This window comes from Salegentibacter lacus (genome assembly GCF_020164555.1).
GTDB lineage: Bacteria > Bacteroidota > Bacteroidia > Flavobacteriales > Flavobacteriaceae > Salegentibacter > Salegentibacter lacus.
In genome coordinates, this window is sequence record NZ_JAIQZB010000014.1 from 1 (window position 1) to 57,671 (window position 57,671).

Here is a 57,671-nt window from a genome sequence, read left to right on the forward strand (position 1 = left end):
GAGTTGTTGCCAGTTACTGGAACCCCTCTATAATACCTTGAAGCAAAAAATACTGGAAGACGGGTACATCCAGGCCGACGAAAGTCCGATTAAGGTGCTGGATAGTGATAAAAAAGGCAGCACACATTTCTCAATATTTACTTCGGCAAGTGGGAATTTCATTAAATCAAATTTTGTCTTTCAAATTGGCTACAAGGTTACGGTTATGGACAAGTAGCGGGAATAGGGACACGAATTTATCGGCTTAACCTTTAGTTTCCTAGATTTCTAAATTACACTTTTTCGGCAAAACCCGCTATTTACTATAGGAACCGATGTTGTAGCCAGTACCATTAATCTGCAACTGTTAATAGGTCTGAAAACATTTCTGTGAATTCATATCTGTCATTTCCTTCTTCGCTGTACTTTTCCATTTCTCTAATCTGGTCAACTGTCATTCTAGTCCAAAAGGTTTCTAAAATTATCGACTTTTTAGTTGAAGTTTCATTTGCTATTAAAACTTTGGCATCGCAAGTGTCCGTTATGGATAAGTTATTACCTTCTCGAAGGCTTAAACAATCTTTATGAATATAATTTTCAGGTTCTCTTTTTCGAGTAACGTAAGCTTTAATTCCATCCTGTCTTAACTCTTCTATTTGTTCAATATTTTTTTGTTCTTCAGGAGTTCCTTTGTCTGAATCTAGTAATACACAATATGGAATTTCAAATTGTTCTGCTAATTGTAATGTGCGCCAATGTTTTAAGTTGCCACAGCCACCAATTGGTACTAAAGCTATTTTTTTATCATCAAAAGTCACTAGTGTCCGGTTAAGGAGTATGTGAATCATTGGGAAGTATTACTATATAAAGGATAAACGTTCATTGAAATATTTTTCGATTTGAAATTGAATTAGGGAAAATGATTGGAGCTTTGCCGGATGAATAAAGGCAGGACAATTTTATCACAGGTTTTGGATTTTATATCCAAATATGAGTTTGACAAATGTGTAGCGAAGTATAATGGCAATTATAGGGTCAGGAGTTTTACTTGCTGGGAACAATTTATCGTGATGATGTTTGCCCAGTTCACCTATCGTGAAAGCTTACGAGATATAGAGTCGTGTTTGGCTGCAATCTCTGGTAAACTCTATCACAGCGGAGTGAAAAGTAAAGTGAAGCGATCCACCTTATCAGATGCCAATGAAAAACGGGATTGGCGTATTTATGCTGAAATTGCACAGCTCCTGATAGGAGAAGCCCGGGAACTTTATAAGGAAGACCATAATTTTTCTGTAAACATCGATGAAATTGCCTATGCCTTGGACAGTAGTACCATTGATTTGTGTTTATCCCTGTTTCCATGGGCCAAATTCCGAAAAAATAAGGCAGCTGTTAAAATGCATACCCAATTGGATTTAAGAGGCAATATTCCCACTTTTATTGAGATTACGGATGGTAAAGTGCACGATGTAAATATTCTGGATGCTTTGACCTTAGAGCCAGGTGCTTTTTATATTATGGACAGGGCTTATCTTGACTTTGAGCGGCTTTACCATTTAAATGAATGTTTGAGTTTTTTTGTGATTCGGGAAAAACGCAATTTTAATTACAGAAGGGTTTATTCTAACAAGGTGGATAAAACCTTGGGGTTTAAGTGTGATCAGATCATAAAGCTCACGGGGTTTTATAGCAAGCAGAAATATCCAGAAAAACTCCGGAGGATCAAATATTTTGATAAAGAGACAGGGAAAACTTTAGTTTTTTTAACTAATAATTTCACCTACCAAGCAACGATTATTGCTGAGCTATATAAAGAAAGATGGAAAATCGAATTATTTTTCAAATGGATTAAGCAACATCTGAGAATCAAGAGTTTTTTTGGAACAAGCTTGAATGCGGTTTATACCCAAATATGGATAGCAGTAAGTGCCTATCTGATAATTGCAATTATGAAGAAAAGACTGAAAATAGAGCTTGAACTTTACACTATTTTACAAATTTTGAGTATTAGCCTCTTTGAGAAAGTAACTGTAAATCAATTACTTAACAATAAAGAATACAGAAACAATATTAATGACGATTATAACCAACTAGAAATGTTTGATTTATAACCGGACACTAGTGATCAAAAGTATGATCTATATGACCTGCAGTTTTTAATTCCAACGCAGTATGTTTCACGAATGAAACATCACTTTTTCCTTCTAAAAGAAGCATTGCAGACGCATTTTTATCTACAGGGTTTGGCAAAACTCCTAGTGTAACAGCAATTTTTTCAAATACTTCATCTGTTCCTAGTTCAATTTTTCTGTTGTTACCGTCTTTTTCAATAAACCTTAAACTATCTAATGGAAGTAGCCCTGCTAATACTGGTGTATGTGTTGTCAAAATAATCTGAGAATTACCAGTATTTGATAAATCCATAAATGCTTGAATCAACATTTCTTGATGATCCGGATGTTGAGAGGTCTCTGGTTCTTCAAAGGCGAAAATTATTTGACTTCCATCGTTTTGTTCTCTTAATCTTTCTGCTTCTGCTCTGAAAAAATTTAATAGAATTAGTCTTCTTACGCCACTGCCTCTTTTGTTTATCGGAATGTCGTCTTCTGATTTAATTGTTAATTTAAATTGACTATCAAATTTAGGTTCGGTTTTAAATTCAGGATTTAATTCGTCAGCTAAATCTGGTGACATCTCTTTTAACTTTTTCAATGTTCTTTTTGCCGTATTTATAGCTTTATTCCTGACTTGTTCTTTAATATGTTCAATCTCATCATCCAATTCAGATAACGCCTGTCGAACTGCTATTTTCATCGGGTCTGTTACTTCCTTGTCATCATCTTTACTTTGTCTGTCAGATTGAAATAAAGCATAAATCGGAAGATAATTTTTTAAAGTATCATAGACTTTTTTGGTGTCTTCTTTATCTACTAAAAGTTCCGTCTCCTGAATTTCTAAATCTTGGAATGATTCCCAGATTGCTTTTCTTATTGATGAATTTATACTTGCGTTGTAATTATCCTTACCAATCTCAAGGGATTCCGCTCTTTTTTTTAGTTCAGTTCTTTTTAGAGCTAATAAATCACCTGCATTCTCTGCAGAAGGGTGATTGCATACAATAAAAACTTTCTCTTTAGGTTTTGCAGCAGTTGCAGTAAATACCTTTTTAATTTCTAATTTTCCACCAGAATTTAAAAGTTTTTCAGCTTCTAATGAAGTAGGATTGGCAGCGTCAATAATTATTTCATCTGGAAAATCTGAAAATGTACAAGAGATCTCAATATTTTTATCAGCAGCATTTATATTCAAATCTTCTTTCTCGCAATTCACTAATGAGTTATTAAAGAAGATTTCAAGAGCTTCTAAAATAGTTGATTTCCCTGCATCATTTTTCCCTATGAATGAAGTTAAATTTGATATTGGTATTTCAGTATCATCTTTGTACCCTCTAAAATTTTTGATTTTTACTTTTTCTAATTTCATTGGTTAGGTTTCTTATGGTATTGGCTACAACTCGTTATATCCCGCTTAAAATACCCATTTAATAAGAAGAATACCGGGATAAACTCAATTTTATAAAACTAACCATATTTACTCAAAGGAAATTACGGAAAACCGTAAGTGGGAAGAAAAATATAATAGCATATCCAAGAATATTAGGCGGGTTATTTTTTTAGATTTGAGGATCTTGGCAAACTAGTCTAAATCTGATTGACCATTTGAGCGACTTAAGAATGAAGCATTACATAGAATGTATCTCTATAATTCTTTCTTCTAATTGTTTGCTTTTGCTCCCATTCTTATTTTGTTTTGGGATTTTTTGATATTTAATCTCAATAATATCTTCTTTTGGAATGAACTTTGGCAAAAGTTCACATAAGGATTTCAGCTTTAATGCTTTTGCGATTAAAGCTAAATGTCTAATACTGTATTTGTCGGGTTGTCCTAAAGCCTCAACTTTTCCTACAAAGCTTTTACTTAAATTCATAAGCTCACTTAACTGGCGTTGAGAAATGTCATTTTTCTCCCGTAATCTTCGAACTCGATTTATAATTTCGTAGTCAAGTCTGGATATTTTAACTGAAAAATTTTCCATAATTATGCTCCGATTATTTGGAGCGTTTGTTTTTTGTTATTATCTTTGTTTCAGTTATATAAGCGACAATTAGAAGAAAGAGTTTTTAGCTCTCTCTTAATACGATGTCACTCATGAACGAAAACCGTCAATTTTCCCTATGAGTAGACCGTGAGCTCGCTGTCTATTGGAATTTATATCTTTGCGATATAAACCAATGGGCGGGTCTCATGTTAGTCTTTGGGGAACCAAGTTTCGGCTTGGCGGTTCTTGACGGTACCACGTTAAAGCATTGAGGCTCGCTTTATTGGTTTTTAATCATTAAAGCACTTCACTGGCTTCCTGAGTATACATCGTTTACATAATAAAAGTCAATATTATGAAAACGAGTAAAGCAAATCTATCAAAGCACCTCTGTTGCAAATCATTAGTCGCAGGCATCACCCATTGTGATCCCGAACAGGTACAATCACATCCCCTTCAATCTATCTTAAAGAACATAATATGTGCGCCAGAATAATGTGGGCGTAACCGGTAGTAAAAAGCCCTGCCTTTTGCCCGGTTATACCGGCCCGCTATCCAAGAGTTAACAAAATAGGGTAGCGATAGGGATTTAGGCCACTACAATAATATAGTTATTCGCACTGCTATAAATGTAGTAGGTTTTTTCTCTTCGTGCAAATACGAATTCTTATTTCATAGGTAAGCGGAGCCGGTTTTTTGCTCTTACATTTTAATAGGCCAAAGTGGTCGGCAGTAGCTATTACTGTATTCAATAATTCTTGATTGCGGGATCAAGGAATTCTTATAAATAATCCCGTGGGTTGCTGTTTTTTGATGCCCTATAATTTCTAACAGCTTTGGGCGGGGCCTCTTTGGGGCACTGGGAATATAGATTTGGGTTAATAGGTGCTAACGCATAGGGGCGTTAGGTTTTTAAAAAAGAAATTGCTATTGAAGAAAAATTTGAATTAGCCTTTATAAAGGTTATAAGCTAAAAAGCCTTCCCTTACTAAAGATTGGCGTCTGAGTGGGGAAGGCCTAAGCTTAAATAAAACAATGTTTCATTTAAATACCACACGAAATTATGAAAAATAATTATTCGCGCCTTAAATGGGTGGCACTAATTATTCTGGGCGGGATACTCTTCTTCCTGTCCAAAGCTGCACAAGCAGCAACCACTACCCTTCCCTTGCAAGAGCAAGAAGTCTCGGGTTTAGTAGAAGATAAAAACGGCCTTCCTATTCCAGGCGTGACCGTAAAGGTTAAAAATACCAATAGAGGAACAGTAACTAACCTGGATGGCGAGTATAACATCACTGCTCCTGCCAAAGGCATTTTGGTTTTTTCCTATATAGGTTTCAGAACTGTAGAAATCGCGGTAGAAAATAATGCAGAGATAAATGTTCAATTAGAAGAAGATGTTGCCTCACTTGGCGAAGTAAAAATTAATGCTGGTTATTATACCACTACTGAAAGGGAACAAACAGGGAATATTTCTAAAGTTACTGCAGAGGAAATAGAACTGCAACCGGTGGTGAGCCCAATACAAGCCTTACAAGGGAGAATGGCCGGGGTAGAAATAACTCCGGGAGGCAGTAATCCCGGCACCGCTTCAACTATCCGAATAAGGGGCACAAACAGCCTTCGTGAAGAAGGAAACTACCCTTTATATATTATTGACGGGGTTCCAATAAATTCTACACCGGTAGAAACCAATTCAATTATAGGAACGGCTGGTATCGACCCACTCAATAACTTAAATGTTTCTAACATAGAGAGTATTGAAGTTTTAAAGGATGCCGATGCTACTGCTATATACGGGTCGCGTGGAGCTAACGGAGTTGTTTTGATTACCACTAAAACCGGGAAACAACGTGGAACAGGTCTCGAAGCCAGGTTTTATACCGGCGTAGCCACAGTTCCCAATCGGCTGGACCTATTAAATACCGAAGAATATCTGGAAGTAAGAAGAGCAGCTTTTGAAAACGACGGGGTTGAACCTACAGCACAAAATGCTTATGATTTGGTAACGTGGGATCAGGATCGCTACACCGACTGGCAAGACTTCTTTTATGGTGGAACTGCTGAAACCACCAATGCCAATATTTCCTTTTCAGGAGGGAGCGATAAAACTTTCTTTAGATTAGGTGGCTCTTATTTTTCTCAGGGCACGGTCTATCCAGGAGATAATACTTACAATAAAATAACTGGTAATTTTAACCTTGACCATTCATCTGAAGATGAAAAACTAAAACTCAATTTTTCTGCGAATTACGGGGTGGATATAAATGATCTTTTCTGGAGCAATAGTATAAGTTCGTCAACAGTTTTATTGCCTCCAAATGCACCTGATCTTTTTACTGAAGATGGTAGTTTAAATTGGGAAGAATGGGCAGTAGCAGATTTAGAAAACCCTCTGGCCGGTTACTATAATCGCGGCAGAACGGAAACCAACAATTTATTGTCAAACCTTGGTTTATCCTACCAAATTCTAAATAACCTACAGGTACGATTAAATGCCGGTTATACATATTATGAAAGTCAGGAATTAATGAAACGCCCAGGCAGGTCGTATAATCCTTCGGCAGGAGAACCTAACAATTCTTTTCATTTAAATTCCCATAGAAAATCCTGGATTCTTGAACCTCAGTTGATCTTTAATGACAATTTCGGTGATGTCAATTTAGATGCTATAATAGGTGGAACCTTTCAGGAAAATACGAATAGCCAGGTTAGATACCAGGGATCCGGTTATGTAACGGAATCACTTATTGGCAATTTAGATGCAGCTGAACGGGTAATTAATGCTTCAAGCCAAACAAACCAGTACAGATATGCTGCAGTCTTTGCCCGGATAGGAACAAACTGGAAGAGGAAAATATTTATAAATTTCACAGGGCGACGTGACGGCTCTTCGCGCTTCGGTCCGGAAAATCGTTTTGCGAATTTCGGAGCAATAGGTGCAGCCTGGATTTTTACAGAGGAAGAGCTAATTAAAAATGCGCTATCATTTCTGTCATTTGGAAAATTAAGGGGTAGTTATGGTAGTACTGGAAATGATCAAATTGGTGATTACGGTTACCTGGATTCATACGAGGCAACCCCTGGCCCTGGAGGATTATACCCCGTTTCCCTGGCTAACCCCTCATTTTCATGGGAAGTTAACAAAAAGTTGGAAGCCGCACTGGAATTAGGTATTTTCAAAGACAAACTGAATCTTGGGATAAGCTGGTACCGCAACCGTTCTTCAAACCAATTGGTAGGATATCCCTTGCCCGCTATTACGGGGTTCAATACCGTTCAGGCAAATCTTCCTGCCACGGTAGAAAATAGCGGTTGGGAAGTGGAAATATCTTCTTTGAATTTTAACTCAGATGATTTTCGCTGGCAGACTTCATTGAATTTTAGTATCCCGAAAAACAGCTTAGTAAGTTATCCGGAAATTGAACAGTCTTCGTATGCAAATACTTATCGAATTGGTCATCCTGTAAACATATCACTTTTATATAGATATGAAGGAATTGATCCAGAAACGGGATTATATCAAATTGCGGATATTAATGGTGATGGAAGTTTTGATTATGAAGACCGGGTGGTAATCCAGGATTTAACCAGAGAATATTACGGCGGAATAAATAACAACCTCAGTTTTAAAAATTTTAGCCTCCAGTTCTTATTACAGTATGTAAAACATGAAGGTATGGTTTCCTTTTTTAATGCCGGTAGACCTACCAATCAACGGGATGTGGTTTTAGACGCTTTAAATTCAAACGAAGATTACCAAAGAATATCTCAGTTACCAGCCACCAATCAAGCTTATAACAATGCTATAAATTCAAATTTAGCTATCCAGGATGCTTCCTTCTTACGGTTAAAAACATTTTCGCTAGGATATAATTTACCAGGAAGTCTTCTGCAATCATTTGGATTAAGGGACGGAAAAATTTTTCTTACGGGGCAGAACTTGTTTACAATCTCTCCTTACGAAGGTTTAGATCCTGAACTATCATATTCCAGCACTTCATTTGGAAACCTTCGGACAGTAACTGCCGGTCTTCAATTTAACTTTTAATCAAAAATTATGTTCATTAAAAAAAGAATAAAACAGATAATTGTAGTTTTTCTCGCTTCCATTTTAATTGCCTGCGAAGATTTTGTGGAGGTTGATGCCCCCGATTATAAAATAATAAGAGATGATGTTTTTAGTAGTGAAGAAACAGCTAAAAGCGCTATGACAGGAATCTATAACGAGTTATTCCGATCCTCTTTTAGTAATGGGACACAGTATAGCGTAACAGTTTTAGGTGCCCTCTCAGGAAACCTCCTTAAAAACATCAGGGAAACGAACCTCACCCGAATGGAATTCCAACAGCATGAAATCACTCCTGAGAATACCTCAAACCTATTTCTTTGGACCAGTGCCTATAATATGATTTATATGACGAATGCTTTTTTGGAAGGGTTACAATCTTCGGAAAAAATAAGTTCAGAAGTTAAAAATCAGTTACAGGGGGAGGCTAAATTCGTGAGGGCCTTTACGTATTTCTATTTAGTTAATCTTTACGGGGATGTTCCACTTGTACTCACCACTGACTACGAGCAAAATGAACTTGCTTCTCGAACTTATTCCGAGGAAATTTATACGCAAATCATACTGGATTTAGAGGATGCAATTGAAGTTTTAACGAGCGAAAACCAGGATATACGGACCAAAGTTAATAGGTATACGGCTATGGCTTTGCTGGCCAGGGTTCATCTTTATAACCAGCAGTGGCAAAAGGCTGAAGAGTTGAGCAGTCAAGTTATTTCGAATAACTCCTATATTTTATTAGAAGAGTTGAATGATGTTTTTCTAGCTAACAGCCAGGAAGCTATATGGCAGATATCACCTGTAGGAAGCGGAGCGGCAACAACACATACCAATGAAGGTAATTTTTTTATCATAGATCCTGTTTTCTCATTCCTGGCAAGTGTAAAATTAGATGAAAATTTTATCGAAAATTTCAGTGAGGAGGATCTTCGATTGTCAACCTGGATCAGCTATAATGAAAGCCTTAACGCTTACTTCCCTTTTAAATATAAAATATGGAATAGTAATGAGCAGCCAAGTACGGAGTATTCCATGGTGCTACGATTAGCCGAACAGTTTTTAATAAGGGCTGAGGCCAGACTTATGCAAGACAATTTTACCGGTGCAATAGAAGATATTAATACAATTCGAAATAGAGCAGGTCTGGCACCACTTTCCAATACGGATAATCTCGAAACTGAAGTACTCCTTGATGAATTAATGGAGCAACGTAGCAAAGAAATATTTACCGAATGGGGCCATAGATGGTTAGATCTTAAGAGAACAGGCAGGTATGAACATATTTGGGAGAATAATCCATTATGGGAAGAAACCGACCTGCGCTATCCTATCCCAGCAGATGAAAGAATAAAGAACCCTAACCTAACTCAAAACCCTGGATATTAACTTATGAAATCATTAAAAACATTAGTAGTCTGGAGCTTGATATTCTTATGGGTTTTACCAGTGTTAGCACAAACTGCCTACCGTAATTCTGAGGATAGTTTGACTCTGGATAAAAGCATAAGAACAGGTGTATTAGACAATGGCCTTACTTATTTTATAAAACCTCTGGAAAATTCTAATCAACAAATAACCATGAATTTTCTAGTAAAAGTAGGATCCCATGATGAGCAACAACATGAGTTAAATTTCGCTCATCATATTGAACATCTATCATTTAGACCGAGCGCTAATTTCCCTGATGGTCTTAAAAATAATTCTAAAATATTGAGCCAGTTTGGAATGAATATGTATGATATTTACGGAAGAACAGGCGCCGGGGTTACACGATATTTCTATAATGTTCCCTATGAAAATGAGAAGGCAATAAATACTGGTTTACTCTGGTTTAAAGACATTGCTTCAGGTCTGGACCTTACCAAAAAAAGTATAGATAGGGAAAGAGGTGTACTACTGCAGGAATATCGAGGTGGTGTGGCCAGTCGTGCTCAAACAACAGCGTACAATGATGTGCACAGCACACTCTTCTCTATAGTTAATAGCAAAAAATCTTTTTCTTCACATAATAGAAATTTTCCGCACCAGGATTTACAAAAATTTTATAATAAATGGTATCAACCGCAGCGAATGGCTGTGATAATTGCTGGGAATATAGAAAATACTGAACAACTAGAAGAAAACATTAAATCCATTTTCCAGGAATTAAAGTCCTCAGAAAATAAAGTAGAACCCAAAGGAAAGGAACAAAGTAATCCAAAGATTGAAAAGAATTTCACAAGCGTTGTGCGAAATTCAAATGGAAATTCTGCATATGAGTTTAAAGCTGTCAACATGTATCTTTTTTATAAGCATAAGGTCGACAAAAAAAAGGATGAAGGGTTGGGCAGACTACAAAGACAAATACAAGGAGAAATTGTTACGGATATACTTAAAACGAGGTTTAATGAAAATTCTAAGATAGACGATAGAACAACTATCTATAGTTCATATACCCCTGTTTGGAATATCCCACCAGATATGTTAACTATTACTATCAATACTGAATTGCAATATGAAAAAGTAGCGCTGGAAAATACTTTATATATTTTAAGACAATTTGTAGAATATGGAATTACAGAAGAAGAATTTGAAAATGCCAAAGATAATAGTTTAGAAACCCTAGAATCTTATAATACTTCGGAAAGCCCATATTGGGTAAAAGAAATAGAGAGGTATTTTGTAAACGACCAAACCCTGCCGTCTAATAAAAAGGAAATCATTATAAATTGGCTATCAAAACTTTCCAAAGAGGAAATAAATCGTCTAATAAAAGAAATAATAAAACCTTCACCGGATAAGATGGGCTTGATATTTCCTGAGGACAGCGAATCTCCTTTTTCCTCAAAAGAAAAGACCCAGGAAATAATTAAGAAAAAAGCTATGGAAAAAGTGTTTCCATATAAACCTAAATCTGAAATAAAAAGATTATTGAGCCAAAACCAAATGGATTCACTGCCAAATGGTAAAAAATTGAAAGCCGAACCAGGCAAATTAGATACTGAAATTTATTCACTAAAGAATGGGGCAAAACTCATCCTAAAACCAATGAAAAGCAAAAATTCCAACACTTTAACTATCCGGGGATTTTCACCATTTGGGGCTTCTTGTTTTCCGAAAGAAGAATACAACAGTACAATGTTTGCTACATCAATTATTAAAAGTTCAGGAGTCGGATCTTATGAAAAGAAGGATTTAAAAAAATTTTATGAAAACACGCAATCAATAAAATTGGGTTTTGATCCTTATATCTTCAGTAATGAAAGTGGTTTTGAATCTGAAGTATCTATTAAAGAACTAAATAAATTTCTTCAGCTTTTATATTTATATTTTACAAAACCCCGTAAAGACCAGGCAGCTTTTGAAAACTGGAAAAAAGGATATTTACAGGATGCTAGATATATTATAAACCCCTCAAAGGACCTTATTGATGCTTTGAAGAAAGTAACGAGAGACTCCACAAGGCTTCCCATAGCCTCAGATTTGGTAAAAGCATCTCAAAGGGTAAATCTTAATGTAGCACATAGAAATTATCAAGAACTATTTGGGAATATAGGGAACTTCACTTTTATTGTTACAGGTGATTTTGATAGTGATGCAGTGCTCACCGCTTTTCAGAAATATGTAGGAAATATTCCCTCCAATTCAAAAACAATTTGTACTGATAAAAACAAAGCAATTGAGATACCTGATGGTCCCAAATATTATGAGCTAAGCGCCTCAGACCTTTATGAAACAGAAAATTCATTTTATGGAATAAGATTTGTTCATAATCCTCCAGACAAAAAAGTTTGGAAAGAAGAACTAAAGATTAGGGTACTAGGCCAAATGCTTAATAGTTTAATATATGACTTAAGGGATAAAGAGGAACTTTCATTATATACAATTAGTGCTGGCGCCTATTTTGATAGAAGGACACAGCGATTTGAAGTACAGTTCCGTTTCAGCTGCCTACCTGAACAATTACCTATCATAAGAGATAAAACAAATAATATAATTGAAAAATTAAAAAAGGGTAATGTGCCGGAGAAAGTTTTTAAAAATCAAAAAAACAGAATAAGATCCATTTACACACCCCAGGCACTAAATCAGCCTTCTTATATTGCGAAAAAGTTGTATCGATATTACAGATTTGAGGAACCTCCGATAGCATCATCAACTATAGAAAATTATCTCAAAGACCTAACTTTTAAGGAAATCATTCAAACAGCTAAAACATATTTAAAACCAGAATACATGCACGAGGTAAAAATGGAATAATTCTATTTTAAATAATTACCCCATAGTAGCTACTCTACTATGGGGTAATATTACAAATCTACTTTATAATCCTAAAGATTAATTACGGTAGGCGCTTGACCCGGAGGGCTTAATTTTACTGTACTAAGATCCATTTCATCATAGACATCATAGACAGGTCCCGCTGCACCAATCTGAACTCGACAGTTTTCCTCGGTTCCCTGGCACTCCTGCTCAGGTATCGACTGCCAATTATCATTACCCAGATAGATAAAATCAGCAGTTTGTACTTCTGGCTTTGGCTCAGAATTAACGCTTGCAAAGGTCAATCCTATGGCAAATATTATTGCCAACATCGGTAAAATCATTTTTAAATATTTCATAATATAAAGTTTTAATATATACCTACTCTTTGAAGGATTTTCGGCTTCTCCTACTTTCTGCGCAAAAAGATTTAAAACGTTTCTTTTATGGTGTAAAATTTCAGTGCAATACTGAAAATTGAAAGTAGTATAAGCTTAAGGCTACTATCATTTACAATAGTAAATTTCATCAAATAACCTCAAAGAAAATGGTTGCTAAAGCCGTAAAACTGTTCTGCTATTGAATGGTCCAGGCATTTTCCATTCTATACTGCGAAGGGGTCTGACCATATTGAAGCCGAAAATTTTTAGAAAAATGCGAATGATCCTTAAAACCGCACTTCTGCATAATTATGGAAATAGGTAATTCCGTACTTCGAATTAAAAGGGCACCTTTTTCGAGTCTTTTTTTCATATGGAACCGGGGTATCGTAGTCCCATACATTTTCTTGAATTCTTCTTTGAGCTTGGTTTTATTCGTACGGTGAATAAGTCCTAATTCCTTAAGGGAGGGCAGTTCCGTATGTAGATTCCGGAGAATATAGAGACGCACTTGTTTTAACAGTATTTTTGTTGCGGCACTTTCTTTCTTTCCTGATCCTGAAGACCGGGCGGTCTTACTATCTTTCTCGTCCTCATCATCTTTATTTTCGAAACGAAAAGCAGTAATCACATAAGAACAGTCTGAATTAATGCCCGTCATCTTTTGGATAGTACTGGGAGTTCTATATAGGCTTTTATTTTCAGTAATAAAGTCTAAAGAAATTAATCGCTGATAGGGTTTTTCACCATTTGATTCAAGTTCCTCTTTTAAAACATTCACAGAATTATTGGAAAGAATTTCTGAAACTGGCCTATCAATTTTTTTTTCATCCCATTTCAGGATCTTGGGAGTTTCAAAAGTATAGGAAGTTATATGATAATTTTTATCCAGGAATATTGAAAAATGAAATTCCGGATGTTCTCCACGTTGCTGGGGTTTAAAACAGGAATTATAAATTTCCTCGGACATCATATTGAGTAATACTGCAACAGTATCTAATGGATCTCTACGACCGGATGGCTCCTGGCGAAACATAAAATTACCACAGGCAATTTCGATGATTTGCTGATACAGAGAATTGAATCTCATTTTCTCCTCATTGCTAATTTCTTTTTTCATAATTATTGTTTTATTGAAGGGTTACTTTTTATAGTCTTGCAAGAACGAAAGCGCTTCTTCCTTATTAGTAAATACCCGGGTAGGATAAGCCGGGCTGTTTGTTTTTATAAATAATTGAGTGATTACCATGGCGTGCTCATCTTCTACAAGCAGGGCTAGTGCGGTGGTCATATATGCACCTTCAATGGCTAAATAATCCCTGGCTTGTTTCTGTGCAATGGTGACGGCCCTTAGATCACAAAATATAGGATATGAATTTTCATTCTGCAGCTGTAACCGCTGGCTTACGATCTGTTTGGCCATACTCCTATTGATCTCATAAATTTCTTTATAGACAAAGTAGAGGATCCCATTGGAAATCCACATTTTTGCATAAGTACCATCCACAACCATCCCGTAATAATTTGGATATCACTAATATAGAATAAAATTTCAATACGTCTTACCAGAACATCTTCCTTGATTTTATATACTATGTTATAAAGTTATTCTCATAGGATTTAATGGTATTTGAACGAAAAGCCGTATAACTGTTCTGAAAAGACCTTTTATTATAATGGTCAGAATTACAATAGATATTTATCATAGCTTGAAAAGGAAATTTTCATATCAAAGTTATGGCTAAGATTAAACACAATAATTTCCTGGATACGGTTGATGAAGTAGTCACTAATGCAACCAATGCGGGGATAATCCACCTCCATGCAGAAGGCAAGGAATTAAACGGACGGCGTATCACCATTAACGGCAAACCTTCCTATCACTTCGGTACTACGGGTTACCTGGGCCTTGAACAAGATAAAAGGTTAAAAATGGCAGCAATAAATGCTATTGAAAAATACGGAACCCAGTTTCCGTTATCCAAAACATACATTTCACATCCGCTTTATGCGCCGTTGGAAGAAAAAATTTTCCAAATGTACCAGCACCCCATACTCATCACTAAAAATAGTACACTTGGCCATTTAGCAGTAATTCCCACTGCTGTAAGAGCTGGTGATGCGGTAATCCTGGATCACCAGGTGCATTGGAGTGTACAAAGTGCCACGGAGGTTTTAAAATCAAAAGGGGTAACAGTAAGAATGATCAGACATAGCAATATGGAAATGCTGGAACACTATATCAAAGACTTAAGAAATAAAGCTAATAAAATTTGGTATATGGCGGACGGGGTTTATTCTATGTACGGGGATTTTGCCCCGTTACATGACCTGATGGAGTTATCCAAAAAGTATGCGCAATTACATCTTTACATTGATGATGTCCATGGAATGAGCTGGAAAGGAAAAAACGGTTCTGGCTATGTGATGTCCGTATTGAAAGATCTTCCACAAAATATACTATTGTTTGGTACTCTGAGTAAAACTTTTGGAGCTAGTGGCGCCATTCTGGTTTGCCCTGATAAGAAATTACATAAAAAGATAAAGAATTTCGGAGGACCATTAACATTTTCAGCCCAACTAGAGCCTGCTTCAGTTGCTGCTGCAACTGCTTCAGCCGATATTCATTTATCCCCGGAGATCTATGATTTACAATCAGATTTGGAGCGAAAAATAAATTACTTCAATCATTTACTGGAGTTATCAGATTTGCCGCTGGTACACAAAAATGCTTCCCCGGTATTTTACATTGGTACGGGGCTACCGGCCACAGGGTATAATTTTGTAAGCAAAATGATGAATGCCGGATTTTTTGTAAACCTTGGGTTATTCCCGGCCGTTCCGGTTAAGAATACCGGGGTTAGAATAACGATTTCCAGGCATAATGAATTGAAGGATATCCAGGCATTGGTAGATGCTATGAGTTATTACTTTCCCCTGGCTATGGAGGAAACTCATACTGATTTAACCAGGATTTATAAATCATTTGGAATTCAGGAAACTGAAAAAAATAATACTATAGGAACACAAATTGAGGAACTAAATCTGGAATCTACGGAAACAATTCAGCAGATAAATAAAGCTGAGTGGGACACCTGTTTTTCCGGAAAGGGTACATTTGACTGGGATGGCCTTAATTTTTTGGAGAAAGTCTTTACCAGTAATAATTTAAAGGAGCATAATTGGGGATTCCATTACATTACGATAAAGGATAAAAAAGGTAAAATTGTTTTGGCAGCATCTCTTACCAGTGCGCTTTTAAAAAATGATATGCTTTCTGATGCTAATACCTCAAGAGTCATCGAAGAAATGCGTGAAGAGGATCCCTATTATATGACCGATATGGTTCTATCCTTAGGCTCGGTTTTTTCAGAGGGAGCTCATTTGTTTTTAGACGATGAACATCCTTTACATATTCGCTCGATGCGGTTATTTCTAAAGAAACTTGATGAAATAAAGACTAAGGTGGGGGCTAAACTTATCATTTTAAGGGATTTTGAAAAAACAAATACGTTGAACACTTTCTTTCACGAGCAAGGATTCATATCCATAGATATGCCCGACTCCTGTGAAATTGCCAATTTCAACTGGCGAAATGAAGAACAATATATTTCTACACTCAGCAAACGCTCCAGGAAACATTTCAACAAGGATATCAAGGCATTTGAGAATTATTTTCAAACCAGGATTGTAATCTCACCTACTCCCGAAGAAATTGACAAATTTTATACGTTGTTTGAAGAAGTTTGGAGTAACAATTTAGGAATTAACATTTTTAAATTTCCTAAAAAGCTGTTTTCTGAAATGGTTAAAAGTCCGAAGTGGGATTTTCTAACATTATATCTTAAAGCAGATAGTCCTAACGCATCGGATAAGATCGTAGGCGTGATGTTTATAACGCGATCCGGAAAAACTTTTATACCCGCTTTTGTAGGGATGGATTATGGATATAATGAAAAATTCAATATCTATCGCCAGCTATTATACCAGACAATAAAAACGGCCGGAACTTTAAAATTCGAAAAAATTAAATTTGGCTTTAGTGCCAGCTTTGAAAAAAAGAAATTGGGAGCCACTTTAATACCTAAAATAGCCTATGTTCAGGCGGATGACAACTTCAGTCTTGAAGCTTTAGATTGGCTACAAAAAGATTAACCCCCCTTTGAAGCATATTTTTTAATATTTACCCTTTTAAAAAGCCGTATTGAAAATAGCACAGCAGAGGCATTATTTGTTTTCATTAAATACAAATCTCATGTTCGAGAAAACAATGTCGATATTCAGCGAAAATGTTGAAAGCCTAATTCAGTCAGGTAAATCTGATTTGAAGAAAGCTGAAGATGGCATTAATTTATGTATTAAAATTCTTTCTAAATTACAAAAGCAAGTAGATAAGGATGATTTTGAAAATACTCAAGCAGAAATCGAGTTTTTTAAAAACATAAAACCTTTCCCTATGAGCTATCTTATTTATTTTACCGAAGTGAGGTCTTGTGAATTAAAGCTCCCGAAAGCCGGTAACTCTCATAAAGTTCGTTACTTGGAAAAGGAGATTAAAAAGATCAATAGATTTTTTTCTGAAAATAACAGTTTTGTCAACTATATGGAGCAAAACCACAATTACCTGGATCCGCAGTTTTTCAGTCGCAGTGGAAAGATGGATTTCTCCTTTAGCCCAACTATTAACTATTATCAAAATCCTGAATTTTCGACTAGCCACGATATGCTTTGGTCTAAGATCCAGGCTTTATACCGGTACATCCATTATATTCGAGAGAAATTAGAATTGATACAGCCCGGAAGCAGTGGGAATTTCCGGGAACGTCAACCAAATTTATTACGATGGTCCGGATCCAAAACTTCTTTAGTAGAAGTAATCTATAGTTTATACCTTAAAGGGGATATCAACCACGGAACTGCAGACCTTAAAACGCTTATCTCTGCCTTTGAAGACTTTTTTAATATTAAGCTCGATAATTATCATAAAACTTATAGTGAGATGAGAGCCAGAAAAGATCCAAGAGCCAAATACCTATACCAAATCGCTGGCAACCTGGAAGCAAAAATGCGCCAGGATGATGAAAAGTAAATTTTCGAAGTAAGTCGTAACTACGAAAATCAGCTCTCCATTAATTTTACATAGAATTCCTACTTCTTCCCTCCTACCTGGACCTCAAATTAAATCAATCCTCATCGTTTTCTATTAAACGTTAAACTTTTTCGTACTACGAAAGAAGTAGGGAATAAATACCCTGGAAGAGCACCAATTTTATAGAACAATTATTAAACCAGGTCAGGAACTACCAATTGCAATGTTCCGAGCCATAAAATTTGTTCTATTATGCCAACATCAATTATTACTACAGACGATCTTCAGGATTTCAAAATGGAGTTACTCGAAGACATTAAAAAACTGCTGAACCAGCAAAAATCAGGTAAAATAAAAAAGTACCTGAAATCTGCAGAGGTAATGGATTATTTACAAATAAGTCCGGGAACACTTCAGAATTTACGAATAAAGGGTACGCTACCCTACACCAAGATAGGCGGAATCATTTATTACGATGCCCAGGAAATCCAGAAGGTCATGGAAGAGAACCGTGTACATCATTTAGAATATTAAGCGATGAATTACATAAAACTTCTAAACGCCGCTTTTGAAAAATTCTATTTTGATGACCGTCTAAATCCAACGCATATCAGCTTGTATATGGCCTTATTCCAGGAATGGAATAGCAGCAGATTTGCATCGGATTTTTTTGTAAACCGCAGAGATTTAATGAATGCTTCAAAGATAGGTTCAAAATCTACCTATCACAGATGTATAACCGATCTGAATGCCTGGAGTTACCTGGAATACTTTCCTTCCAATAACCCATACAAAGGCAGTAAAATCAAGATGTCCATTATTGGGACAAGTGATGAACCTGAGGAAGCCCATTACGATCCCAAATTAGAACAACTTGCAGAACGCTACCATCCCATAAAGGAACAAGTAGTAGACCAGCAGCGTCCCGTCAGTGGACAAGTATTGGTATCTACTATAAACAATACTAAACCAATAAAACATAATAAACATCCAAACAGTTTGAAGGTGGTACTGGATTTTTTTAGTAATAAAAATTTTAATCCGGAATATGCAAAAGAGTTCTACGAGTACTATGAAGACAGGCAGTGGCAAACAAGCGATGGTTCTGAGGTGAGAGATTGGAGAGCTTTAGCAAAATATTGGGTCCATCAAAAAGCGCTTATGAAAGAAAAAAATAAGTTAGATAAAAAGCAAGCATCCTATTTCAGGGACAACCTGCGAACCACTAAAAATAAAGATTATGGACAATCCCTCTAAAATAACTGAAGGTGGCGTTGAGTATTCCCTGGGCAAATTTGATGGGACTTGTGTACATTACGACTTCTCTAAAATCTTGGTTTATCTCAATACAAAAGGAAAGCTGCTATTTGGTAAACACTTTAAAATTTATAAAAAAGATAAGGCTGTTTTATTAAAACTTACATCGTACTTCATACGGGATGAAGCTACTTGTAAAAAATTTGACATTGATATCAATAAAGGAATCTTACTTTCAGGACCGGTGGGCTGCGGTAAAACCTCTTTAATGAAATTATTAAGGCACCTGGTTCCAGCACAACGCCCTTATGAAATGATTCCTTGTCGAAATGTGACCTTTAGTTTTAATCATTTGGGATATAAAACTATCGAAGACTACGGTAATTCAAAATATTTCTGTTTTGACGACCTAGGTGTGGAACCATTCGGCAGGTTTTACGGTAAGGATTTAAATGTTATGGGCGAGGTACTGCTATCGAGGTATGAACTTTTTCTGGAAACAAATGGAAAACTCAAAACTCATGCAACCACTAATTTGAATGCTGAAGAATTGGAAGAACGTTACGGTAACCGTGTTCGCAGCCGGATGCGTGAATTGTTTAATTTGGTAGCTTTTGATCAAAATGCTTGGGATAAGAGGAAGTGAAATATTTTAAAGCTGAGATTCAAATATAAATTATTTCCAATTCATTACATTTGTTAAAAAATAATTGGCAGCAGCAGAAAAAATAAAAGCACTATTACAGAGTTTTGGTGATGAAGATGACAACCGTTTTTACACCACAGCAATGCAGATTGCCGCTGCTGAAGCTAAGAAAGGTCATACAAAATTAGCTGAAGAACTTAAAGAACTTATTGAAAAAATCAAGTCCAAGCGAAAGTTAGATTCAGTTTCCAAAACAAGAATTCTTCCCGTCAACGAGGCTCAACGTGAGTTAAAAGATTTACTTGAGGTATACCGTCCGCATATAAAAACAAAGGATATGGTTTTGACCGAACAAGTGTCAGAAGCAATCAAACGTATTCTTTCCGAACAGCAGAAATTTGATCAACTTTTACAACACAACTTAGAACCAAGAAGGAAATTAATGCTTGTTGGACCACCGGGCTGTGGAAAAACAATGACAGCCAAAGCAATTGCCGGCGACTTGGAAATACCTCTTTTTATCATACGTTTAGATGGATTGATTAGTAGGTATATGGGTGAATCCATTGGAAAACTCAAATTAATATTTGATTCTATGTACCAACATAGAGCTGTTTATCTATTTGATGAATTTGATTCGATTGGTTCTAACCGTAGTTATGGGAACGATGTTGGGGAAATCAAGCGTGTTCTAAATAGCTTTCTAATGAATATTGAGCAAGACCAGTCCAATAGTTTATTGATAGCAGCTACCAATATTCCTGAATCTCTTGATAAAGCACTCTTCCGAAGATTTGATGATATTATACAATATCCATTACCAAAAGATAAGGAAATTGCTGAACTCATTAAGGTTCAACTTAGAGGATACTCACTCACTAAAGGCAAAACTGTTAGTGCTCTTGCCAAAGAAGCCGTAGGCCTTAGTTTTGCAGATGTTTCTAATGCGTGTAAGGACGCTATTAAGGAAATGATTGTACACAATACAGACAAAGTATCTTCAACTACTCTTCTCAAATTTATTAAAAACAAAAAGACCCAATTTTAATTCATAAATGCCTAGAAATTTAGAACATATAATTCTTTCTGGGTATACATCTACCGAGTCCTATACAAGCCCAAGCACAGGGAGGGACAGAGTGACGCCAATTGGAAGAAATAGAAACACCCACGGTAATGCTTTACGCAATCAGCTTCAAATGGCTGAAATGGCGTTTAGGCAAAATATAGATACTGATTTTGTATATCTGGAGTTTATTTCTGAAAGAGATTGCCTTTTGGCTTTCGATAGCTTTGAAGATGGTAGAAGTGGCGACCATCGTTTTGTGTCGTCAAAATTGGAAAAAGTAATAATTGATGGTCAAGAACACGAACGCTATAAAGCTTGTGTCTTTTTAAATACTAATGGAATATCTAAATTCCTAAGAAAAATTGAAGCCTATCTAAATCCTGAGAAGGACAGTGATTCCGGAAACCCTAGACATACAAAGTTACTCAACAATATTGCTAATATACAACAAGCTACTTTAGCCAGTTTTTGGCAAGAAGATGAAATCGATTTTCCTGACTTGGATGAAGAAGTTTGGTGGGAAGTTTGGTTTAGACGGGACAATACTCAAGACGACATCCGGGAAGATGAGGACGTGATAAATATGCTTGTGGATAATATTATTGTGGTTGCCGAACGTAGATTGTTATTCCCAGAACACATTGTTCGTATGATTCGATGTACCGCAAGAGAACTATCAACGAGTCTGTTATATACTGATAAACTGGCAGAATTAAGAAAACCCAAAGAGGCTGCCGATTTTTTCACAGGATTAAATAATGACGATGCCAACGATTGGGTTGAAGACCTAAAAAATAGGACGCTCAATAGAACCACGGATGATTCCATAATTATCTGCTTATTGGACACGGGTGTAAATCGAGGTCACACCTTGTTACAAGATTTTATTCCAGAAGAAAATTTAGATTCCGTGAACTCTGAATGGGGAAATGCCGACACACATTCCCACGGTCACGGAACACCTATGGCCGGAATTGCATTGTACGGCGACCTTACCGATTTATTGCAAGACACCTCAAATATTGAAATATTTCACCGTCTAGAATCTATCAAATTAATTCATCCCAACAATCCACATCAACCTGAATTATACGGTGCGGTAACAGAAGAAGCTATTTCCAGAGCCATAATTCTCAACCCGAACAATAAGCGAGTTCTTGCAATGGCTGTAACCGCTACTGATGGACGTGATAAAGGTAAGCCATCGTCGTGGTCAAGCTCGGTAGATAAAATTGCGTTTGGTGAGGAGGGTACATCCGATGACAAATCGTTGTTTTGCGTTTCTAGCGGAAACACTGTTATATTTGATGTTTCTGAATATCCGCAAAAGAACTTTGAAGAATCTATACACGACCCTGCCCAAGCTTTCAATGCGCTTACCGTTGGTTCATTCACTCAAAAAACTATCATTGACCAAAGTCAATTTAATGGAGCAACCCCTTTAGTACCAGCCGGAGGAATGTCACCAAGCAACAGTACTTCTCTAATTTGGGAGAATAGTTGGGCTTTAAAGCCAGAACTGGTTATGGAAGGTGGCAATTATGGTATTCATAACGATGGTATCATTGACCCTGATTCTTTACGAATACTTTCCGTGGGAAAAAATTTTAGAACCGAACCACTTTACAGTTTTGGTGATACCAGTGGTGCTACAGCTTTGGCTTCAAGATATGCCGCAATGCTGACCTCCCAATACCCAACATTATGGCCTGAAACCATAAAAGGGCTTCTTATTCATTCAGCAGATTGGACAACCGAAATGCTTGGCAATAGGGCGATACAGGAATTAAACAAAACCGAGCAAATCAATCTACTAAGAACCTTTGGGTATGGTGTTCCCGATTTTCAAAAAGCTGTGAGAAGTGCAAATAATTCACTTACACTTATTGCGCAAGAATCTTTAAGTCCTTTTATACTTGATGACGGTACGGTTAAGACTAATCAAATGCATTTACACAATTTACCTTGGCCTGTTGATGTTCTAACCAGTTTATTTGATAGTGAAGTGACCCTTACGGCCACCTTATGCTACTTTATTGAACCAAATCCTGGCAACAAGCAATATAGCAAATCATACTATTACCAATCCCACGGTCTGCGTTTTAAAATGATTGATTCAGGGGAATCCATCGAACGTTTTCGGGAAAGGGTAAATCGCGAGGCAAGAATGGAGGATCAAAATGGCTCCTATTCCGGTGAAAGCTGGATTATTGGTAATAAAGTCAGGGACAAGGGCTCAGTTCACAAAGATATATGGAAAGGAACTGCTGCTGATTTAGCTACTAGAAATGTAGTCGCCATTTTTCCAGTTAATGGTTGGTGGCGTACCAGAAAGAAACTGTTACGATACAATAATCAAGTCAGGTACAGTTTAATACTATCTATTGAATCTCCAGACAGCACGATTGATCTTTATAATCCAGTGCTTAATCAAATTGAAATTTTGATCTAAGAAATTATAACCTCAAAGGTCGTTTTTAAAATTTCTTTTATGCTACTTAAGATTTTTGAAATAATTTTTTCAAGGCTTAATTGTTTTGTCATTGATACAAAGATGATATTTGGCAAGAGTGTAATATTTTTAGAGTTTACAAGATTTTTCCTCATCCCAATTACTCAAAAATCCTAATTCCAATAGGAAAGAAGGGCTATAATCAACAGTTTCCCGCAACACCTGAAAATTAGCAAACTTCACGCCCCTACTTTCAAGCCCTATTTGCTTTATAAACTGGTTCTGTAATTAATAAGCAAACCAAATAGAATTTTTGGAATACTGTGATATAGTGCTGTCCACATAAACTTCAATCCCTCGTGCAGTAGGAGTATTAAAATGATTGCAGTGTAAGGAAATAAACAAATCCGCATTAAGTGACTTCGTCAACTTCGTTCTATCCGATAAGGAAATAAGCGTATCGCTATACCGGATCAAATAAATATCCACTGGTTTTTATGACTTTTCGTTGAGCCTTAAAGCTCCAAGGTTATATCCAGTACCACATCTGTTTATTTAATGCCATTTATTCCGATGGCACCGGATTCTTTTCTCCTGTGTCCAACATCAATAACAATTCGTTTTCTGGTTGCCGGTTCTTGTCAAAATTGATACACATATTCAGGAACAAAATCACAAAATTGACGTTTTTGTCCCCTCCTCCCCTTTCCACATTTCAAGTTATTAACAACCCACTTTTAAAATCCCATAAAATTTAATGCCAAATGAAAGCATTGAAAATCAACTAACTGCAAATAATATTTTATTCACAATTTACTGATTTTCAATTATTTAAGTCCTTGAATTCCTAATTTTCTCATAACGAAATCGAATCAAAAATTTAAAACTTTCCGTTATGAAAAAATCCATTCTATTGGCAACTTTTTTATCGTTGCTTTCTTCGAGCGTTTTTGCGCAAATCGGTGGGATCGAAGATTCCGTAGCCGATATTTCTGATACCATAAGGAATATATTTCCCATTATCCTAGGGATAATCTTCCTGGTCGGTTTTCTCTTTAATGCCGGCCACTTCTTTGGGGAAAACTCCGATCTCAAAAAAGGAATAACCCGGGTGTTAGTCTTTGTACTTATTGCGGGCGCCGTGGTAGGCATCTTCACTTATTTGATCAGCATTGTAGTTTAAGTCGGTCGCTAAGCGACATTTAAAAAAATAAAGGAACAATTATGAAAAAGTACGAACCTTATAAGAACATTCGGAAGGGTGCCATCATCTTTGGGCTTTCCCTTCCCCTATTTGCACTAATGATGCTTTCAATTATCGCTTCCTTGTTGGTAATTATATTTTCCTTCAGCCTGGGTGTGATTATCAGCGCCCTGCTCTTTAATGCATTCTTATATATCGGGTTAAACCGTATCAGCAGGCTATTGGAATTTCTACAGATGACAGGGGCATTTCCAAAAATGATCAGTAATAAAAGAAACTCCGGTATCGATTATGAAAAAGATTAAGCTTTCCACCCACTGGCCAATTGCCGACATCCGGGATAATATTATTTTCTCCAGAAATGGTAACGTTGTGCTATGTTACCAGCTGGACCTACCTGAAATTTATTCTTTATCGGAAAAAGATTTTGAAGACCTGCACGCCACCTGGTTCCAGGCGCTTAAATCCCTACCGGTCGGTACGGTGGTTCATAAACAAGATATCTATGAGAAAAAAGCATTTACTGCAGCCGACTTGCCCGATAAAACCTTTTTAGAAAAGGCCACTCGGGATCATTTTAAAGATAGAGTGTTTATGGAACACATCTCCTTATTATTCTTCACCCTGACCAAGAATAAAGCTTTAAACAACTCCAAATACGTAAACCCTTTTCGAAAAGTCTCCAAAGACATTGTCAGGGAACTGGATGCCAACCTTAAAAGCTTTACCGGCTCGGTAAACGATTGTGTTTCTTTTATCGCTAACAGCCGAAAGGTTTCTATAAAAGCATTCCAACCAGAAGAAATCACCAATCTCACTACCGAATATTTTAATGGTTTCAATGAGGGTTTCGATACCGATATCCTACTCGAAAAACAACATATTCAAACTGGGGATAATTATTTTGATGCCCTGGCTATCAATAGCGAGCTGTGCTTTGGCGAAAGGGTACAGTCGAGCAAGACCAATGAGAAATTCACATCCGATGATTTTGTATTTCACCAGGGGTTTATTGATGGGCTGGGGCTTCATTTAAAGGAAAACCATATAGTCAACCAGATCCTCTACCTGGATGATAAACATAAGTGGCGCAAGCTACTGGATAAAAAAGTAGAAGAACTTAGCAAAAGTTCCAATTTTGGCTCTCAGAATAAGGTTGTGCTTGGAAAGATTCAGGAAATCCTGGAAAAGATTAATAGCGATGATAACGCGCGGATTATCCGTGGCCATCTCAATGTAGTCTTTTGGGATCGTGAACCCGATAATTTGGAGCGCATTGCCTCTAAGATTAAAGCAGAGTTTAAAGAACTGGATATCATCACTTACGCCCCACGAGGGGAAGAACGAAAGAATTACCTGCTTAATAGCTATTGCTGCCACTCTTCCAATTTTTCCGATGAAGATCTTTATGTGACCGATTTAAAACATGCCTTGTGCCTGTTTATCAATAACACCAATTATAAAACAGACCCTACCGGTATCATTTTTAATGATCGCGAGCATAATATTCCTGTGCTAAAAGATGTATGGGATGAGCAGAAGAAACGAATCAAGGCGCGCAATTTTGCCATCTTCGCCCCAACCGGTGAAGGGAAATCTTTTTTGGCCAATAACATTCTTCGCCAGTATTTTGAAAATGGGGTCCGGCTGGTCATTATCGACCTGGGAGGATCTTATACCAAGTTCGCAAAGCTCTATCCCGAACAATACACCGTTTTACGCTACGAAAGTGGTAAGAGCTTAGGGATTAATCCTTTTTATATATCCAATGCCGATGATGTAGGCCCCGAACGGTTGGAGGATCTATCGGTGTTCTTATTGGAGCTGTTTGCCTCTGATTTAAAAGTGGACAAAGCGCAATCCGTAGCCATAAAAAAGATTCTCCGCTACTATTACCAAAACGCAACTGAGAACCATTCTTTAGATAGTTTCTACCAATTTATCGAGCAGCGAAAAGATGAGCTGCTGGAGATCCTTAAAATCCATCCCGACTACTTTAATATCACTAGCTTTTTGCACGTGCTTTCGGAGTATGTCGGCGATGGCCTATACAGCTTCTTATTTGAAGTTAGCGAAGATCAAACTTACAAGATCGAAGAAAAGCGGCTAATTGTCTTTGAACTCGATGAAGTCAAGGACAATAAAGAGATCCTTTCGGTAATGCTCAAACTGATTAAGTCGGCCATACAGCGCACCATCTGGAAAAACCGTGCTGAAAAAGGGATCATCCTTTTTGACGAATTTGCCAAACAACTCAAGTTTAAAAATGTCCTGGAAAGCGTGGAATTCTATTATCAGGCGATCCGTAAACAGAACGGAGCCATTGGAATTATCTTACAATCCATAAATCAGCTTCCTAATAATGCGACTTCGTCAAGTATCCTAGAAAATACTCAGGTGATCTACAGCCTGAACAATGAAAAAGGTTATGGAGAACTGGGCAAGCGCTTAAGCCTTTCCAGCCACGATTTCAACCAGTTAAAATCGATCAGGAATAATTTGACCGGGAAACGGAAGTACACCGAGATCTTCATTAAGATCGGCAAGGAAAGCAACATTTTCCGCCTAGAAGTACCACCTGAAGTCTATGCTGCCTACCTCACCGACGGCACCGAAAACGAGGCCATATTGGCCATTTATAATGAGACAAAAAATATGGAAAAGGCTATCAAGGAATTCACCAGGAAGTCCTAAACGCTCATAAAATTTTAAAACTCTTAAATATGAAAAACAATCGCAAAACTTTAGTATTTACATTGGCCCTTGTTTTATGCCTGCCTGCAGGCGCTGCCTGCCAGGGGATGCCGGTGTATGATAATACGAACTTTGTCAGCCTGGTTAAATCCCTGGTGGAATCAGCCAAGCAAACCGCCAACCTGGTCAAGACCGTCAATTTCTTAAAAGCACAGAAAGAAAATATTGAGAAGGTCAATAGTGTGGTGCAGGATTTAAAAGCTGTTCGTGAGATCGGCCGTAACAATCAGCGCCTTATTGCGGTAATGCAGGATGACCTTCGGGATATTTTGAATTCCCCTTACATCAAACCCGACGAAATAAGCCGGGTGACCGAATCCTTCAGTGCCGTGGTAGATAACTCCCTGGAGACCGCAAGCTTTATTGATGAGATCTTATCGAGTGATCATTTAAAAATGAGTGATGCCGAGCGGGCCGAAGTTTTAAAACAAAAAGAACTCGAGTCTAAAGAAATGGTCACCGATGTGCGGCTGAAGACCAAGCGTTACCGTGAGATCATTTCTTTTAGGAAGATGCAGGATAAGATCAATAACCGGGAAACAAGCTTTTGATGATGGAAGGGGTAATCATATTGACCGTAGGTGTCGAATATATCGATAGCGTTTTCCAGACCATTCAGGAAAGCGAGTTTTCCCGCTATACCATTGTTGGCATGAAGACGTTGGCGGTACTTTTCTTTTTGGTTAACATCCTTAAAAAGTATAATGAAGGGGTAGCTGATAGGCAGGGCTATACCTGGGGGCTTTCACCCGGGGATCTGGCTAAGAACTTTGCGGTGGTCCTGCTGGTTATTTTCTCTACCCAAATCCTGGGATTCTTTGATAACATTCTTGTGGCTATTGAAAACCAGTACCGCGATACAGCCCCTGCCCTGCTCCCCCTTCAGATGCAGGAGATTCCAATAGAACAAGATGTCTCCCCTATGGGGGCTATGCGTAAAGCCATGGCCTTACTTTATGAAGCCCTGGTGACTCCCCTATACGGCTTTAAAACCTTTGCTTTTCTAATCAGCCTGTTTTTATGGATTCTGGATTTATTCATTTATCCCTTATTCCTTGCGGAGCGCTACTTCCTGCTTGGAATTATGCAGGCTTTTTTTCCGCTAGTGCTTAGCCTGGCGGTATTTGAAAAATTCCGTTCGATGGCCTATGGATTTTTCCGGTTGTATGCAGCGGTATATATGCTGGTGCCTGCATTCTTCCTGGTTAATGTGTTTATCAACGCCCTTTATACGGAAATCAACACCAATTTTTGGGAAAACCTATTCGGTACGGATTACGGAAGCGGTTTTTTCGCCCCAGTTGTAGAAATGGGTTCGATAGTTTTTATCGTGTTTTTAAAATTCAAACTCTACCGGCGGGCCATTTCATTTACCCTAAGATTGTTCACCACGTGAGGCCCATAAAGGGCATTTAAAATGGTTCTCTTAAGAAGCTTCGATATAACCAATTTAGTCATAAAAAAATAGTTCAAAAATGAAAACACCATATAAAAATATCTATTCGATATTAAAGCTCAACCGCTTTATCGTTCTGGCCGTAGTGCTTTGCGCGATGCTTTGCAGTGTTTTTGCCATTTGGATGGCCATTTCAACAAGAAACAAAGCCTTGAACAGTGCCTTTGCCATTAATACTGACGGCAGTATTATTCCTTTAAAACTAGTGACCCAAAAAGAAAACTTCCGAGTAGAAGCCCTGGCCCATTTGGATTTATTTCACACCTATTTCTATAATATTGATGCCAGCAACTATGAGAAAAACCTGGAAAAAGCATTATGGCTGGGCAATAGTTCGATAGATAACCTTTACAGGCAAAAGAAAGCCGATGGGGTGTACAACCGCTTATTGCAATATTCGCTGGTTCAAAAGGTAATGAGTATTGAATCCCAGCTTGAAGAAAGGGAAGATTCCTATCATTTTAGGACCACGGTGATTTTCGAGATCAACCGGGGCAGCATTGTCGATACTTATGAGCTGGTTTCCACGGGAAAACTGCTCATCGTAGATCGCCACTTCCCAAATAACCCCCACGGGCTACTCATCACAGATTATTTTGAAAACAGCTTAAGAAAAATTTCCCCGCAAAATTAAAACTACAACAGATGAAAATAGAAAAAAACAAGATCGTATTTATCAGCGTACTTGTGGTCATTGTGATTTTTCTTGTCACCTATACCTTAATGATCACCTGGGACGATGACGAGCAACAAGAAAACCTACGGCAAACCGAGGTTCCGACCCTGGAAGAAGAAAGCCAGGAAACCTATGATTCTAAACTGGAGGCTATTGACAACCTTAAAGAAGTTCGGGAAAAGAATGCGCCAAGTATTTATGATGAAACGTTTTTAGACTCTTTAGGCTATTACGATACCGAGTTTTTGGAAAAAGAGAAAAAACGCAAGATCGATAGTATTTATGAGCTGGGAAAAGCACGGCAAATGCAAATAGCAAACCTATCGCAAACCCGGCAGACCACCACACCGGAAAATAACAGGCCATCCCCAATTCAAAGAGCATCAAAAGGAGATAGTGCTGAAAGCCGGGAAGCGCGAGAAATGGAGACCAAAGAAATGGGATTGGAACATCAATTATTCTTTGCCTCTGCTCCTATGAAATCCGAAAATTTCACTGGAACAACAGATAAGGAAATTAAAGTGGTGGTCGATGGCACCCAGGTAGTCAAAGCCAATTCCAGGCTTCGAATGCGGCTTGCCCAGCCTGCCAGGATCGGTGATAAACTTATACCTAAAAACACCCCGATTTTTGGCTTTGTCAGTTTTCAACCTAATCGTGTCCTAATTGAGATTGAAAATATTAATAACCACCCAACCAGCCTAAAAGCTTTTGACCTTGAAGATGGTAGCGAAGGTATTTACATAGAGAATAATTTACGGGCGGAAATAACCACGGAAGTGCTGGATGATGTGATTAGCGATATCAATATTCCGAGCGTACCACAAGTCAGTGGAATAAGCAAAGTATTCAGAAGGAATAACAGAAACGTAAAAGTGACCATCCTTAATAATTACAGACTACTACTAAAAGCCAGTAAAACCAAAGGAAACTGGGCAACAGCTAACCAATAAAAACAATTCTTATGAAAAATTATCTTTTAACAACAGCCGCTTTACTGGTGATAGTTTTCACCAGTGCACAAGCCCAAGAAAAGCTGGACACTATTTACGCTAATGAGCATAAGAATGTCGCGCTATTTTTTTCTGAGGAAATCAGCCAGGGTATTACCGGTGCTGAGCATTTTGTCTTCACTTATAACCGGGAAAAGCAGCAACACTTCGGACTGCTGCAGGCCAAGCCCGGCAGAGAAAGTAATTTACTTGTTATCGGAACAAATGGTTCGGTATTCTCCTATATCCTGAAGTATAAAAAACAGCTTTCCCGGCTGAACTATTTTATCCCTGAAGCGGAAAGTATTGGAAAAGAAAAGCCAGTTGTCAAGGATTCAGTTAAGGACAAAAAACCGCAAAAGAACTTAAACAAGAAGGAAGGTCATTACCGCAGATTCTGCAGCTACCTGCTGAGTAAAAAGCAACGCATAGGCCGCATAAAAAAACGCAAGAACGATATTATTTTAAGTGTTGAGAATATCGTTTTTAATAAGGAGCAGCTCTATTTTGTGATCGAAATTGAGAATAGATCCAGCCTGGATTATGATCTTAATTTCTTAAACCTGGCGATTGAAACCCGCAAAAAGGGAAAGAAGAAATCCTTACAACGCTTATACCAGGATCCGGTTTTCAAGTACAACTTGCCGGCTAAGATTGGAAAAAAACAAACGGTAAGATTGGTTTATGTGATGCCAAAATTTTCCTTGTCTAAAGAAAGGAGGGCGATATTGGAACTTAATGAAAAGGATGGGGAACGTAATTTAAAACTAAAGATCTCCCATCGGTTTATTAATAATCCTAATTGATAATTTTGAAAAATTCCGACTTTAAAAGTTTAAATTTTTCTGGCTTTTGCACCCCTGGCAGTCAGCCTATAACGCTGTTTACTACTTTGTGGTTTCTCGGGAATGGTCATTTCAATCAAGCCTTCGGCAAGTGCAGGTTGCAAATAATTTTTTCTAAAATTTTCTCTATCGGAAAGTCCTAAATGATATTGCAACTCACTTCTGCTATCTTCACCATTAATCACATTTAAGAGGTCTTGAACTTGCGGGGTGACTTGCGGGGTCTCTTGCAGGGTTACTTGCGGGGTTTCATTAGTAGTTTTATCAAAAACTTCTTCTGAAGCTGGAAAAACCATTCGTAAAAAGTTCTCGGAGAAACGGAAGGAATCTTTACTATAGGATTCTAATATTCTGGGGATCCCCGATCCAAGTTGTTCTACCAAATCCAGGTCTTTATAAATGCGCATTAATTCTTTGTTGCGGGGAATCGAAAAACCTTCAAAAAATTCATTTTTACTTAAGCCATCCGGTAAAGAACCTGCAGAAGTGATTTCTATCCGATCACTAAAAATTTCAAACTTTGGAGCTATTTCACGAGTGTAATCATTATGGACAAAGGCATTTATAATGGCTTCCCGCAGTGCAATGGCATTCCAAAGACGACGTTCTTTTCGTTCACTATGGGTGATTTTGGTAATCGTTCGATTTTCCAAGTTCATTTTATCCAATACGCTCTTAGTGGCTTTTATTAAAGAGCAGTAACCATATTCATTACTTTCAACTAAATCGACCCGTGTATTCCCTTTATACTTAGCCAATTTAACAGAAACATTATTTTCATCTGCTAATAAATATGCTGCATAATTCAAGTCACCTCCTGTCGTAGTTAGCTCTAAATTTTTTCTGAATTGTTTGTTGAGGGGCTTTTGTTTTTCCTGGTAATATATATGAAGTTGTTCAAACCTTAAATCCTGCCGGTGTGCTTTTATTTTTCCGATAGAATTTCGTGTACGTGTGGCAAAAAGTTCTTCAATGAGTTTTTGTGACATAGGCTCTGCCGCAGAACCAAGCCGTATAAAACAACCTTTTTCACTCATTCCAAATTTTTTGAGATGGTAAGGTTTTTCTGAACCGCTTGCTACGATAATTTTCAGAATATCTTTCCCATCCCGTTCCTCAGTTACAATATCAAATAACCCAAGTGCAGAAGGCCGTATATTGTTCCTTACCCTATCCTTAATTTTCAATTGTACACTATCAGGATCTTTCACCCCAAAAGTTCTTCCTTCCTTATCAATCCCTATATAGATAATACCGCCTTCACGATAATTTAAAAAAGCAACAACTTCTTTCTCCAAACCATCGGAAAGCTCCCTTTTATATTCTATACGGTTGGTCTCACTCATAAAAAAGATTTTAACGCCACAAATATACTTATAATTACTGGTCAAATATAGACCTGGCCTCCTTATACACCCGCTCAAAATTAGATTCCAAATCAGCTTTGGAATAAGGTTTTTGATCTTTAGCCGAAGGCAGATCGCGCCTAATATTCTGCAATCTAAACTGTACCTTTTTATCTTTTCCATCTGCATAGGTTATAAATTCCCCCTGGTTCAGGCGAAAGAAAACATCGGCACGGATTTTTGGGATTTCCTTCTCTCCGGTGGTTACCCGAGTATCAAAATCGAGGCTGTACCCGCGATTCACACTGGTAGTAGGTTTTTTCACAATCTCAAAAAACCGCTCATAATATTTGGCAGTATCGGGATCGTTCACCTTTCCAAAAAACTGATAGGACAAATTGCTTAAAATAGCCTTACTGGCTTTATCCCCATACATCATATCGTTTTGGATCTTATCCTGCATTACATAAATAGTAGCGATATCATAACTCCTCAGGGTTGCCGGGATCCGGTGCATATTCAACAAACGAAGGGTGGGGGCTTCTTCCATCAGTAGGAAAGAAGCTTTGGAATTACGAACACTCATTTGTTTAGTAATGGTATGGATGATCGTGGCTATGACTGGTGAGTATGAAGCTTCGTATTTTGGGTTGTTCACTACGGAAATAACTGCAGGGTTTTCCTCACTATTAATATGAAGCGGAACCTCATCTTTAGAAAGCACCATAAAAATCTGCTGGGTACTGATCCTTTTAAGGGCATTGGCCAGGGTACTTTTTACACCGGCCGTTTGCCGCTCAGAATCTTTCCCGCTAATAAAGGCATCGGCCATTGCACGGGAAGTTGTATTGGTTTCCAAAAACTGGATAAGGCTATCAGTATTTAAAAACTGATAAATAGCGATAAGATGTGGGAGGGTACAAAACTTGGGGTAATCCGTTTTTAATTTCCAGATCAGTCCCCCGATCAAACCTTCAGCGGCATCATTAAAAAATTTTGTAGTTCCCGAAGTTCCGGACTCCCGTTGCTCCAGGAGGTTCTCTACCAGTACTCGGGAAACTTCATTTACACTTTCCTCGTTCTCCAGGTATCGTGGAGCGATGGGATTCACCCGATGGATGATTTTATCAAATGAAATAACCTTAAAAGGAATTTCCCGGTCTTTAAAAAGCGGATAGGCCATTTCGGTAAGTTCAAAGTCTTTATAGTCGTGAATGACACCACAAAAATTTTCCTTTTGAAAATGTTTTAAAAAGCCATACACCACGCTTTCGGTCTTCCCGCTTCCGGCAGAACCAATAACGGAAGCACCCCGTTTAATATTTTCCAGTTTAAATTTTCCTTTGTTGGTTGCAAAACCGACCTGGTATTTTCTATCGATCTTTTTATTATCCTGATCCTTATGTAAAAAAACATACATCAGGGTATTGATCAGGAGCAACGGACACCCCAGGAATAACAAAGCCGGAATCCATTGGTTATCCTGGACTCCATAAATGCCAAGAGCCGTCATTAGTAATAGATTCAAAACAAAAGCAAATCGGTTGATGAGCCTAAAACATATATAGAACAATATGCTTACCAGCCCGATGATCAGAAGCAGTCTAACAAGATTTTCTATGTCCATAACTTTTAAAATTAAATTCCAATTGAACTTGATTTAACGGCTACCTCTACCCCTTTTTTGAGCCTGTTAAAAATTTTGAGGGCAAGTTGTGCCTGCGAGGTTGGAATGCTGGGAATCATCGGGATGCCCGATTCCCGGATGAGCTTAAAAGCAAGTGCTTTTTCATTATTGGGCAATCCTAGTATTGCATTAAAATAGTGGTTCGGCTTTTTGATAAATTCCTTTCGTGCCGTATAGGTTTCCACAAAATTGCGCTGGTAACCGAAGGTTTTATCAAAGGTCTTTTCCGCCTTTTCAAAAAAGCGGTCTCGGTCAAAACCTCGTTTAACGGTTTTGCCATTAAAGTTAACTTCCGAAGCTTTGTATTTACTACCCGGAGATAAGCTAACCAAATTGGAGGCATCTTTTCTACTCACAATAATATGGATATGGCTTTGATTTCCTGTTTTGGGCATTCCCTGGACGATTCGCTTACCATCTTGCCGGTGTGGTGCCCGGGCTTCCAGTTTCTCAATTTCCTTTTCCCGTTTTTGAATACTTCTCTGCATCAGCCCGGTTTCTATTTTTCGGACTTCACTTTTAAGTTGAAGAATTTTAGTGGCATATGGCTGGTTTTCGCGAACCTGGCGATCGGTACCCTTAAAACTCCGGCTATGTTCAATTTTAGCGTAATATTTAATATCATTAATATTTATCGGGCGGCCATCTATTTCCCGGTTGAAGCAGGCCACATAATCCTTCATCAGTTCCCGGGTATACCTTTTTACATCCTTGCTACTGTTTTGCAGGCGTTTTAATTCGTATTTGGAAGGGCTAACCGTAATGGAATAGAACTTCGGTTCTTTCTTCTTGAGCTTAGCGGTATTGTTATCAATTTCTTTGACGACTTCCCCCGGGGTGATGACATCCTCATATTGATTAAAAAAATGTTCCTTTGCCCCTTCTTCCAGGCCTTCATTTTCTTTTTCAAGGTAACTAACAAAACCTGAGGAACTTTGGGAATAATTCCCGCCCAACTTTTGGGGAGTGATAGTGATATACATAGCAAGAAATTTTACAGGTTATTATCCGAAAATTTCTTTTCACCCAAACCACCTTGTTCCTGTTTCGGAACACCATCTTTTTTCTCTCGGAGGATTTTCTTTTCCAGGATGAGTGGTTTCTTTTGAGGTGCTTCGGTTTGGAAAAGTGAGGCGACCATCGCCGCGGTGGGTTTAGTTTGCGTTTTTTCCATATCACGCATAATGGCAATAACCGCATTGATACGTTTCTTAAAAGAAGCTTCGATAGTCCTACCTGTAGGCCCTAATTTTTCTCTTGGGGAAATCTCATTATAAAAGAAAAAGTCGAGCATTGTTTCCAGGGCTTCGGTGTGTGATTTGAAGTGTGTTCTTGAAAATTCCTGAAAACGTTTTGCCGTTTCTTTTTTAAACCTGATGCCGATAAATGAGTCCATAATTCGCCGATTTGTCGCAAATTCTTCCCTAAAAATGGGCGCTGGCAGGGCATTTGTCGCAAATTGCTTAAACTCAGGAATTTAAATAAATTTTAAACAACTGATTTACAGTTATTTAAAAACAAAAAGGAGTGCTTAACATCGCGAAGCGTGTTACCCTCTTGCTACTCCTTTTCGTCCCGCAGCGCGGGACAAAAATTCCGTACAATTTGGTCTGTTTTCTGTCTTGATAGACAGTCAAAAGCCACTTGCCAATTCCCGGAAAAAATTTCCGGATTAATAATTTTTTGATGTGCAGGTTATCGGCGAAAGTCAAAATGGATACACCTGCGTAAATTTGAATGCTGAAGATCAGCGTAATAAAGATACATTTTTTTTATAAAATCAAGGCAAAGAATACCTAATGAATAAACTTTTTTCTATATCATTTGAATTTTTCATTTAATGATAGAAAGGAAAATCCAGGTAACAGCGGATTTTCCTTTTTTACTTAAATTGAGAGTGAAATGCTCCTTATTTTTGAGCACAACCAACTAAGCTATTTTTTTTATCTTTTATGCTAAAAAACTGCTTTGTTTATAGTGATTTATTGAGGAATATTTGAGCCTAAAAAAACACCTCTAAATAATAGAAGTGTTTTAAAAATCCGGTTTGAAAATTAAAAAATTATAGAATTCCTTCATCTGCAAAACTGTAGTAATTACCGTCAGGAATAAGAATAATATGATCCAGGACTTTAACATCAAAAAATGTTGCAGCATTTTTAATTTTCCTTGTCAGGCTTTTATCGGCTTCACTTGGTCTGAGGGTTCCGCTGGGGTGATTGTGCAATAAGATTATTGCCGTAGTTAAGGATTTTAATACTACTGCGAATAAGATTCGAACATCGACCAGGGTCCCGGTAATACCTCCATTAGAAACTTCATAGATTCCTTTAACCCTATTGGCATTATTGAGCAGTATAATTTTAAAGGTTTCCTGCAATTCAATATTATTTTTATTCCACTGTTCAAATGCCAATGCTGCCGCACAGCTGGAACTGTTTATTTTTGGAAGTAAATTTGTTTTTATATTTCCGCTGTAGCTTATCGCAATTTCATTAACTTTGGTTTTCATTATTAGCTTATTTAAAGGGTTAATAATTAAAAGAGGGCTCTACTTTCGAAGGGTACGCCCTCTTTGTTTTTAAAAATTACTGGTCTGCGTTTTCCTTATTTCCAAGGAATAAGATTTCATTTACCAAAATTTCGGTAACAAATCGTTTTTCCCCGCTTTGGGTTTCATAGGATCTGGAAGTCAGTTTGCCACGGATAGCTACTTCTTTACCTTTATCGACATATTTCTCGATAAGCTCTGCCTGTTTTCCCCAGGCCACTACATTGTGCCAGTCGGTTTGTTGCACTTTTTCCCCGTCTTTGTGGTAATATTCATTGATAGCCAATGAAAAGCTGCATACCTTTTTACCGCTTTCAAAATTCTTTGTTTCGGGAGCGTTTCCCACATTTCCAATTAACTGTACTTGGTTTCTTAGATTACTCATAATTAAAAGATTTAGAAACCTGCTTTTCTTTGCAGGTTGATTAAACATTGATTTACTTATTATATCCGGAGCGTTTTCCTTTTTTGATTTTTTTACTTCGCTACCGGGTATGTTGTTTTGAAATGATTTCATAATTTTTATTAATTGATTTACTTCTTATAGAGCCGTTTGCTGTTACCTTTTTTGATGCTGATACATTTTCAATATTTAGAATTAGGGAAGGTTTATAAAAAGGAGGGACGACTGGCTTATGCAACCTGGACTAACTTCTAAATATTGGTATTTTGCATTACAAAAAAGGTAGGGACAGCTACGGCCGGGAAGGAAATGGAAAGGCTGAAATTGAAAAGCAACCGGAAGCGAAGTAAATGCAGGAATGAATTTCCGATGGGGCGGACTCCATTCCCTATTTCGGATTGGGAATGAAGTGATCCTTACCAGAACACCAGAAGAGTTAACGAAATGAAAAGGAGAAATTGGGAATAGTGTCCAAGACTTCAAGGGAAGCTCTTTCTCCGTAATGGAGCTTTTCGCGAAATTAGGGAGAATGTGCTGACCGATCAATACAAACGGATCATCCACTTTAAATCGAATTCACTGTAGACTTAAAATGATAAGGTAATTGGTAGTATTAGGAAATGCCCACGGCTCATTTAATTCCCTACGCAAATACCGTAATAGAGTGAAAAATAAGTTAGTGGGTAAATTATAGTTACGAATTATTCCAATCTAAAATGGAATCAATTGACTTTAAAAGACAAAGATTTAATTTTTCAGAAAGTCACGAAAAAAGTGGATAAAATTTATAAAAGGAATTTTTTTCCGGGGTTCCAAATACTCAATATAAGCGTTGAATATTGCGTGGGTCACTCGTCCGGAAAATATTCTTCCAAATATCACCAATCATTCTTGAAATAGAATAATATCAGTTAAGGGGTAAAACAGCGAACAAACTTTGAACGTTAAGTCATAAACTAAACCACTCTTCACTTAAAGTGCAGAGGTTTTTCTCCCAGGGTTTAAAATCCAACAAAGCTATTCCAATATAAATTGGAATCGTCACTTGAACCTCACGATAATGATCCCGATAATCATTAACCATCTCATCCTTCAATATCGTTTTGGAATTCTTATTGAAGTTCTCTAGACTTTCGCCCTTTAAACTTCTCCAGTATATTACTTACATTAAGTTTAGGAACATATTAAATATGCATATGGACATAATCCGAACTAACAATTCCTTTTGATATTCCTATTCCTTCTACTTCACCTATTTGAACTAACAGTTCACGACAACCCTCCTGATTATCACCTTGAAGTACCTTTTATCTATATTTAGTGGACCAAAGATGCGGAAAGCCCCCTCATTAATAGCCTTCAAAATTTTAAAAAATTAGTTGCAAATCTCAACTAATTAATTTTACCTTTGTCTTTCAATACTATTTCATATGAACATAGGTTTTAAAATGAGTGAAGTAATAAAATCTATTGGCAAGCTGATCGATAAATCCGTTATGGAAAAAGGGCATGAGCTTTCGATGGAGTACTTCATCATGCTAAACATTCTATATGACAAAGACAATATAATCCAGCAGGACCTCGCCAGTATAATGAACAAGGATAAATCAGCAATTCTCAGGCAAATAGATGTATTAGAAAGAAAAAAACTGGTAGTACGTATTCCCGATAGCGAGGATAGGCGTAAAAAAACAATTGTCCTTACCAAAGACGGCAGGAAGATGGTCGAGAAGCTTAGAAAAATTGAAGCTGACATTTTCAATAGCCTTCTAAAAAATGTATCGGAAAAAGATTTGAAGATTTTTGAATCGGTCCTGGATATAATGAAAGCACAGGTGTAACATTTTTTTTACCCAATTAATTGACAAAATCAACATTCTTTTAAATCAACTATAATAATCGGTAATATGCCCAATTACTTCTCCCTTAAATATATGCTACTTGTAGTCGCAGTTTACTTAGGTACTTATCAGGCCAACGCACAAAGTCAGGTTCTTTCTTTGAAAGAAAGTATCAATTATACCTTGCAACATCACCCCAGTAGTACAATTGCAAGATACTCGACGCAATCGGCAGAAGAAGAAATTAGGGAAAGCAAAGCTTCTTTTTTGCCGTCTGTTTATGGAAGCGTGGGACTTGACTACAACATCAAACTTCAAACAACCATTATACCTGCAGGCAGCTTTTCACCTACTGAAACAGAGCTGCAAATGGGTAACAAATTCACTAATTCAGCGTATATCCAGGCAGAGCAAAACCTGTTTGATAAAAGTTTATCGTTGGATATTACATCGGCAAAGATTGATAAAGAAATTACCGACCTGAATGTATTGAAACAAAACCAAACGCTTATTTACAATACTGCATCGGCATACTATCAGGCTTTAAAGTATGCTGAAGAGGGAAGATTGCTGAAAGAAAGCGAAAAGCAATATGAAACGATGGTAGATATTTTGAAACTGCGTTACGAGCAGGGCGTGGTAAAGAAAAGTGAGTACGACCAGGCAAGGGTTAATTACAACAACATACAATTAGAAATTCAGGCTAACGACAATGAATACCAACTTGCATTGAACACCCTCAAAAACAGCATGGGTCTTGAGCTTGAAGCCTCTATTAGTATTGAAGATAGTGTGAGTAATGTAGATGTTGAGGATATAGGCCTCACCGCTCCCTCAATATTAGAGCCGGATAATATTATTGATTACCGCATTGACCAAAAAAACCTGGAGCTACAGGTCCTGGATGTGCAACAAAAGAAAGCCGCTTTTCTTCCATCCATTTCAATGTACGGAAATTACGGTGGCAATGCCTTTGGTTCAGAGTTTTTACCAGCCATGGGTAATTGGTTTGACTATGCTACCATTAGCTTACAGGCTACTATTCCAATTTTTAGCGGCTTTAAAAAGAAAAGCCAACTAGCGCAGAGTAAACTTAGCCTTGCCTCACAAGAGCTAACCAACTCACTCAACCTGCAAACCTACAAACTCGATGTAGAAAATGCTTTCACGCAAATTATGAATGCTTATACCAGTCTAAATAAAAGCAAAGAAAACCTTCAGCTTGCACAAGAAATGATGGATGCGTCAACTATTGAATACAGGGAAGGAACAACTACGCTTTCTTCTTTACTGGACGCAGAATATTCTTATAAAGAGGCACGAACTACTTATACCAGCACATTGCTGGATTACCTGAATGGCCGGTTAAACTATTATAACAAAACCGGCACCATTACCGACTTTCTAGATGAATTAAAATAAAACAACTTCGAAAAATGAAATCCCCATGGACACATGCACACCCGACAAGAATGATTATTTGGGGATTTTATGTGGCCATTAAAAAATATTAAAATACTCACATGAAAACGAAAAGAATTATTACCATCATACTGATTGTATCGGTGCCTGCTGCAATCATCATTGGATTGATGACGAATAAAAAAAAGTTGGATGAAGCGAAGCAACCTGTGGACAGAAGCAATATCGCTGTAAATGTAACCGTAGATACGGTCTCATTGAAAACGGTTGATAACTCTGTTACACAGCCAGCCACCCTAATTACCGAGAATGACGCCAGTGTAGCAGCAGAAACCTCCGGAACAATCAGCAGTCTGGATATAGAGTTGGGCACATCAGTTAAAAAAGGTCAGGTAATCGGGCAGATTGATGCTACCGAAAACCAACAAAAACTGGATGCTGCAATGCTTTCCATCACCAAACTTACCTCCGATTACGAAAGAAATAAAGTACTGTTGGCCGGCAATGCCACCAATGCCAATGCCGTAACAGATGCAAAATATGAATTGGATGCAAAGAAGTTGGAAGCCGCCCAACTACGTACACAAATTGAAAGAGCCAGGATTACAGCTGCATCAGCTGGTGTGATTACCGATAAGCTAAAAATAGCAGGAGAGTATGTTACCACTGGCGCCACAATAGCAACGATCACCAATGTGAATAGCTTAAAAGCCAATGTAAGTGTGCCGGAGAGCCAGGTTTTGCACATAAAGAAAGGACAGGAGGCTGTCATCACTTCCCAGTCTTATCCCGGCGCAAGTTTTACTGGAATTGTGAATTATGTAAGTCCTAAAGGAGATGACAACCACAATTATACTGTGCAGCTTGACATCTCCAACACCGGTGCTATGCAGTTAAAAGCAGGTCTATACGTAAATGTTCAATTTCCAGTTTCAGCAACAAATCGATCCCTGCTCATGATTAACAAAAACGCATTGGCGGAAGGTGTGAAAAACCCAGTTGTATTTGTATTTAAAAATGGAGTGGTGGAAAAAAGAAAACTGGTTACGGGCACTGAACAGGGTGATTACATAGAAGTGAAAAGTGGCTTATCTGCAGGTGAACTGGTGGTAACCAACGGTCAAATCAATTTATCAGACAGCAGCAAAGCTGAAATTGCACAAATAAGATAATCCGGAAACCTACCAGGTTGTTATTGCGTACCATAAAAAAAATCTAAAAATGAGTATCACAGAATTAAGTATAAAACGTCCGTTATTGATAACGGTAATGTTCGTAACACTTATCTTGTTTGGCATTATTGGTTATAATAGCCTTAGCCTGAACCTGCTTCCAAAGTTTACGACCAATGTTGTTTCCGTTAACACCACATACACAGGCGCATCACCTGAAGAAGTGCTAGCCAGCGTTACCGAGCCATTGGAAGATGCGCTTTCTTCGGTTGAAGGGGTTGATGCCATAAGCTCTTCCTCGCAGGAAGGTTCATCATCCATTTCCCTGGAATTAACCAATAGTGTGAGCACTGCTGATGCCCAGTTAGATGCCGAAAGAAAAGTAAACGAGATATTGGCATCGCTGCCAGAAGACGTTGACGACCCTGTGGTAAGCCGAATGAGTTCTGATGACGAGCCCATATTGAAATTAAGCATCACTGCCAACATGAGCGACACGGAGTTGTATGACTTTATCGATAATGAAATAAAGCCCTTGCTTACCAATATAACAGGCGTATCGGACGTAAGCGTAATCGGCGGAACGAAAAGACAAATCAACATTGATATTGACAACGATAAACTGAAAGCCTATAACCTTTCGTTACTCGATGTTAACTCCGTTATAAGTACCAGTGATGCTTCTTTCCCCGCAGGTAAAATTGAAAGCGATAACAACCGCTATTCACTTGATTTGAATGCAAAGGTTCAAACTGTTGAGCAGTTAAGAAATGTGGTTTTACGACAAAATATTGACGGGAGCAGGGTATTATTAAAAGATGTGGCCTCCATTACTGATGGAAAAGAAAATGCAACGCAATTAAACCGTTTAAATAGCGAGCCCGCTATCGGTATTGAAATAAAAAAACAAACGGATGCCAACACGGTTGCAGTAAGCAAGCTGGCCAAACAACGTTTGGAAGAACTTAAAGCGGATTATGCAGCTGATAATTTCGAATATAATATAGCTTCCGATCAATCCACATATACACAGGCATCCGCAGATGCGGTGGTTCACGATTTGCTTCTCGCAGTTATCATAGTGTCATTTGTTATGCTGTTCTTCTTACATAGTGTTCGCAGTTCAATGTTCGTACTAGTGGCTTTACCTTCCGCTATGATACCCACTTTTATTATGATGTGGGCATTTGGATATTCGCTGAATATGATGACGCTGATGAGTCTTTCGTTGGTGGTGGGTATTTTAGTAGACGATAGTATCGTGATATTGGAAAACATTTTTCGCCACATGGAAATGGGGAAAGATAAACGCACTGCAGCTTTGGACGGCCGGAACGAAATTGGCTTTACTGCATTGGCGATTACCTTGGTTGATGTGGTTGGCTTTTTACCGCTTGCTCTGGTTGGCGGTATGATTGGCAATATTGTAAAAGAATATGCGATGGTGGTGGTGTTTTCTACCCTGTTGAGTTTGTTGGTAGCCTTTACGCTCACACCACTTTTGGCATCCCGTTGGGCAAAACTTACGCATTTGAGCAAAACTTCTTTATGGGGTAAAACCAATAGATGGTTTGAATCGCTAATTGACGATTTACGTGAGTTTTATTCAAAGGTTCTGATATGGTCGCTGGGCCATAAACGATATGTGATTATTGCAATTTCCGTATTGATTATTGGTTCCGTTGCATTAATTCCTATCGGCTTTGTAGGTACGGAGTTTATACCAACCTCTGATCGCGGTGAACTAAATATTCAAATCGATTTAGCAGGCAATACGCCTTTAAATAAAACAAATGAAAAGGTTGCACAGATAGAAAGCATCATACTCAAACATCCCGAAGTAGTGAATGTCTTTTCAAAAGTAGGTACGCAAAGCGGTGCCGGAATGGGAGCCAACTCATCTTCTAACAGCAACCTTGCGGAAATTTCCATACAGCTTATCGATGTAAATGAACGTGCGATAAGCACTGTTGATTTCGGAAGGAAGGTAAGAGATGAAATCATGCAAATACCCGGTGTCAAGCCTACGATAAAAACAGTGGGCATGACAGGCAGTGCCAATTTTGATATTCAGATGGATGTTCGGGGAGTAAACACCGATTCTATTATGAAGGCAGCAGCCATCGTGAAAGACATTTTTGAAAAAACACCCGGCACCGATTATGTGCAATACAGCACCAAAGAAGCCAAACCTCAGGTTTCTATTGCGCTTGACCATGAGAAAATGGCCAGCTATGCGGTGACAGTAAATGATGTGGGTAATTCTGTGCAATATGCATTCAGTGGCAGTGATAACACTAAATTCAGGGACAAGGGAGAAGAATATGCGGTGAACCTCGAGTTAGATGCTTCCAATACCATGACCATTGAAGATGTTAGGAAATTCAATGTGCAAAATTCCCGTGGTGCCAGCATTCCGCTGGAGGCAATAGCCACCATTACGGAAACATCTAGCCAATCCGTACTCGAACGAACAGACCGGCTTAACTCGGTGACTATAAATGCCATTGCAGTAGGTCGTCCTTCCGGAAGTATTTCGATGGAAATTAAAGAGCAACTTGAAAATGTTGACTTCCCTGCGGGCGTACAAGTAGTAGAGGCCGGATTCGGTAAAAACCAAAATGATGCATTCAGCAGCCTGTTTTCCGCTGTGGGCCTAGGCATATTGTTGATGTACCTTATTATGGTGGCCCTGTATGAGAGTGTCGTTTATCCTTTTGTAGTATTATTCTCATTACCTGTTGCCATCATAGGAGCCATACTGGCATTGGCACTTACGTTAAATACCATAAACCTGTTTTCTATATTAGGCATTATCATGCTTTTGGGGCTGGTAGCGAAAAACGCCATTCTTATTGTTGACTTTGCTAACCAGGAAAAGGAGAAAAGCATGTCCGTAAGGGATGCCCTGGTTTCAGCCGGCCGGGAGCGGTTACGCCCTATCTTGATGACAACGCTTGCAATGGTCTTTGGCCTTTTACCAATGGCGCTTTCCTCAGATGCGGGTTCTGAAACCAAGAACGGTATGGCTTGGGTAATTATCGGCGGCTTAACAAGCTCCATGATTTTTACACTGGTATTCGTACCCGTTATGTACACTGTTATTGAAAGCGGGAAAAATAAAGTAAATGGTTGGTTTGGGATAAAAAAAGAGACCCCTGTGGTTGCTGAAGCAAAGTAATAAATAGGTTAAAATTTTAAGGAGAAGTTTTTATAAAAAAAGATTGAAGTTGTTGACCTCTAAAAAAGTTTGGAGATTTTACTGCTGTGGAAAACATCAGTTATTAGGTTGATAAAAATGAAATCTTCGCATTTCCTGGTCCCAATGGAGCCAAGAAATCTACCTCCATCAAAATGATGACTACAATTTCAGCGCCCACAAGTGGCCAAGGGAAAATTGATGGTTTTGATGCTGTAAAATAAAAGAAACAGGTTCTTGAATCCATAGGCATTATTTCCTGGATTTAAATGAAGACCTGACGGCATACGAGAACCTATACTACCATGTCGTGGTTTACAAAGTGACCTCGGCAACAAGAAAGCAAAAAAATGAAAAGGTGTTAAACCAGATAGGCTTGCTGAATCCTAAGGATGAATATATCAAAAACTTCTTCGGCGGGATCCCAAGAAGGGTTGAAATAACCCGTGGAATGCCCTGCTTCCAGGAGCGTATATAACTTATGGAGGAAAAGTGTTAAATTTAAGTTTAGTGCTTTAAGGTATATTTTTTTGCAATCCGAAATAATCGAAAACCTCCAATAGTACCTACACGCAAAACGTTAGGAGCAATTTTGATCCGTATACTTCAAAAATCTACATTTCCGAAAAACTATACAACATACCTGATTTTGTATAATCTGAGAGTCTTAATTAAGGAGAACTTTGCATTGAATTTAAAAATGAAATGTATGCAAAATCAATTAAAATATTTGTTATTAACCGGTGCATCTACCGGTATAGGATTGGTAACTGCCGGTGTGCTTGCTAAAAATCGTTATTATGTATTTGCAGGAAGGGCCATAAGCATAAGATCAGCTTACACGATCAATCTTAACTTTATTATTCCAGACGGTAATTTCATCTTCTACTTCATAAAAGATCCAATTTATCATTTTAAAAAGCATGGACCCAGAGTAATGGATGAAACAAATCCACTAACATCGCAATTAAAAATTTTGTATGCGTGATTTTATATCTTCTGCGGAAGCCTCAACTGCTTCACTATATTCACCTTCGGAATAATATTTCATGTAATCCTGATAGTACTCCAGCGCTTCTTCAAGGCGCTCTTCCATTAATTCCCTAAAGCTATTAATGGCTAACTGATATGCAGAATCAAACCTGTAATAATACGCTTCTTCCCTAAATGGAGATCCTGGATTGTTAGCAAGAAAATTATTAAAAGAAGTAATAGCGGCCTGGTAGTTACCGGCACGGGCTTCTCCGGTCAAATGATATTGTTTAGCAATTTCATACTCCTTCTTTTCCAGTTTTATACGCAATTCAGCAGCCATATCGTTGGCTTCCTCGGCGTGTTCGCCTTCAGGATAAGTGTTCAAATAAGCCTGAAGTTCTGCAATTGCTTTATGAGTATCGGTTTGATCAAGATCGTATCTTGGAGAAAGTTCGTAAAAACTTCTTGTTTTTCTAAAAGCTGCTTCTTCCACCTTATCACTATTAGGATAAGATTGCTGAAAACGCTCAAACTCGTAAGAAGAAAGGTAATAATCACCTAATTGATAATAGGTATTAGCAAATAAGAAACTTAGTTTCTCTCCCTGTGGTTTACCGCGATACTGAGGAACAATCTGTTCAAACAAGCGTAAGGCTTTGCGGTACTTTGATTTACTATTCTCTTTCTGAGCTTCGTTATAAAGCTTTTCGGCAAGTACATATTTCTCACCCGCTTCCGGACTTTTCAGCACCTTTTGGTATTGGCTGCAGGAGGTAGAAACAATCACCATACTTATTAACAAGATTATTTTCTTCATCTAAATTTTAATTTTGATAAAACTACTTTTTCAAGATTATTGTAAAAGCTGATTTCCAACTTCTTACCCCCCTAACCAAAGGATCATAGGAAAAAATATAGGTTATAGGTTAAACCAAGGCAGAATTTCCTCAAAGTTATGGCACCGAAAATCTAATTAAATATCAACTGTCAGTTTAAAACTGTTGCCCTATTATGAAATGAGTTTCCCATCCATTTGCACCTGATTGCCCTCCAATGGAGTCAAAACCGTACCCAAAGTCTATCCCAAGTAAACCAAAGGCTGGCATAAAAATTCTCAAACCTGCACCAGCCGACCTATTTAGCTGAAATGGATTGAAATCCCTAAAGTTATCATAAGACGCACCAGCTTCTAAAAAGGTAAGTGCATAAATAGATGCTGAAGGCTTTAAGGTAATAGGGTATCTAAGTTCTAAAGAATATTTGTTGTAAATGGTAGCGCCATCATCATTCGCTCCCGCAGTGCGATCTATAGGTACTACAGATTCGTTTGGATAACCTCTTAATTGAACGTTTTCTCTACCATCTAAACTATATGTTCCAAGGCCATCACCACCAAGAAAAAATCTTTCGAAAGGAGGGACACCACGGTCGCTGTTATAAGCTCCAAGAAAACCATATTCAGCATTGGTCCTCAATACAAGTTTGTCGTAGATTTGGGTAAACCATTCTCCACTAAACTTAACTTTATAAAATTCTAACCAGTTATATTTCTTTTGGTCAATTTTTTCTGGATCGCCCACTGCATTTTCTGGAGTTACCCTTGCGCCGCTTTCATCCACAAGATTACCATTGTCATCATCCAGTTGAAATTCTCTTTGTTCATCTAAATTAGCATAATCTACACCATTCCATAAAGAATAAGGAGGGGTGAACTTTGCCGTAAGTTTAAATTTAGAACCTCCCATTGGGAAAACTGGGTTTACATAAGTGTTATCTCTTGTAAGACCAAAAGTATAATTGATGTTGTTGGAAAAGCCATCTCCAAATGTAAATAGGCCTGTATTATAATTATTGAGATCATAACGTTGCAATCCAACCGAATGTGAAACCGTCATGTATGGATCTGGTATCGTTAAACGTTTGGCGAGGCCTACGTTAATACCAAAAATATCAAAACTTCGGCTCCGGTCTGCTTCTCCAGTTGTATTATCGTATAAAAATTGACGGGTATAAGAAAAAGAGGTTTGTAAGCTTACCGGTTTTTTACCGCCTAACCAGGGTTCCTGAAAAGATAAGCTATAAGTTTGATATGTAGTACTGGCCTGTGCTCTAAGAGAAAGGGTTTGACCATCACCCATAGGTACCGGTTTATAAGCTTCTTTATCAAAAATTCCAGATAAAGAGAAGTTGTTGAAAGAAAGTCCTAGGGTTCCTATAAAGCCACCCCCACCATAACCGCCTTGTAGTTCTATTTGGCTGGCACCAGCTTCTACTACAGAATATTCAAGATCTAAAGTACCAGACTGTGGATCTGGATCAACAAATTTTGGCTCTAGTTGTTCAGCATCGAAGAAACCTAGTTGTCCAAGTTCCCTTACCGTATTTACCACATCTTCCTGACTGTACTTTTGCCCGGGTTTTGTTCTTAATTCACGATAAATAACGTGATCTTTAGTTTTGTCGTTTCCGGTTACTTTAATATTATTAAAATAGGCTACTTTACCTTCAATGATTCTTATTTCAAAATCTATAGTATCATTATATACATTTGTTTCTACCAGGTTAATGGTTGAAAAAAGGTAACCGTTGTTTTTATATAGGTTGGAAAGGTCTTCTCCATCAGGCTTTGTTTCATCGGCAATTCGTTTGTCCAAAAGTACACCGTTGTAAATATCACCTTTGTTTATTCCTAAAGCACGTTGCAATTGGGCATCAGAATAAACTGAATTACCAAGATATTCAATGTTTCCTATATGGTACTGATCGCCTTCTTCTACTTTAAGATTTAATGCGATTCTTTCGTCGTCAATTTCGACCAGGGAATCTGTTACAATTCTAGCATCTCTATAGCCACTTTCTTTGTATTTATCGATGATGTTCTCCTTGTCTTCCTGGTAATCTGTCCTAACAAATTTAGATCTTTTCCAAAAGCGGATGATATTCTTTTGCTTGGTGTTTTTCATTGCCCTTTTAAGTTTAGCATCAGAGAATTTCTCATTTCCGCTAAAGTTTATATCGGCAATTTTCACACGATCCCCCTGGTCGATATCGACCAGCATATTTACCAGGTTAGCATTTTCAGCAGTATCAGTAACCTCGCGGGTGCTTATTTTTGCCTGGGCATTTAAATACCCTTCCTTACGATATTTATCTTCAATATAATTTCTGGTAGTGGTAATAAGGTTTTCAGAAACTTTTGCGCCAGCCCTTAATTTATTTTCCTTTATGAGCTCTTCATTTTCACGCTTTTTAAGTCCTGTTATCTCTACCTTATTAAGTTTTGGAACTTCCTGTATTTCAATCTCAAGATCAGCTACATTATCTTCACTTACGTGGGTGATATAGAAGTTGATATCACTGAAATGACCAATATCCCATAACTTATGAATTACGCTACTTATTTTATCCCCTGGAATATAAATTTCTTCTCCTTTTTTCAGACCGGTATAAGCAATTACGGTTTGCTCATTAAAACTAACGTTGCCCGTAACTTTTATCTCTCCAATTATATACTTTTTACCACCTGCTAATGGTAAGTCCTGAGCTCGTGAAGAAATGCTAAAAATTAAACTACATGCTACTGCCAAAAGGCTAAATACTTTCTTCGTCATAAATGCGCTAACTGAGTTGCTCACTGGTTTTTCCAAATCGTCGTTCTCTAACCTGATATATAGATGACCTTCTTAATGAAAAGGACATAATTCTAAATTTTATTTCTAAAGAATAAGCCACAGGTTCAATTCCTTTTTGCTCCTCCATGTTTTTTAATTACTACAAGCTTGTTATCCTACTGCTGAATTATTAAACAAATAATCAACAGCAACAATTTTTGCCGATTCAAGTTCTTTATTTGACATCCGTAGCCTGGGGAAACAATTCCTTTGGCTTCCATAAGAAAAAGGCACGCTATGATTAAACTCATAGATGTTTTCATCAGGCGGTAGATTCCGTACCAAATCTCACATACTTTCATACATTAAAAAAAGGAAATGGAAGTACGATCTAATTTTATATACAGAGAGGTCTTATTTATAGATGGAATTTTTGATGGAACAATGAAAACCAAAAAATTATATGATCTTAATTTTACCTAAAGTTCCCTAAAAAATAGGGAATGGAAGAAAGCTGCGTGTTTCGGAAAACAATGTTATTCCAAGCCTTTATTCTTCCCCAAACTGGTATTAATAATTAACAGCATAATAGACCGAAACTTCCCTCGCCTGAGAATAGTAATCTCTTATTTAAAACCTTAGTAGAACTAGGCTTATAATTAGATATAAAATTGCTTTTTTAAATGATTGGGCCTGGAATAGTTGTCACGAAAGACAGTCGGTTATTAATGCTATGGAATTACTTATTCCCTTCTTGCTAAAAATTTAGGGGCTTTCATCTGATAATATTCTACTAATTCCAAATGTCTTTCTTTAGCCACTAACAAATGAAAATTTGGGTTTTCTGCACAGAAATAAATAAAATCTTTAATAAGATTGTCAGGAAGGTTTAAATCTTTAAATAGAGTCTTTGGTACTGCATTTATGGCTCTGTCTATTAGGTTTCTTTTCTCTTCAATATTATGAATCGTTTCCAATTGATTGGTTTTTCCACTAAAGGAATTGAAAATAGAAGCAAAAACATTTCTATTAGCTGCCTGCAATTTTTTTTCTGTCCTTGTTCTTTCTTCAACGTAGGATAATCCAAATTCAGATTTATCTATTGTTTCAATATCATCGAAATCTAACATTAAATTACCTGATAGGGAGATATTGCTTAACAGGACTTCATCCAATTCATTTACTTGAAGTCTCAAATCAATAATGATTTCTTTTTTGTTTATTATTTCGGAGGTAATTAGTCTCTTTACCCTTTCATATTGAACAGAAGAAATGATTAAAGTATCGCCAAGCATTACTTCAATTTTAAAATTTCCTTCAAAATCACTGTTCACCCCGTTTTCATTACTTTGATTGATAACATGAATAGAAGTTTTGTCAAAGAATTGACCTTGGAGTTTTCCTTCTATCATAGTTTTCTCCTGAGAATAGCCGCTTAAACTTATTAAAACACCCAAGACTACCAGTCCATATTTTATCATCAAATTTATTAGTCTTAACCTTATCCCGCTATTAAAAAAAAATGGAATATTTTCGTTTCTACATTCCTTGAAACCACTAATTCCAGCTAATAGTTCCTTAAATGTTTAAAGTGGGCAAATTTAATTCAAGAAGTACCGTAAAACGAATAAGTTATATCAACGGACCTTTTCCAAAGACGAGAACGAAAATGATGACTATATAATAAAAAATACTAATTTCATAGGTCAAAAAACAACTTCAGTAGATAGAATTTTTGTGTTTATCTATTAGAGGTATAAAAGAACACCTTAGCTTATTAACTTTGCTTAAACTTGAGCTTCAATATTTACGCTAAACCGCTTGAGACCAATTTTTAGCCCCAAATAGATAAATTTCAAAATCCTGCTCATTCAGCCAATGAATACATTAAAAACTAAAAAAAATGGATTGTCAGGAATACGTTCCTACACCACCAAAAAGAAACCTCTTCTTGTTCACGTTATTGTGTGGCTTATTCTTTTGGTAATTTTGCTGTATCATGCGTACAACAACAACGGGAAAATCGACAACCAATTCCTACTTTTCCACATTTTTTCAATCGTGGTCTTTTACATTAATTACCTCTATTTAGTCCCTAAATTCTTATTACGAAAAAAGACCTTACAATATTTACTTTATTCCGGAATATTAGTATTGATACCACTTTTTCATTCGTTATACTTTGGACCGCCTCCACCACCCCCTATAGAATTTGCAGAACGATTCGGGAATGAGCCGTCACCGCCCAAAACTTTTTTCTTTCTAGGCCCCATTTTGATTAATGTTTGCTTTTTGGTTATAGGTTCTTCTATTAGAATTTATATGGAATGGAATAGGAATGAAATAAAAAAGAAAGAAATTGAAACTCAAAAAAGTAAGGCCGAACTAAATTTTTTAAAAAACCAGTTAAGCCCGCATTTTCTTTTTAATTCATTGAACAGTTTATATTCTTTAAGCGTAAAAAAATCTGATGCGGCCCCTGAAGCTATTATAACTTTATCAGAATTAATGCGATATATGCTATATCAAACTGATAATGATTACGTAGCTTTAAAAGAAGAATTGGAATATATAGAAAATTACTTAAAGTTACAGCGGCTGCGACTTGCTAATGATGAGTTTGTAAGCTTTGAAATTAATGGCACTATCACTAACCAGAAAATAAGGCCCTTGTTATTAATTAGTTTTATAGAAAATGCCTTTAAATATGGTACGGATGCCCAGGGAAAAACAAGAGTAGTCATAAATATTATTGTTGGCCAAAAAACCCTTGAGTTTATGTGTACCAATATTACGCAGAACAAAATTAAAACCGGTAATAATACGGGCATTGGCTTAAAAAATACGAGAAGTAGGCTAAATCTGTTATACCCGGGCAAACACCATTTAGAAGTTAGCAATCATTCTAACCAATATAAAGTTAATCTAAAATTAGATCTTAGTGTATGAAGTGTATAATAATAGATGATGAACCCCTGGCAATTGATGTCCTGGAGTCTTACATAGAAAAAATTGGGAGCCTCGAGATTGTTTCTAAATGTACAAATCCCATTGAAGCTATAAATATCATTAATAAAGAAGAGGTGGATCTGGTTTTTCTAGATATCGAAATGCCTAATTTAACGGGGATAGAACTGGTTAAAAGTATAGATAAGCTACCCCAGTTTATATTTACAACGGCCTACCCCCAATATGCTTTACAGGGTTTTGATCTAAATGCTACGGACTATCTTGTCAAGCCTATACCTTTCCATAGGTTTTTAAAAGCTATTTCCCGTGCGAACGAACGCCATGAAAACAAACGCACTCAACCCGAGACTGAACCCGGATCTGTAAGTAATAATCACCCCCCGGTTTACGAAGAGGATTTTATTTTTATTAAAGCCGACTATGAAAATGTAAAAGTCTACCTTAAGGATATTTGCTATATAGAAGGTTTAAAAGATTATATTAAAATCCATTTAAATACAGGTTCCAAACCCCTTCTTACACTTTCGAATTTTAAAGGAATTTTGGACAAACTTCCCTCTGGAAAATTTTTAAGAGTTCATAGATCCTACGTGGTTAACATAGAATATATCACCGCACTTCAAAAATCTCGCCTCATTCTAAATAACACTAAAATACCTATAGGTAATACTTATAGAAAAGAAGTACTCAAGCGTCTTAAACTTTAGTATTTCGGAATTCCGGTAAATTATTTGGTAGGGAAAAAAGACCTGTTAACCTACAAAATAACCAGCTACTTCTATTTCATTTTTTAGGGCCAAAATCCCGTAGGTAATTTGTCCTATCAAAGTATAAAAAAATGAAATGGTATTTAACTATCTGTGTTTTGGTTTCCAATCTGGTTGCTATGGGGCAGCAAGATTTGGAATGGATCCAAAAAACAATGACAGAAGCTCCACCCCAAAAAAAAATATGGTCTTTAGAAGAGTGTTTGGAATATGCCCGTACACGAAACCTGACCGTTTTAAATGCTCACCTGGATAAAAGTAGTGCCGAGGTAAATTACAGGCAGTCTGAATTGGAAAGATTACCAAATTTATCCGCAAATGCTTCAGAAAGTTTTACCAACGGCTATAGCATAGACCCTATTACCAGTGCTTATGTAAACGAACAAATTTACGCGACCAGTGCTAACCTTAATTCTGAAATTGTCGTGTTCAATGGATTCCAGCTTAATAATGAAATTAAAAAAAGTAAACTCCTGGTAGACCAGAATTCATTTTTTGTCCAGGAAGCCGAAAATAACATCAGCCTGAATATTACCAATGCATACCTGCAGGCACTATATTACCGCGAAGAAATATATGTAACAGAGAATACTCTGGACAATTCTGAAATTGCTTTAGATATAGCTACTGCCCGATTTGAAGCGGGTGCCATAGCTAAAAAAGATTATTCTGATGCGTTATCACAAGCAGCTTCTGACAGGTACCTGTTAATTGAAGCCAGGAATAATTATAACTCACAAATTTTAATCCTGAAACAGTTATTGGAATTAGGGCCGGAAACAAATTTCAGTATCGAGGAACCTGACACCAATTACAATGGAGTTACAATAATCGATAATAAATTAAATATTTACGAGCGTGCTTTAGAATCCTTACCAGAGATAAAGGCCGGGGAGTTAAATATTGCAATCAATGAAAAAGAACTTGATATAGCTCAGGGGGGCTATTTACCCTCCCTTTCACTATCTGGAAACCTGGGTACGGGTTACACCAGTGTCCAGGACATTGGATTTTATGACCAATTAAACCTGAATTTTAATCCACGAGTATCACTATCGCTGAACGTTCCAATTTTTAGTCGAGGACAAAACAAGGCCCAGGAACAAAATGCACGAATTGATATTGAAAAAGCCAGGATAAATTTAAAATCCACGGAAAAGGAAGTCTATGAAAAAGTAGAAACAGCCTGGCGAAACGCTATTGCGGCTCAAAATCAAATAATTGCGGCTGAAGCGGCAAGGGATGCAGCTTCGGATTCTTATCAACTGGCACAGAAGCAATACGAAGTGGGCAGCATAAACACTATGGATTTACTCGTAAGTAAAAACTCCTATAGCAATGCTGAACAAAATTATATTCAGGCCAAGTACTTAAGTATTCTCTATTCCCAATTATTACAATTCTACCAGGGAAATAAAATAAAAATCTAAACCAATGAAAACAAAAAAAGCAAAAATTCTTCTGAGTGTCTCTCTTATTGTCATACTGTTGATCTCTGCATATTATATTTTGAATACAGATAATGAGCCCTCGTTTATTGTAGAAACCGTCCCTGTAAAGAGAGGTGAAATAAACACCCTGGTTACTGCTACGGGTACTATAGAGCCCTTAACCAAAGTTGCGGTCGGGACCCAGGTTTCAGGAGAAGTAGAAAAGATTTATGCTGATTATAATAGTGAAGTTAAAAAAGGGCAATTGCTTGCAGAGCTCGATAAAACTAACTTAAAAGCAGCCCTGGGGCAAGCGCAGGCCTCTTATGAAAACGCTTTAAACGAAAAAGAATATTATGGTAATATTTTTAAAAGACAACAAGGACTCTATGAAGAAGAGGTGATCAGCCGGGCTGATTTCGAGGAAGCAACCTATAATTATAACCTTGCAAAAACCCAGGTGACTCAATCTTTATCTAATCTACAAGAGGCGAAAACCAACCTTGGTTTCGCCGATATATATTCTCCCATAGATGGTGTGGTGCTATCTAAAGAAGTAGACGAAGGCCAGACCGTTGCGGCAAGTTTTGAGACCCCCACCTTATTTACCATTGCTAAAGACCTCAGGCAAATGCAGGTTGAAGCTAGTGTAGATGAAGCTGATATAGGGAATGTAAAAGAAGGACAACGGGTTACCTTTACTGTAGATGCGTATCAGGGAGAAACTTTTGAAGGTATAGTAACCCAGGTAAGGCTATCTCCCATTGAACAGGAAAGTGTGATCACTTATACAGTAGTCATTAAAGCACAAAACCCAGACCTTAAATTAAAACCTGGATTAACCGCCACGGTGGTCATTTATACTCTGGAACTTAATGAGGTTCTCACCATAGAAGCCAAAGCCCTAAACTTTAAACCGAACCCCAACCAATTAATTGAATATAATGAACAATACATAACAGGGGAAAAACAACCACGAGAAATTCCCGAAACTTCGCAAGAAGACATGGTGATTGTGTGGAAACATACTGAAGATAACAGGATTCTTCCGGAAAAGATTGAAGTAGGAGCAAGTGATGGCATTAACACAGAGGTGGTCAGCGGGTTATCGGAAGGAGACAAGCTTGTATATAATTTAAAAACCAATGCTAATCGAGGGGTCCGAAAAGAAAGTTCAAGCCCATTTATGCCTACCCCCCCGGGGAACAATAAAAATAAACCAGGTGAAGATGAATAGAGACATTATCAGCATTGAAAATATTAAAAAGAGATTCAGCATGGGACAAGAAACCGTAGAAGCTCTCAGGGATGTTTCTTTTTCCATCGAGGAAGGTGAGTTCGTTACTATTATGGGATCCAGCGGGTCAGGGAAAAGCACCCTTTTGAACATTCTTGGCTGTCTAGACCAACCTACCTCCGGCTCCTATGAAATTGACGGGCTAAAGGTAAAAGATCAAAAACCTAATGGTCTTGCAAAAATAAGAAATGAAAAAATCGGGTTTATATTCCAATCCTATAACCTTCTTCCAAGAACTTCGGCTGTTGAAAATGTAGAATTACCACTCCTATACAACAGTGCTATTTCTAAGGATATACGTAGGAAACGTGCAATTGACGCTCTAGTACATGTCGGTCTGGAGGATCGGCTTCACCACACCCCGGCACAACTATCCGGTGGACAACAACAGCGCGTCGCTATTGCTCGTTCCCTGGTAAATGACCCAGTGGTAATCCTAGCCGATGAAGCTACAGGAAACCTGGATACACGTACCTCTTATGAAATCATGGCTCTTTTTCAGAAACTAAATATTAGTGGTAAAACCATTGTGTTTGTAACGCACGAGCAAGATATAGCCAATTTTAGCGCCCGGACTATTGAATTAAAAGACGGCAATATTATCAGAAATGTACAGAACCACGATATAATGCTTGCTGCTGAAGAATTAGAAAGTTTACCAAAAGAAAATATATGAAAATTTTAAACTTATTACGCATAGCCTGGAAAGCTATAATCCTGAATAAAATGCGCACTTTCCTTACTATGTTAGGAGTAATAATTGGGGTAGCAGCGGTTATAACCATGCTCGCTATTGGTGAAGGATCTACCCAGAGTATAAAAGAAGAAATCTCCGGTATGGGTTCTAATATGATCACTATCAGTCCCGGAGCCGGGATGCAAGGAGGAGTAAGAACTGACCCCGGTCAAATGCAATCCTTAAAGCTATCTGACTACCACGCTATTAAAGAAAAATCCAGTCTAATCACACATATTTCGCCACAAGTCAGTGGAAATGGGCAAGCAATAAACGGTGCTGAAAATTGGCCGACAAGTATATACGGGGTCACCCCAGAGTATCTAAATATTAGGGTGTTAGAACTTGAGGACGGCAGTATGTTTACTGATGCTGAAGTTAAGTCTTCCAGTAAAGTTGCAGTTATAGGCCAAACCGTGCGGGAAAATTTATTTTCCACAGAAGAGGACCCCATAGGAAAGATGATTCGCTTTAATAAAATTCCTTTTAGAATAATTGGAGTATTGTCGCCAAAAGGAGAAAATACCTTTGGCCAGGATCAGGATGATGTCATTTTGGCCCCCTATACCACCGTGCAGAAAAGAATACTTGGGATAAATTATGTACAGTCTATAGTTGCCTCTGCTATAAGCGAAGAAAAAGCTCCTGAAGCGGTAAATGAAACCTACTCCATTCTAAGGAAAGAACATAATATATTAACCGGGGAGGAAGATGATTTTAATGTATTTTCTATGGATGAATTGATCTCCATGTTCAATTCTACCAGTGAAATCATGACGGCATTACTGGTTGCTATTGCCGGGATCGCCCTGCTTATTGGAGGAATTGGTATTATGAATATCATGTATGTTTCTGTAAAAGAACGTACCCGGGAAATTGGCTTGCGGTTAGCAGTTGGTGGACAAAGTATGGATATCCTGGTTCAATTTTTAATCGAAGCTATTCTAATAAGTGTTACCGGCGGCTTAATCGGGGTGAGCCTGGGGATAACCGCTACCCTACTAATTGAACATTTTCTCAACTGGCCGACTTCTATAACGGCTACTTCTATAATA

At 37.6% G+C, this 57,671-nt stretch carries 47 protein-coding genes and 1 pseudogene (1 of these 48 running past the window's edge); 32 read left to right on the forward strand and 16 right to left on the reverse strand.

Annotated elements, in window-relative coordinates; all coding sequences use genetic code 11:
- Positions 1 to 217: IS66 family transposase (locus LB465_RS12210; RefSeq protein ID WP_224470150.1), on the forward strand; the 217-nt coding region annotated here is incomplete at its 5' end.
- A 115-nt stretch (positions 218 to 332) separates the two neighbouring features.
- Here LB465_RS12210 and LB465_RS12215 read toward each other — a convergent pair.
- Positions 333 to 827: a TOPRIM nucleotidyl transferase/hydrolase domain-containing protein gene (locus tag LB465_RS12215; protein WP_224470151.1), complete on the reverse strand. Its 495-nt coding sequence runs from the start codon at positions 825 to 827 to the stop codon at positions 333 to 335.
- 90 nt (positions 828 to 917) lie between these two features.
- On the opposite strand from LB465_RS12215, the gene LB465_RS12220 reads away from it, so the two are divergent.
- Entirely contained in the window at positions 918 to 2,090 is a 1,173-nt protein-coding gene (locus LB465_RS12220; RefSeq protein ID WP_224470152.1) for an IS4 family transposase, read from the forward strand.
- A gap of 7 nt (positions 2,091 to 2,097) precedes the next feature.
- Here LB465_RS12220 and LB465_RS12225 read toward each other — a convergent pair whose 3' ends face one another.
- Together LB465_RS12225 and LB465_RS12230 are read right to left on the reverse strand one after the other, a co-directional pair.
- Positions 2,098 to 3,462: an ATP-binding protein gene (locus LB465_RS12225; RefSeq protein ID WP_224470153.1), complete on the reverse strand. Its 1,365-nt coding sequence runs from the start codon at positions 3,460 to 3,462 to the stop codon at positions 2,098 to 2,100.
- Positions 3,463 to 3,721: 259 nt separating this feature from the next.
- Positions 3,722 to 4,075, reverse strand: a complete 354-nt coding sequence (locus tag LB465_RS12230; protein WP_224470154.1) for a helix-turn-helix domain-containing protein — start codon at positions 4,073 to 4,075, stop codon at positions 3,722 to 3,724.
- A 1,066-nt stretch (positions 4,076 to 5,141) separates the two neighbouring features.
- Here LB465_RS12230 and LB465_RS12235 point away from each other — a divergent pair.
- From LB465_RS12235 to LB465_RS12245, 3 genes are read left to right on the forward strand one after another with little or no spacing between them, the layout of a single operon-like run.
- Positions 5,142 to 8,129 carry a SusC/RagA family TonB-linked outer membrane protein gene (locus LB465_RS12235; RefSeq protein ID WP_224470155.1) on the forward strand — a complete coding sequence of 996 codons (2,988 nt, stop codon included), beginning with the start codon at positions 5,142 to 5,144 and terminating at the stop codon, positions 8,127 to 8,129.
- A gap of 9 nt (positions 8,130 to 8,138) precedes the next feature.
- The gene (locus LB465_RS12240) at positions 8,139 to 9,533 is read left to right on the forward strand and encodes a RagB/SusD family nutrient uptake outer membrane protein (protein ID WP_224470156.1); all 1,395 of its coding nucleotides are present in this window, start codon (positions 8,139 to 8,141) and stop codon (positions 9,531 to 9,533) included.
- Positions 9,534 to 9,536: 3 nt separating this feature from the next.
- Positions 9,537 to 12,386: a M16 family metallopeptidase gene (locus LB465_RS12245; protein ID WP_224470157.1), complete on the forward strand. Its 2,850-nt coding sequence runs from the start codon at positions 9,537 to 9,539 to the stop codon at positions 12,384 to 12,386.
- Between the two features lie 71 nt (positions 12,387 to 12,457).
- Here LB465_RS12245 and LB465_RS12250 read toward each other — a convergent pair whose 3' ends face one another.
- The 3 genes from LB465_RS12250 to LB465_RS12260 form a co-directional block, all read right to left on the reverse strand.
- On the reverse strand, positions 12,458 to 12,748 hold the full coding sequence (locus tag LB465_RS12250; RefSeq protein ID WP_224470158.1) for a DUF6520 family protein: 291 nt from the start codon (positions 12,746 to 12,748) through the stop codon (positions 12,458 to 12,460).
- Between the two features lie 217 nt (positions 12,749 to 12,965).
- Positions 12,966 to 13,889 carry a helix-turn-helix domain-containing protein gene (locus LB465_RS12255; RefSeq protein WP_224470159.1) on the reverse strand — a complete coding sequence of 308 codons (924 nt, stop codon included), beginning with the start codon at positions 13,887 to 13,889 and terminating at the stop codon, positions 12,966 to 12,968.
- A 21-nt stretch (positions 13,890 to 13,910) separates the two neighbouring features.
- Positions 13,911 to 14,282, reverse strand: a complete 372-nt coding sequence (locus LB465_RS12260) for a DUF7793 family protein (protein ID WP_224470160.1) — start codon at positions 14,280 to 14,282, stop codon at positions 13,911 to 13,913.
- A 224-nt stretch (positions 14,283 to 14,506) separates the two neighbouring features.
- Between LB465_RS12260 and LB465_RS12265 the strand changes: the two genes are divergently transcribed.
- The 7 genes from LB465_RS12265 (at position 14,507) to LB465_RS12295 (ending at position 23,282) form a co-directional block, all read left to right on the forward strand.
- Positions 14,507 to 16,924 carry a bifunctional aminotransferase class I/II-fold pyridoxal phosphate-dependent enzyme/GNAT family N-acetyltransferase gene (locus LB465_RS12265; RefSeq protein ID WP_224470161.1) on the forward strand — a complete coding sequence of 806 codons (2,418 nt, stop codon included), beginning with the start codon at positions 14,507 to 14,509 and terminating at the stop codon, positions 16,922 to 16,924.
- Between the two features lie 100 nt (positions 16,925 to 17,024).
- Complete coding sequence (locus LB465_RS12270) at positions 17,025 to 17,858, forward strand: RteC domain-containing protein (RefSeq protein ID WP_224470162.1); 834 nt, start codon at positions 17,025 to 17,027, stop codon at positions 17,856 to 17,858.
- Between the two features lie 252 nt (positions 17,859 to 18,110).
- Positions 18,111 to 18,392 carry a helix-turn-helix domain-containing protein gene (locus tag LB465_RS12275; protein ID WP_224470163.1) on the forward strand — a complete coding sequence of 94 codons (282 nt, stop codon included), beginning with the start codon at positions 18,111 to 18,113 and terminating at the stop codon, positions 18,390 to 18,392.
- Positions 18,393 to 18,395: 3 nt separating this feature from the next.
- Positions 18,396 to 19,115 carry a hypothetical protein gene (locus LB465_RS12280; protein WP_224470164.1) on the forward strand — a complete coding sequence of 240 codons (720 nt, stop codon included), beginning with the start codon at positions 18,396 to 18,398 and terminating at the stop codon, positions 19,113 to 19,115.
- The gene (locus LB465_RS12285) at positions 19,099 to 19,761 is read left to right on the forward strand and encodes an ATPase (protein WP_224470165.1); all 663 of its coding nucleotides are present in this window, start codon (positions 19,099 to 19,101) and stop codon (positions 19,759 to 19,761) included. The genes LB465_RS12280 and LB465_RS12285 overlap by 17 nt, the downstream gene beginning before the upstream one ends.
- A gap of 64 nt (positions 19,762 to 19,825) precedes the next feature.
- Positions 19,826 to 20,809, forward strand: a complete 984-nt coding sequence (locus LB465_RS12290) for an AAA family ATPase (RefSeq protein WP_224470166.1) — start codon at positions 19,826 to 19,828, stop codon at positions 20,807 to 20,809.
- Positions 20,810 to 20,816: 7 nt separating this feature from the next.
- Positions 20,817 to 23,282 (forward strand): S8 family peptidase, encoded by a 2,466-nt coding sequence (locus LB465_RS12295; protein ID WP_224470167.1) that lies wholly within the window; start codon positions 20,817 to 20,819, stop codon positions 23,280 to 23,282.
- A gap of 129 nt (positions 23,283 to 23,411) precedes the next feature.
- On the opposite strand, the pseudogene LB465_RS12300 reads toward LB465_RS12295, so the two are convergent.
- Positions 23,412 to 23,771: pseudogene (locus LB465_RS12300) on the reverse strand (N-acetylmuramoyl-L-alanine amidase family protein).
- Between the two features lie 406 nt (positions 23,772 to 24,177).
- Here LB465_RS12300 and LB465_RS12305 point away from each other — a divergent pair.
- From LB465_RS12305 to LB465_RS12340, 8 genes are all read left to right on the forward strand, one after another.
- The gene (locus LB465_RS12305) at positions 24,178 to 24,465 is read left to right on the forward strand and encodes a hypothetical protein (protein WP_224470168.1); all 288 of its coding nucleotides are present in this window, start codon (positions 24,178 to 24,180) and stop codon (positions 24,463 to 24,465) included.
- Between the two features lie 41 nt (positions 24,466 to 24,506).
- Positions 24,507 to 24,791 (forward strand): hypothetical protein, encoded by a 285-nt coding sequence (locus LB465_RS12310; RefSeq protein WP_224470169.1) that lies wholly within the window; start codon positions 24,507 to 24,509, stop codon positions 24,789 to 24,791.
- A complete protein-coding gene (locus LB465_RS12315; protein ID WP_224470170.1) occupies positions 24,778 to 27,180 on the forward strand; it encodes a TraG family conjugative transposon ATPase in 2,403 nt (800 codons plus the stop codon). Before LB465_RS12310 ends, LB465_RS12315 begins: the two co-directional genes overlap by 14 nt.
- A 29-nt stretch (positions 27,181 to 27,209) precedes the next feature.
- Positions 27,210 to 27,791, forward strand: a complete 582-nt coding sequence (locus tag LB465_RS12320) for a conjugal transfer protein (RefSeq protein WP_224470171.1) — start codon at positions 27,210 to 27,212, stop codon at positions 27,789 to 27,791.
- Between the two features lie 2 nt (positions 27,792 to 27,793).
- Entirely contained in the window at positions 27,794 to 28,636 is an 843-nt protein-coding gene (locus LB465_RS12325) for a hypothetical protein (RefSeq protein WP_224470254.1), read from the forward strand.
- Positions 28,637 to 28,715: 79 nt separating this feature from the next.
- Positions 28,716 to 29,330: a conjugal transfer protein TraK gene (locus LB465_RS12330; protein WP_224470172.1), complete on the forward strand. Its 615-nt coding sequence runs from the start codon at positions 28,716 to 28,718 to the stop codon at positions 29,328 to 29,330.
- A gap of 11 nt (positions 29,331 to 29,341) precedes the next feature.
- Positions 29,342 to 30,325, forward strand: a complete 984-nt coding sequence (gene traM, locus LB465_RS12335) for a conjugative transposon protein TraM (protein ID WP_224470173.1) — start codon at positions 29,342 to 29,344, stop codon at positions 30,323 to 30,325.
- An 11-nt stretch (positions 30,326 to 30,336) separates the two neighbouring features.
- Complete coding sequence (locus LB465_RS12340; RefSeq protein ID WP_224470174.1) at positions 30,337 to 31,170, forward strand: DUF4138 domain-containing protein; 834 nt, start codon at positions 30,337 to 30,339, stop codon at positions 31,168 to 31,170.
- A 29-nt stretch (positions 31,171 to 31,199) separates the two neighbouring features.
- Here the strand turns inward: LB465_RS12340 and LB465_RS12345 are convergent, their stop codons facing one another.
- The 6 genes from LB465_RS12345 to LB465_RS12370 all read right to left on the reverse strand — a co-directional run bounded on the left by LB465_RS12345 (position 31,200) and on the right by LB465_RS12370 (position 37,178).
- Positions 31,200 to 32,555: a Fic family protein gene (locus LB465_RS12345; RefSeq protein ID WP_037317149.1), complete on the reverse strand. Its 1,356-nt coding sequence runs from the start codon at positions 32,553 to 32,555 to the stop codon at positions 31,200 to 31,202.
- Between the two features lie 34 nt (positions 32,556 to 32,589).
- Positions 32,590 to 34,182: a type IV secretory system conjugative DNA transfer family protein gene (locus LB465_RS12350; protein WP_224470175.1), complete on the reverse strand. Its 1,593-nt coding sequence runs from the start codon at positions 34,180 to 34,182 to the stop codon at positions 32,590 to 32,592.
- A gap of 11 nt (positions 34,183 to 34,193) precedes the next feature.
- A complete protein-coding gene (gene mobB / locus LB465_RS12355) occupies positions 34,194 to 35,225 on the reverse strand; it encodes a MobB family relaxase (protein WP_224470176.1) in 1,032 nt (343 codons plus the stop codon).
- An 11-nt stretch (positions 35,226 to 35,236) separates the two neighbouring features.
- On the reverse strand, positions 35,237 to 35,638 hold the full coding sequence (locus LB465_RS12360; RefSeq protein ID WP_224470177.1) for a BfmA/BtgA family mobilization protein: 402 nt from the start codon (positions 35,636 to 35,638) through the stop codon (positions 35,237 to 35,239).
- 666 nt (positions 35,639 to 36,304) lie between these two features.
- Positions 36,305 to 36,754 carry a JAB domain-containing protein gene (locus tag LB465_RS12365; protein WP_224470178.1) on the reverse strand — a complete coding sequence of 150 codons (450 nt, stop codon included), beginning with the start codon at positions 36,752 to 36,754 and terminating at the stop codon, positions 36,305 to 36,307.
- A 76-nt stretch (positions 36,755 to 36,830) separates the two neighbouring features.
- Entirely contained in the window at positions 36,831 to 37,178 is a 348-nt protein-coding gene (locus LB465_RS12370) for a single-stranded DNA-binding protein (protein WP_224470255.1), read from the reverse strand.
- Positions 37,179 to 38,626: 1,448 nt separating this feature from the next.
- On the opposite strand from LB465_RS12370, the gene LB465_RS12375 reads away from it, so the two are divergent.
- The 6 genes from LB465_RS12375 (at position 38,627) to LB465_RS12395 (ending at position 45,818) form a co-directional block, all read left to right on the forward strand.
- Positions 38,627 to 39,037 (forward strand): MarR family winged helix-turn-helix transcriptional regulator, encoded by a 411-nt coding sequence (locus LB465_RS12375; RefSeq protein ID WP_224470179.1) that lies wholly within the window; start codon positions 38,627 to 38,629, stop codon positions 39,035 to 39,037.
- A gap of 66 nt (positions 39,038 to 39,103) precedes the next feature.
- Positions 39,104 to 40,459 carry a TolC family protein gene (locus LB465_RS12380; protein WP_224470180.1) on the forward strand — a complete coding sequence of 452 codons (1,356 nt, stop codon included), beginning with the start codon at positions 39,104 to 39,106 and terminating at the stop codon, positions 40,457 to 40,459.
- A gap of 101 nt (positions 40,460 to 40,560) precedes the next feature.
- Positions 40,561 to 41,631 (forward strand): efflux RND transporter periplasmic adaptor subunit, encoded by a 1,071-nt coding sequence (locus tag LB465_RS12385; RefSeq protein ID WP_224470181.1) that lies wholly within the window; start codon positions 40,561 to 40,563, stop codon positions 41,629 to 41,631.
- Positions 41,632 to 41,680: 49 nt separating this feature from the next.
- The gene (locus LB465_RS12390; RefSeq protein WP_224470182.1) at positions 41,681 to 44,812 is read left to right on the forward strand and encodes an efflux RND transporter permease subunit; all 3,132 of its coding nucleotides are present in this window, start codon (positions 41,681 to 41,683) and stop codon (positions 44,810 to 44,812) included.
- Between the two features lie 122 nt (positions 44,813 to 44,934).
- Positions 44,935 to 45,054 carry a hypothetical protein gene (locus LB465_RS18505; RefSeq protein ID WP_394370937.1) on the forward strand — a complete coding sequence of 40 codons (120 nt, stop codon included), beginning with the start codon at positions 44,935 to 44,937 and terminating at the stop codon, positions 45,052 to 45,054.
- Between the two features lie 485 nt (positions 45,055 to 45,539).
- Positions 45,540 to 45,818: a hypothetical protein gene (locus tag LB465_RS12395; RefSeq protein WP_224470183.1), complete on the forward strand. Its 279-nt coding sequence runs from the start codon at positions 45,540 to 45,542 to the stop codon at positions 45,816 to 45,818.
- Here LB465_RS12395 and LB465_RS12400 read toward each other — a convergent pair.
- From LB465_RS12400 to LB465_RS12410, 3 genes are all read right to left on the reverse strand, one after another.
- Complete coding sequence (locus LB465_RS12400) at positions 45,798 to 46,622, reverse strand: outer membrane protein assembly factor BamD (protein WP_224470184.1); 825 nt, start codon at positions 46,620 to 46,622, stop codon at positions 45,798 to 45,800. The genes LB465_RS12395 and LB465_RS12400 overlap by 21 nt on opposite strands.
- A gap of 175 nt (positions 46,623 to 46,797) precedes the next feature.
- Positions 46,798 to 49,416: an outer membrane protein assembly factor BamA gene (gene bamA / locus LB465_RS12405; RefSeq protein WP_224470185.1), complete on the reverse strand. Its 2,619-nt coding sequence runs from the start codon at positions 49,414 to 49,416 to the stop codon at positions 46,798 to 46,800.
- 743 nt (positions 49,417 to 50,159) lie between these two features.
- Positions 50,160 to 50,828: a carboxypeptidase-like regulatory domain-containing protein gene (locus LB465_RS12410; protein WP_224470186.1), complete on the reverse strand. Its 669-nt coding sequence runs from the start codon at positions 50,826 to 50,828 to the stop codon at positions 50,160 to 50,162.
- Between the two features lie 910 nt (positions 50,829 to 51,738).
- Here LB465_RS12410 and LB465_RS12415 point away from each other — a divergent pair.
- The 6 genes from LB465_RS12415 to LB465_RS12440 form a co-directional block, all read left to right on the forward strand.
- On the forward strand, positions 51,739 to 52,365 hold the full coding sequence (locus tag LB465_RS12415) for a sensor histidine kinase (RefSeq protein ID WP_224470187.1): 627 nt from the start codon (positions 51,739 to 51,741) through the stop codon (positions 52,363 to 52,365).
- The gene (locus tag LB465_RS12420; protein WP_224470188.1) at positions 52,362 to 53,093 is read left to right on the forward strand and encodes a LytR/AlgR family response regulator transcription factor; all 732 of its coding nucleotides are present in this window, start codon (positions 52,362 to 52,364) and stop codon (positions 53,091 to 53,093) included. Before LB465_RS12415 ends, LB465_RS12420 begins: the two co-directional genes overlap by 4 nt.
- Positions 53,094 to 53,224: 131 nt before the next feature.
- The gene (locus LB465_RS12425; RefSeq protein WP_224470189.1) at positions 53,225 to 54,583 is read left to right on the forward strand and encodes a TolC family protein; all 1,359 of its coding nucleotides are present in this window, start codon (positions 53,225 to 53,227) and stop codon (positions 54,581 to 54,583) included.
- Between the two features lie 4 nt (positions 54,584 to 54,587).
- Positions 54,588 to 55,820, forward strand: a complete 1,233-nt coding sequence (locus LB465_RS12430) for an efflux RND transporter periplasmic adaptor subunit (RefSeq protein ID WP_224470190.1) — start codon at positions 54,588 to 54,590, stop codon at positions 55,818 to 55,820.
- Complete coding sequence (locus tag LB465_RS12435) at positions 55,813 to 56,556, forward strand: ABC transporter ATP-binding protein (protein ID WP_224470191.1); 744 nt, start codon at positions 55,813 to 55,815, stop codon at positions 56,554 to 56,556. The genes LB465_RS12430 and LB465_RS12435 overlap by 8 nt, the downstream gene beginning before the upstream one ends.
- Positions 56,553 to 57,671, forward strand: partial view of an ABC transporter permease gene (locus tag LB465_RS12440; RefSeq protein WP_224470192.1) — the 5' portion only. It continues 102 nt past the right edge of the window; the window shows 1,119 of its 1,221 coding nt (coding positions 1-1,119); it begins with the start codon at positions 56,553 to 56,555; its stop codon lies beyond the right edge, outside the window. The genes LB465_RS12435 and LB465_RS12440 overlap by 4 nt, the downstream gene beginning before the upstream one ends.

Coding starts and splice junctions, on each gene's coding strand:
- LB465_RS12215 (WP_224470151.1), bottom strand. CDS start 827: ATGATTCACATACTCCTTAACCGGACACTAGTGACTTTTGATGATAAA.
- LB465_RS12220 (WP_224470152.1), top strand. CDS start 918: ATGAATAAAGGCAGGACAATTTTATCACAGGTTTTGGATTTTATATCC.
- LB465_RS12225 (WP_224470153.1), bottom strand. CDS start 3,462: ATGAAATTAGAAAAAGTAAAAATCAAAAATTTTAGAGGGTACAAAGAT.
- LB465_RS12230 (WP_224470154.1), bottom strand. CDS start 4,075: ATGGAAAATTTTTCAGTTAAAATATCCAGACTTGACTACGAAATTATA.
- LB465_RS12235 (WP_224470155.1), top strand. CDS start 5,142: ATGAAAAATAATTATTCGCGCCTTAAATGGGTGGCACTAATTATTCTG.
- LB465_RS12240 (WP_224470156.1), top strand. CDS start 8,139: ATGTTCATTAAAAAAAGAATAAAACAGATAATTGTAGTTTTTCTCGCT.
- LB465_RS12245 (WP_224470157.1), top strand. CDS start 9,537: ATGAAATCATTAAAAACATTAGTAGTCTGGAGCTTGATATTCTTATGG.
- LB465_RS12250 (WP_224470158.1), bottom strand. CDS start 12,748: ATGAAATATTTAAAAATGATTTTACCGATGTTGGCAATAATATTTGCC.
- LB465_RS12255 (WP_224470159.1), bottom strand. CDS start 13,889: ATGAAAAAAGAAATTAGCAATGAGGAGAAAATGAGATTCAATTCTCTG.
- LB465_RS12260 (WP_224470160.1), bottom strand. CDS start 14,282: ATGGTTGTGGATGGTACTTATGCAAAAATGTGGATTTCCAATGGGATC.
- LB465_RS12265 (WP_224470161.1), top strand. CDS start 14,507: ATGGCTAAGATTAAACACAATAATTTCCTGGATACGGTTGATGAAGTA.
- LB465_RS12270 (WP_224470162.1), top strand. CDS start 17,025: ATGTTCGAGAAAACAATGTCGATATTCAGCGAAAATGTTGAAAGCCTA.
- LB465_RS12275 (WP_224470163.1), top strand. CDS start 18,111: ATGCCAACATCAATTATTACTACAGACGATCTTCAGGATTTCAAAATG.
- LB465_RS12280 (WP_224470164.1), top strand. CDS start 18,396: ATGAATTACATAAAACTTCTAAACGCCGCTTTTGAAAAATTCTATTTT.
- LB465_RS12285 (WP_224470165.1), top strand. CDS start 19,099: ATGGACAATCCCTCTAAAATAACTGAAGGTGGCGTTGAGTATTCCCTG.
- LB465_RS12295 (WP_224470167.1), top strand. CDS start 20,817: ATGCCTAGAAATTTAGAACATATAATTCTTTCTGGGTATACATCTACC.
- LB465_RS12305 (WP_224470168.1), top strand. CDS start 24,178: ATGAAAAAATCCATTCTATTGGCAACTTTTTTATCGTTGCTTTCTTCG.
- LB465_RS12310 (WP_224470169.1), top strand. CDS start 24,507: ATGAAAAAGTACGAACCTTATAAGAACATTCGGAAGGGTGCCATCATC.
- LB465_RS12315 (WP_224470170.1), top strand. CDS start 24,778: ATGAAAAAGATTAAGCTTTCCACCCACTGGCCAATTGCCGACATCCGG.
- LB465_RS12320 (WP_224470171.1), top strand. CDS start 27,210: ATGAAAAACAATCGCAAAACTTTAGTATTTACATTGGCCCTTGTTTTA.
- LB465_RS12325 (WP_224470254.1), top strand. CDS start 27,794: ATGGAAGGGGTAATCATATTGACCGTAGGTGTCGAATATATCGATAGC.
- LB465_RS12330 (WP_224470172.1), top strand. CDS start 28,716: ATGAAAACACCATATAAAAATATCTATTCGATATTAAAGCTCAACCGC.
- traM (WP_224470173.1), top strand. CDS start 29,342: ATGAAAATAGAAAAAAACAAGATCGTATTTATCAGCGTACTTGTGGTC.
- LB465_RS12340 (WP_224470174.1), top strand. CDS start 30,337: ATGAAAAATTATCTTTTAACAACAGCCGCTTTACTGGTGATAGTTTTC.
- LB465_RS12345 (WP_037317149.1), bottom strand. CDS start 32,555: ATGAGTGAGACCAACCGTATAGAATATAAAAGGGAGCTTTCCGATGGT.
- LB465_RS12350 (WP_224470175.1), bottom strand. CDS start 34,182: ATGGACATAGAAAATCTTGTTAGACTGCTTCTGATCATCGGGCTGGTA.
- mobB (WP_224470176.1), bottom strand. CDS start 35,225: ATGTATATCACTATCACTCCCCAAAAGTTGGGCGGGAATTATTCCCAA.
- LB465_RS12360 (WP_224470177.1), bottom strand. CDS start 35,638: ATGGACTCATTTATCGGCATCAGGTTTAAAAAAGAAACGGCAAAACGT.
- LB465_RS12365 (WP_224470178.1), bottom strand. CDS start 36,754: ATGAAAACCAAAGTTAATGAAATTGCGATAAGCTACAGCGGAAATATA.
- LB465_RS12370 (WP_224470255.1), bottom strand. CDS start 37,178: ATGAGTAATCTAAGAAACCAAGTACAGTTAATTGGAAATGTGGGAAAC.
- LB465_RS12375 (WP_224470179.1), top strand. CDS start 38,627: ATGAACATAGGTTTTAAAATGAGTGAAGTAATAAAATCTATTGGCAAG.
- LB465_RS12380 (WP_224470180.1), top strand. CDS start 39,104: ATGCCCAATTACTTCTCCCTTAAATATATGCTACTTGTAGTCGCAGTT.
- LB465_RS12385 (WP_224470181.1), top strand. CDS start 40,561: ATGAAAACGAAAAGAATTATTACCATCATACTGATTGTATCGGTGCCT.
- LB465_RS12390 (WP_224470182.1), top strand. CDS start 41,681: ATGAGTATCACAGAATTAAGTATAAAACGTCCGTTATTGATAACGGTA.
- LB465_RS12395 (WP_224470183.1), top strand. CDS start 45,540: ATGCAAAATCAATTAAAATATTTGTTATTAACCGGTGCATCTACCGGT.
- LB465_RS12400 (WP_224470184.1), bottom strand. CDS start 46,622: ATGAAGAAAATAATCTTGTTAATAAGTATGGTGATTGTTTCTACCTCC.
- bamA (WP_224470185.1), bottom strand. CDS start 49,416: ATGACGAAGAAAGTATTTAGCCTTTTGGCAGTAGCATGTAGTTTAATT.
- LB465_RS12410 (WP_224470186.1), bottom strand. CDS start 50,828: ATGATAGAAGGAAAACTCCAAGGTCAATTCTTTGACAAAACTTCTATT.
- LB465_RS12415 (WP_224470187.1), top strand. CDS start 51,739: ATGGAATGGAATAGGAATGAAATAAAAAAGAAAGAAATTGAAACTCAA.
- LB465_RS12420 (WP_224470188.1), top strand. CDS start 52,362: ATGAAGTGTATAATAATAGATGATGAACCCCTGGCAATTGATGTCCTG.
- LB465_RS12425 (WP_224470189.1), top strand. CDS start 53,225: ATGAAATGGTATTTAACTATCTGTGTTTTGGTTTCCAATCTGGTTGCT.
- LB465_RS12430 (WP_224470190.1), top strand. CDS start 54,588: ATGAAAACAAAAAAAGCAAAAATTCTTCTGAGTGTCTCTCTTATTGTC.
- LB465_RS12435 (WP_224470191.1), top strand. CDS start 55,813: ATGAATAGAGACATTATCAGCATTGAAAATATTAAAAAGAGATTCAGC.